Source organism: Paenibacillus sp. TSA_86.1, assembly GCF_052691815.1.
In genome coordinates, this window is sequence record NZ_JBQZGE010000014.1 from 1 (window position 1) to 57671 (window position 57671).

Sequence of the window (57671 nt, forward strand, 5' to 3'; positions counted from 1 at the left end):
TCCAAATCATACAGCCCGAAGGCATGTACCGATTTTTCAGCGTCGATCTTGCAAGCAAGATCGTTACTCACTCGTTGTTCAGTTTTCAAAGATCAAACTTATTCCTCTTCGCCAACCCTGTGTTTCAGCGTCGACTTAAATAATGTATCATATCGTCAAATTTAATGCAAGATCTTTTTTTAACAATAGTTCTAACTACTCTTACACTTTGCGTATACACTTCAATTTCTAGCTTGTGGCAAGCTGAAAATAAAACGCATACATATTGTAACATACCTCTAAATAGGCTTTCAATCATAATCAAAGATATTTTCGTTTATTCAACAACTCCATCGTTTTGAGCACATCATTTCATTCTCTTAATACATACAAAAGTGAAAAGATCAGTTCCTAAGTGTAGCAGAACTGATCTTTTCACAAAAGCTCTTAATAAAACTTCTGTTAATAATTCTTAATGTTGAATCCAGGGGTTACGACGTTTTTTAGCAGGTTTGCGTGAGGTAGATGACGCCGAGTTTTCTCTGGAAGGTTTTCCAGAGACAGAAACCTTGGATTTATTTTTTACAGGTGATTTATTTGTTCTCCGTTTTGTCGTTCCATTTTTAGCCAAAGTTGGTTTCGCCCCAGATTCAGCATCAGCTTCTTCGAATGCCGCCTGACTTAAGTTCGCATTGTCACGCCCTCCCTTTTTCCCACTATTGTCACTATGGACTTGAGAAGGGTACATTTCCCCAAACGCACCAAGCGGAGATGGAGGAACCATATTTTGAGCAGGATACGGATTTTGATAAGCATACTCCATCGGGTGATTCGGCATAACAGATGTGGACATTTCAGGAGGCATACCATTTGAATGACCGTACATGCCCCAAACTGGTTCCTGATAACCATACGTAGGATAAGTATACTGAGGTGCATGTGTATGTGATCCACATCCGCATGGAGGGTACGGAAGCATTGAGTACGGAGACATAAATGGCGGCTGATGATTCATTTGGTTATTTGCAGCTGCAATATTTGGGAAAGGACTGTTCATCTGACCAGCTGGTGAAATTGGAAATGCATTATTCGCCATGTCTGGAGATACATTAGGCAAATTAGGCATGACGTTATTGTGATTATAAGACGGTTCCGCTCCTGTCCACGGGCTGTTAGGCACATCCCCCATACTATAAACACCAACATCCTGAACACCAGGGAACGGAGAGTTATTCGCTACTCCTGCGGTATACATGTTGTTTTGCTGTACCGCGTACACCTCTTGAGCTGGCACCGGGACTTGCATATAAGGATGTTCTATCGGAGCATGAAGCATTTTTTGACCACAACCACAAGGAGCCTTAGTCGCTGGTGCAGTATTCACAGGTGGTTCCATGTTAGGCATTACAGGTAAAGGCATCATCTCAGGTGAAAGATTAGGCAATGGAGACTTATTTGCCTCGTTCACAGGTTGCACTTGAACCTCGGGCTTCATCTCCTCTTTTTTATCCGTCTTCTTCTCGGGTTTCATTTCAGGCATTTCCGGCAATTGCGGCAAAGCCTCCAATTCAGGCATTACATTAGGCTTAACCGGGGCAACAGGCGCTGGAGCTGGTACAGGGACTGGCTTTTCAACTGCCTGAGGTGGGGGAGAGGGTACAGCAGGTGCCGTTTCTTCTTTTACCCCTGTATACTCTTTGCCTTCAGGTGATAATTTTTCTTGCGCTCCAATATTTCCAATGTTGGGATTCGCAGCCTGATTCCCTTGTGTATGCATGGAAGGAATGTAGACGGTCTCCCCTACCAGAAGAGCATTTGGGTTTTTCAATTGCGGATTCGCATTGATCATGTCTTTCAACGGAACACCCCAGGCTTGTGACAACTTCCATAACGAATCGCCTTGTACTACCTTGTGACTGTGCAGTACGCCCTCTGGCTTTGGTGTTACTGGCTGTGCAGGAATTTTGACCTTCATTCCAATGTCCAGTTTGTCGGGATCTGCAATTTGCGGATTAGCCGCAATTAATTTGTCCAGCGCTACATTGTATTTTTGGGATAGCAGATATAATGTGTCGCCTTTTTTCACCATGTGTATTTTCACAGGGAACTAACCTCCTAGACGTCATACTTGGGCAGTACATTCGCCCATACCGTTACTACATCCTATGCAGCAACCGGGCTAATGACATCATTTGAACAAAAAAAATCCTCCCGTCTTCTAAAATCCTACATACACGGGGCATGCTGCATTTTATCGGACAAGGAGAATTCCTGTTATTTATTCAATTCGACATAGCTATTTATTCCCACACCTTGTAACCGTCTTTGTCGACAATCTGGCGGAACGCTTCAAGTAATTTCAATGTAACCGGACCTGCTACACCAGAACCAATCGTTCTGCCATCCACTTCGCACGCCGCAATAACTTCCGCCGCTGTTCCTGTGAAGAATACCTCATCTGCAATATATACATCATGAAGCGTGAAGGGTACTTCTTTTAATTCAATCCCCAGTTCTGCGCACAGATCAATAATCGCTTGACGTGTGATGCCCTCGAGTGCTCCAAGGTAACAAGGAGGGGTATACACCACACCGTTTTTGATAATGAAAATGTTATCGCTCGAACCCTCGGTTACATAGCCTTGGGAGTTCAGCATAATAGCCTCTCCAGCACCCGAAAAGTTCGATTGTAACTTGACAAGGATATTGTTCAGATAGTTGAGGGATTTAATTTTCGGATTCAACGCATCCGGGATGTTACGACGCTGCGATACGGAAACGGCCTTTAATCCAGTAAGATACGCTTCTTCCGGATAGATCGCAAGCTGCTCTACAATAATGATCACGGAAGCTTTAGGGCAACGTGTCGGGTCAAGACCCAGGTTCCCTGGTCCGCGTGAAACGATTAGACGAATATAACCGTTACGCATATCATTGCGGCGTACCGTTTCAGCCATCACTTCAAGCATCTCGTCGTAAGACAGAGGAATGTTCAAACTGATGGATTTTGCCGAATCATACAAACGATCCAAGTGAGCCTTACATCTGAAAATATTGCCGTTGTAAATTCGAATTCCTTCGAAGATCCCATCTCCGTACAAAAATCCATGGTCATACACCGAAACTTTTGCATTCTCCTTGGTTACATACTGACCATCCAAATAGATCCATTGTTCTGCCACGACTAACTGCACCTCCATTAGATATGCATTTCCTGTATTTCCGAAACGTAATAAACTTGTCCATTGTACATCAAAAATAACGAAAAACTCTCTTATATCACACAGAGGCCTGAAGACTTCTTTGCATGATCCGACCACTAACCACTATTCGGTTATTTCCGTGAAGGGTATGTATAACATGGATAACTTCCAAGAACACGTACCTGGCAATTCAAAGCCTCGATTTCGGCCATAGCTGCCGTGAGCAATACGGAATCAACCGTTTCAATCACATCAATGTAAAAATAGTAGCTACCCAAACGTTTCTTCGTTGGACGAGATTCAAGACGGGTCAAGTTCAGCTTTCTCCAGGCAAAAGCTGATAACACTTGATGGAGTGCTCCCGGTGCATCCTCTGGCAATGTCACAAGCAAGCTTGTCTTCACATGATCCGGTTCACGCGGAATACTGACGGGTTCGTGACCAATCAGTACAAACCGGGTGTAGTTATTGTCATGATCCGTTACACGTTCAGCCATGATATCGAGACCATGCTTTTGAGCCGCAAGCTTTGTGCCGATTGCTACCCAGCCTTTACCCGGATTTTTCTTCACAATCTCCACCGCTTCAGCTGTACTGTTCACGCCTTCAAGGTCGGCATCAGGTGAATGCTGTCGAATAAAATTCTGACATTGCGGAATGGCCACAGGATGGGACATAATCTTGGTGATTTTGCCAAAATCATATGTGCCATCGTCCGTGACAAATTCATTCCCATGTCCAATCACATTCTGAATGGAGGGGTACACCCACTCCGCTTGCATCGGGATATCCACTTCGTTAACAAGCCAGTCCATATGCAGGCTAACGGAACCCTCAATTGTATTTTCGATTGGAATCACACTGTACTGTACATTCCCGTTATCAACCGCACGAAAGATGTCAGAAATGAGTTTCGAATGCTGCAAATGGAGTGCTTCTCCATTAAAAAGGAAATCTATTGCCTCGTGTGAGACTGAGCCTTCTGGTAATACTGCAATTCGTTTCATGCGTTAACTTCCCCTTTGACCCTTTCGAAAAAAGGACGTTCATCTTGATCCGGCAATATAAGGGCGCCGTCCAGATCCGGGTCCAGCCATAATGCAGAGGCCGTGATCCCCTCCTGCTTCATAACACCCATTAAGTACTGCTCCAGCTCTGCTTTCCGGGTATCGTGACGATCCACCAGTGTAAGAACTGTTGGCCCAGCCCCGCTCAATGCAGCGCCAAGTGCGCCATGCTCGGTAGCCCGTTCCAGAATCTCCGTCATTCCGGGTACCAGTGATGCACGATACGGCTGATGAATCCGATCCGTCATCGCCTTTTGAATCATATCCAGCCGGCCGCTGGCTAAAGCAGCAACAAGTAATGAAGAACGGCTCACGTTGTGTACAACATCATGCATACCAAACTGCTGTGGAATAACATTCCTTGCTTTGGAAGTAGAGAGCTGGAAGTCTGGTACAATAACCAAAGCCTGCAAATCCTGGTGAGGCTCGATACGAATATAGTCGACACCTTGACCGTCCCAAGCTGCGGTAATGATTCCCCCATATAACGATGCACCGACATTGTCCGGATGTTTCTCCAGTGCTGTGGCCATATCCAGCAGTTTATCCTTGGATAAAGGACTACCAATCAATGCATTCGCACCAGCAAGTGCACCTACAATTGCCGAAGCACTGCTTCCAAGTCCGCGAGTGAGGGGGATATCGGAATACATCGAAATTTCAAGCTCAGGCACAGATACTCCCGCCTCATCAAATACCATCTGTGCGACTTCATAGATCAGATTGGACTTATCCGTAGGCAAACCTGTTAGATGATCCCCATACAGATGAAATGTCGTCTGAGATGCAGGTTTGATCTCCAGCCAGGCATACAAAGACAAAGCCATGCCCAGGGTATCAAACCCTGGACCCAGATTGGCTGTGCTTGCCGGGATTTTTACGGTTACTTTTTCACGCGAGCTCATACAGACTGCTGCTCCAGTTGCGCGATAGCTGCCAAAACCGCTTCTTCTGTATCTTCAACCACCAGCGGCTCCACAGCTGCCGTTTGAATAGCCACATTTGGATCTTTCAGGCCGTTACCTGTCAACACACACACAACCGTTTCTCCGCCTTTGAAGTAGCCCTCACTATGCAATTTGTACACACCAGCCACCGATGCAGCAGAAGCAGGTTCAGCAAATACTCCTTCACGTGCCGCAATCGTGCGATACGCAGTCAAAATTTCTTCATCGGTCACATAGTTAATCTGTCCGCCAGACTCTTCCGCTGCGGCTACTGCTGTTTTCCAGCTGGCAGGGTTACCGATTCGAATGGCTGTAGCTACGGTTTCCGGCTCAAGAATTGGCTCTCCTTTAACGATCGCCATAGCTCCTTCTGCCTCGAATCCAACCATACGTGGCAATGTGCTCGATTTCCCCGCCTCTTTATACTCTTTAAAGCCTTTCCAGTATGCTGAAATATTACCCGCATTACCAACTGGAATAGCCAGAACGTCAGGTGCTTCACCCAATTGCTCAACCACTTCAAAAGCAGCTGTCTTCTGTCCCTCAATCCGGTATGGGTTGACAGAGTTCACAAGTGTAATCGGATGTTTAGCCGTGATCTCACGTACGATCTCAAGCGCCCGGTCAAAGTTACCATTGATCGCAATAACTTTGGCACCGTAAATCATCGCTTGAGCGAGTTTACCCAGTGCAATATTGTTATTCGGAATCAGTACGATACAATTAAGCCCACCACGTGCGGCATATGCAGCTGCTGCAGCGGATGTATTACCTGTGGATGCACACATAATTGTACGACTGCCTTCCTCTAGCGCTTTGGCAACAGCCATGACCATTCCGCGGTCTTTGAAAGAACCTGTAGGATTCAAACCTTCATATTTAAAGTATAAATTCAAACCGAGTTCCTTCGACAAATTCTCTGCGTGAATCAACGGTGTATTACCTTCCTGAAGGGTAAGTTGAGGAGTGTTTTCATTCACTGGAAGGTGCTCTTTGTACGTTTGCAATAATCCTTGATATCTCATTATGGGTAAACTCCTTTAGGTTTAATAATATAGATTCATGAAAATGAACAACTAACCTTCAACGCGGTAAACACTCTTGATCCGGCGAATCACGCTGAGTGATTCGAAATGTCTGAGTACCTTGTCCATGCTTGCCTTACTTGCACGATGCGTAACGATAATGATCTCAGCGTCTGGATTGTGCTCATTAGGCTGTTGAACAACAGAAGCGAGACTGACTTCATACTCCGCAAAAATCTGAGTAATCTGTGCCAGCACCCCTGCTTTGTCATCCACGTGCAGTAATATGAAATTTTTCGAAAAAATCTGCTCATCACGCTGTAGTCTCTTCTGTTTATATGGCACGATTGCCTTTAATCCGTTTACACCCAGCTTGAGATTTTTGATCACAGCCACAATATCAGCAACTACCGAAGTTGCTGTCGGCAATTCTCCTGCACCTGCACCGTAAAACATCGTCTCGCCTACAGCCTCACCGTGCACATATACTGCGTTGAACACTCCGTTCACTGATGCAATCGGATGGTTCTGTCTCACCATCGTTGGTTGCACACTGATCGTAATCTCATCGTCGATGCGATCTGCGATGCCAAGTAGCTTCAACTCATATCCTAGTCTTTTGGCGTACATGATATCCTCACGCGTAACAGAGGAGATCCCTTTAACGGTAACATCCTTCAATTCCACATTGGTTCGGAAACCGAGGGTGCTCAAGATTGCCATTTTACGAGCAGCATCGAGTCCTTCCACATCCGAGGTCGGGTCTGTCTCCGCATATCCTAAAGCCTGCGCTTCCGCCAGCACCTCTTCATAGGATGCACCTTCCTGACTCATTTTCGTCAAAATATAGTTCGTAGTGCCGTTCACGATCCCCATAATTCGGGTAATCCGGTCCGAAGAGAAACCTTCAATTAGCGTGCGAATGATAGGGATACCACCAGCCACGCTAGCCTCATAGAAGACATCACATTGTTTTTCCTGTGCTTTAGCCAAAATCTCTGTGCCGTGCAATGCCATAAGATCTTTGTTCGCTGTTACGATATGTTTCCCGCGTTCCAATGCTTCAAGAATATATTCTTTCGTCTGATCGATACCGCCCATCACTTCGACAATGACATCAATATCCGGGTGACGAATGACATCCCAAGGGTTCTCTGTCAGCTTCGCTCGGTCGATGGGGATAACGCGATCTTTCTCCGTGTTCTTCACGGCGATTTTCTCAATGATAATCGGTGAACCCACCTGACTGCTCAGATCCTCCTGATTCCCTTCCACAATTCGGACAACGCCCGTTCCAACCGTGCCCAGGCCCAACAATCCGACTTTTACCGGTTTCACTAACGACCTACCCCCTATTGTCTAATCCTGTATTCTCACAGTCCGATCAACCTTGACCGACAATCCGTGTGCGCTTTACCCCAGGCATATCTTGCATTCGATCCAGCATTTCTCCAATTTCTCCATGCAGATGTGTCGTTTCCACAGAAATGACAACATTGGCTCTTCCCTGAAGTGGAATGCTTTGATTAATCGTAAGTACATTGGCCCCATAACCTGCAAAATGACCGAGTACACGAGACAGAATACCGGACTGATGCTCCAGGTCAATGGAGATCGTTACGATTCGTTCACGCTCCAACTGATTGATCAGATGAATTCCATCTTTGTACTTGTAAAAGGCACTTCGGCTTAATCCAACCTGCTCGACGGCCTCATGCACTGTCTTGACATCACCGGAAGCAAGCAGCTCTTTTACCTGCATTGTTTTCACCACAGCCTCTGGTAAAATATCTTCCCGTACTAAGTAATAGCGTTCATTCACAGAACGTCCTCTCCTCAAAGACTCATGTATTCATATAGTGGACATTATATAGGATGAATCACAAAAGGGCAATACGTGACACGTCTATTTTTCAAAAACTGTTTCTCACAGTATACAGGCTTATGCCTCTCTCATGTCAGAAAAAACAAAAAAACGCAGAGTCACGGGTGACTTCCCGATTCGCTGCGTTTCTCATTAATTATTTTCCAATCATCCATAGATGATATTCAATGGCTTGTTTCTATGGCTTCGCGGCTTAGTAGTAACTGCTGCTTTCCACGAATTCAAACTCAAAATCTCCGATACGCACAATGGTACCTTCCACAGCACCACGTTTGCGGAGCTCTTCATCCACACCCATGTAACGAAGTGTACGTGCCAGCTTCAGAATAGCCTCGTGTGAGTTCAACTGCATCCGTTTCATCATGCGATCAATCTTGGCGCTTTCCACAATGAACGTATCGTTCTCACGCACAATCCGGAAACCTTCGTCCTCTTTTTTCTCCAAGCTGTATACTTTGCGCTCGGAAAGATCGGACACTTCTTCTACCTCAGGCTCATCCGGAATTTGATCCAGCAGATCAGCCGCTCGGTATAACAGCTCCTGAATGCCTTGTCGGGTCAGCGATGAAATGGGCATCACTTCAATATCCGACTTCACTTCGCGAACCTGCTGCAAAAACTGCTCCAGATTGGCTTCGGAATCCGGCATATCCATTTTGTTCGCCGCTACAACCTGCGGTCTCTCGGCGAGCACCGGATTGTACAGTCTCAACTCATCATTGATCTTCTGCCAGTCTTCGAAAGGATCGCGTCCTTCCGATCCGGACATATCCACAACATGAATGATAACCCGTGTCCGCTCAACGTGCCGCAGGAACTCATGTCCTAATCCGATACCCTCATGTGCCCCTTCAATCAGGCCCGGCAAATCCGCCATCACAAAACTGCGGCCTTCACCCACATCAACGACACCCAGGTTAGGTGTAATGGTTGTAAAGTGATACGCCCCGATTTTCGGTTTAGCAGCAGATACAACAGACAACAACGTAGATTTACCCACACTCGGGAAACCGACCAGACCCACGTCTGCCATTACTTTAAGCTCAAGTACGATATAACGCTCTTCGCCTTCTTCACCATTCTCGGCAAGTTCAGGAGCCGGGTTTCTTGGCGTAGCAAAACGAATGTTCCCGCGGCCCCCACGGCCACCTTTGGCAACAACAACCTGCTGTCCATGACGTGTTAGATCAGCTAACACTTCCCCGCTGTCTTCATCCACAATAGTCGTACCTGGCGGAATGCGAACAATCATATTCTCCGCATTTGCACCATGCTGACTTTTGTTACGCCCCTTCTCCCCGCGCGGGGCTTTAAAGTGACGCTGATAACGAAAGTCCATCAAGGTTCGCAGGCCTTCATCTACCCGGAAAATAATATCGGCACCTCGGCCGCCATCGCCGCCAGCAGGACCACCCTCCGGTACATATTTCTCACGACGGAAAGAGACGATGCCGTCTCCCCCATCTCCAGCTTTTACATAAATCTTCGCTTTATCAACAAACATTGGTTACCCCTTCTTCCTATATTCCACAAGGCATTCTGAATTGTACAAACGTATCCTCAGACGGAAGCTGCTCCGTTCTGACTTTTTTACCTTTGAGTACTGCCGTTAATTGCCGCAGCGCTTCCGGATCAAGAGTTTGATCACCGTCCAGCCTGACGATTACATCTCCATGATCCTGTCCGAAGTTCAAGGTCAGTTTGCGAACCTCTCCCCAAGACGACCGGCCACCGCCATATTGATAGGCCCGAATTGCATCCGCAATCGCCCCCGTAAGCGACTCGCCATCCTCGGGAGAGACCAGAGCACTGAGCTGCAACTCTTCCTCCACCTGCACATGCAATTCCAGCGCGACTCCACTGGCTCGAAAAGACTGCAAATAAAATACGAGAGAAGGAATGCCTAATTTGGATATCCGACTTTCTTCTGTAACCCGCTCTTTTATTCTTTCCACACATTGCAGGGATTTATCAAGTTTGCCCAGCCGAAGATATCCGTATAACACCTGAAGATCGTTCATCCAGTCATGCCGATGATGATTTAATGAAGCTATTGCTGTTCTTTCCATGGATTGTATGATGGTTTTGCGTTCCGCCTCCGCCTGCCTCTTCAGCGCATATACAGAAATGGACATCGCCGCAACGGACCACAATGCGCATACGACGCTCGCGAAGGCCGCCGGATACAGCATAACGAAAACCAAAGGAATCACAAGTGAACATGCCGCAATCCACGGCACTCTTTTCCAGGATTTCATGGCTTCTCCCCGTTCTACAGAACTCGGTTGGTTTAGACCCACCGTAACCCAGTATAACATGTCTTATCTGCCAGTTCATTATCGAATAGTCGTTGAATGCAAAAAAACCTCCGGCAAAAATGCCGAAGGCTCCTTGGGCGGAATGCCGATATTACGCTTCTACTGCAGCTGCTACTGGAGCAACATTTACAGGGTAGATGCTTACTTTTTTGCGATCGCGACCCCAACGTTCGAATTTAACAACGCCGTCGATTTTCGCGAACAAAGTGTCATCTTTACCGATACCCACGTTTGTTCCTGGGTGAATTTTCGTTCCGCGTTGGCGAACGAGAATGCTACCACCAGTTACAGTTTGGCCATCTGCACGTTTAACACCCAGACGTTGTGCATTACTGTCACGTCCGTTCTTCGTGGAACCTACACCTTTTTTCGATGCGAACAACTGAAGATTTAATTTCAACATGATTGGTTTTCCTCCTTCTTCGCTTATTGGTGTTGCTGTATTTGAATATACTTCCCGTATGACTCTGCAATATTAGAGAGCATAACTACCATGGATTCGAGCAACAACTGTACCTGAGAAAAGGTTTCCCCTTTTGTCAGCATCGGTAAAGAACCGCTTAAAAAACCATTCTTCATCTTGGCATCCATTTCGACACCAGTCAATGCCTCAATCGAGTTCACCGTACCTACTGTAACAGCAGATACCCCGGCACATACGATATCTTCTCCACGCTTGGCAAAATTGGCATGCCCTTCAATGGAAAAGCGCTCGATGTTCCCGTCCTCATCACGAAAGATTTGAACGATAATCACTTATCGCACCTTCTTACGCTTTGATTTTTTCGATAGTTACTTTAGTGTACGGTTGACGGTGACCTTGCTTCACATGGTAGTTCTTTTTCGGTTTGTATTTGTATACAACAACCTTTTGACCTTTGCCATGTTTCTCCACTTTAGCCGTTACAGTAGCTCCGGAAACCAATGGTGTACCTGCTGTCAAACCTTGATCGTTAGATACAGCCAGGACACGGTCGAACGTTACGCTTTCGCCGTCGTTCGCATTCAATTTTTCGATGAACAGAACATCGCCCTCTTGGACTTTGTACTGTTTGCCGCCTGTTTCAATAATTGCGTACATTTGCCTTGCACCTCCTCATGTCTCAGACTCGCCCGTTCTCAGGTGACAGTGCCTTGCGGAACTGTGCTTGTACCTGGCCAGTGCGGTTACAGCATGTGCAAGACCAATAGGCTAAACACATACTTGATGATTATATCACGCAGCATAATAAAAATCAATGCAAAGGTAAAATATATCTTTTGCCCGTGCCGTGACAGGAAGAGCAGGGCTCCACGTAAGGCAAAGTGCTCTCTTCCCTCACCTTTTTACGAGTCAGTTCAAGCAACCCCAGCTTGGTCCACCCCAGAACAAAAGCCTTCGTCCGATCCTTCCGCAATTCCTGCTCCAGCGCAGCGGCCACCTCATACCGGTTTGACGCCTCTTCCATATCAATGAAATCCACGATAATCATACCGCCAATATCTCTCAGTCTCATTAACCTTGCAATCTCGACTGCAGCCTGCATGTTGGTTTCGGTTACCGTTTCTTCCAGACTGTCTCCGCCGGCCCCTGTATATTTCCCCGTATTAACATCAACGACCGTCAGCGCTTCGGTATGCTCAATGACGATATAACCGCCTCCAGGTAACCAGACTTTACGGGCAAAATCCTTGTTCAGCTGTTCCTGTACGCCGTATGCATCAAAGATAGATTCCGTTCCCGAGTACACTTGAACTTGAGGCTTGTGCCCTGGACAGATCTCTTCAAGTAACGCCTGGATTACCCGAGCCTGAGCTTCACTATCCGTAATCACTTCGTCACTACCCGGAGTATACACATCTCTGATAACTCTTTGAATCATACTCTGGTCCTGGTGCAACAGGCTTGGAGAAGGCAAACTGTCTGCTTTTTCTTGAATCAGAAGCCACTGAGCACGTAATGTCTCCAGATCGGTCTGAATTGCCTCATACTGTTCTTCAGCAGATACGGTACGAATAATCAGCCCTTCTTCGTCCCGGCATAGCTGCTCTCCCATCACTTTGAGACGTGAGCGATCCCCTTCCCGGGCAATCTTCTTGGAAACAGCCACATAACCCGCTACAGGCATGTAGACAAGCCAGCGGCCCGGAAGTGAGTAGTGCGTGGTCACCCGGGCTCCTTTGCTTCCTACTGGTTCCTTCAGCACTTGTACAATTAATTCCTGACCCGGACGCAGCAGCTCCGAGATGGAAGGTTTTACTTTGGGCTGCTTTTCGAGATGGGGATGAAGCACATCATCCACATACAGAAACGCATTCTTTTTCTGACCAATATCCACAAAAGCAGCCTGCATACCCGGTAGCACATTCACTACGCGCCCCTTGAAAAAGGAACCCAGCAACCCGCGCTCGCGTGTACGCTCTGCCGTGAATTCCACAGCTTTGCCTTCTTCCAGAAGCGCCATTTGCATGAGGTTAGGTTCATTATGTATTATCATTTGTTTCATGGCTTCACCTCTAGAAGACCCTTCAATTCATCCACATCCATTTCATATTATGGCAATACGTATCATACATGTATTACCCCATTTGAGAGCAGATTCATCAGCAGTCATCACAATTGATCTGTATTTTGTTGGAAATAAGACCCAATCACGCGCTGCTCAGGCAAAACTGCCATAATACGTCCCTGTTTGTTCATCACATATACCATGTGATATCTTTCCCTTTTAAATAGACGCAAAATAGTATCCAAAGGTTTCGCCGGAAACGAGATTATTGGCTGGGCCAGACTGCCTGAAGCCGCATGCCGGACGAATACAGCTTCCCGGTTCATCAGAAAACGGATAAATCGATAAGGCACGTTACGATAATCGGTAAAATTGGAGTAAAACAAAAAAAGGCCGATTAACAAAAGGTTTAACGGAAGCCCGTAATCACCCGAAAACCACTGGCTAATCGCAGCCAAAATAACCCCTGCGCTGCACAGGATACTGATGCGATAAGTCCACATGAGTGTGGTATAGTATGGAGCCCACAGGCTGACCATAGCTTGAACAATCTTCCCTCCATCCAGCGGTAGTACAGGCAGCAGATTAAACAGAGCAATAAGCAGGTTCGCCTGAATGATATAATCCAGAAACATCGGATCACCCAACTGAAATTGACGCAATAACAACACGATGCCAACCATTAACACGTTCTGTAGCGGGCCTGCCAAGGCAATAACCATCTCGCGATAAGCTGTGAGCTTCCCCCCATCTTCGATAACAGCCACTCCCCCGAAAGGAAGCATCTGTATGGACAGTACACGACAGCCCAGAAGGGCTGCCGCAGCTGCATGTCCACATTCATGAATAAATACGATGGCAAACAACGTAACCAGTTCAATAAAATGTCCAGTTAGCAGAGAGGTCATCATGATAATGACAAAAAACGGGTGAAGCGAGATCCGCACACCCCACACCCTAATCAAGGGCAACAACTTCCGCAGGGTCCACGTACTCTTCTCCTTCTTTTATCGCAAAATAAAGCGTAGCTGGCTGTTCCGTACTCCCGGCCTTCAAACTTCCCACCGCATTCCCCGCTTCGACCCAATCATTCACCTGCACGTCACTCTCATTCATCCGGCCATATATGGCTGTTACCTTGCCGGCGTGCTGAATAACAACGGTATAACCAGTGGAAGCATCTCCGAGAACCTCGAGTACCCGTCCCGCGCCCGAGCTGACTACTTGCACCAGTCCTCCAGCTGTCGCCGCGTCAGGAACAATCTCAATTCCCTTCATGCTCAACGCAAACGGCTGCACTACTGTTCCCGAGATTGGTTTCCCCAGAAGCGGCCGGATTCCCGATCCGTTCACTACATCGGTGGTGTGTCCAAGCACTGGCAAGAAAGAAGGTGTTCCACCAAAATTCCGTTCATACCATGCCGTAGCCGCGGCAAAGTCCATATCGTTATGAAGCACATCAGCAATGACAGTCTTAGGTGCTACTGTCCACGATGCATTCAGTTGGAACAATCCCCACACGCCTGCAAATATAACGGCACTAACTACTGTGCGCCGTAGCAACGACCGAAACAAATTAAAACCGGAACGCCCTGCAGGGCCAAAATGTCCGTTCTCCTTTTTCCACAGCCATTCCGGATCTCTTTCCGAAGGTTCCTCTACAAAAGTAAACGGCTTTTGCCGGGCCGTTTCAACATGCTCGCTATTTGTGCCGTGATCTTTACTTTCATCTATGCCTTGGTCTATTTTTCTATCTCTTTCTCTGCCTCGATCTCTTTCCCCTTCACTGTCCCAATGAAAAACCGGCTTTTGTTCTTGTAATACTTCATTCACTGCCCCATCCATAAGCCGCCGAATCCGCTCTTCTCTTCTCTGTTTGATTCTCCGTTTTGTATTCATGCCATGTCCTCCCGCTGAGGCTTGTTTACTACATCCTATGAAACAGCCACGGAGAATATGAACAAGCCTACGTACTGAACTGTAAATAAAACTACAGCTGGAACAGAGGAAAAAGAAAAAAGCCGGGCACAATGCCCGGCTGTACGCGTAATATATAATCAACTATGTTTGTTTTGAAGCTTGCTGAATTATATGATTTAACCCATTCCAAAAAATTTCTTGAAACGGGAGAACGCACCCTTTTTCTGCTCCAGCTGCATTAATGGCACGGTGTCTCCCAAAATCCGTCTTGCGATATTGCGATACGCAATAGCTGCAAGTGAATCCGGGTTCATCACTGTAGGTTCGCCCGAATTGGCAGCCTTGATCACAAGTTCATCATCTGGCACGATGCCAATCAGGTCGATGTTAAGTACTTGTAAAATACCATCGATATCCAGCATGTCACCTGATTTCACCATATTGTTGCGAATCCGGTTAACCACCAGCTTCGGTGACTGGATGTGTGAACTCTCGAGCAAACCAATGACCCGATCTGCATCACGCACTGCTGCATTTTCTGGTGTAGTGACCACGATGGCCTGATCTGCTCCTGCTACCGCATTTTTAAATCCCTGCTCAATACCGGCTGGGCAATCAATAATGACATATTCAAAATCTTTTTTAAGTTCCAGGATGATATCTTTCACCTGTTCTGGCGATACAGAGTTTTTGTCTCTCGTCTGCGCTGCAGGCAGCATGTATAATTCTTCGAAACGCTTGTCCTTGACTAAAGCCTGATTTAGACGGCAACGGCCGTCTGCAACATCGCACAGATCGTAAATAATGCGGTTCTCGAGTCCCATCACAACATCCAGATTACGCAGGCCGATATCGGTATCGACCAGACAAACCTTTTTGCCAAGCAGCGCCAGCGCTGTCCCGATGTTTGCCGAGGTGGTCGTTTTACCCACGCCGCCCTTACCCGAAGTGATCACGATCGCCTCTCCCATGAGCTACACTCCTTTAAACACATTAAAATCTCGGCGCAACCGAACGATATTGCTCATTTTGTCGATCTGCATCTGATTGTCCTGTAAATAAGCAAATTCCATTCCGGTTTCACGGCTCTCCCATTCATCCGGAGGCCGGCTGATCACATCTGCAATACGCAGTTGTGTCGGCGCAAACACCGATGCTGCAATGATAGCCTCTTCGTCCCCGCTGATTCCGGCATGAGCCATACCTCTGAGTGAACCCAATATATATATATCCCCAGTACACGTCACCGTGCCGCCTGGATTGATATCTCCAAGAAAAAGGAGATTCCCCTCATGGTGAAGCACCTGACCCGAACGTACCATGCCGCACATCGTCTCGATAGGCGGTGGGCCTTTGACCTCCTGTACAAGTGCAGGTGAGTCAATGGAACGGATTAGCAGATTCCCTTTTTGCTTCAAAATATCCAGAATCTCTTCTTTCTGGCCTTCGGTAACTTCCCGCGCTCCCAGCTTGATATCCACATGAACAATCGGTCCGGTCAAAATGTTTTGATGGCTGTGTTCCAGCTTATAGCGGAGCTCATAGAGCAATTCCTCGAATTCACATTGATCGTCCAACAGGAAAACCAAGCCGTCTCGGATGCCTTTAATCGTTACGTGATTCGATTTTACCGTCATAAGCCTGTCCCTCCCATCTCATAACATTTCGTGCCCCGGCTCCCAAGTTCCTGCTTCTTGCTCCATAAATGTCATCAGGAAGCTTCGTCTACCTTACTTTTAGGTATACCGATCTTCTCCAGCTGTTTGCGCAGCGGCACATAAATAATCAGGGCAAACACAAAGTGAACAAACAGATTAGGGATCATGTATTCAATCAGTGCCCAGTCAAAGGTCACATGATTAAGCTGGAAGAGTCTGTATAAGAAAAACAACATCGTATCATTCAGCAAACTCCCAAGCAGGACAACCGAAACCATGATCGGCAACGGTGCACGAGGTGCTTGGAATATCAATCCCATCATATAAGCAGACAACCCCATTGAAAATCCATAAGGGCCGATCATCTCCCCATAGAAGACCACATCGTGCAAGAGTCCAAACAAGATGCCCAGCACCAGAGCCGTGTGCCTATGATGATAGACAGCGAAAAACAGAATAACGACATAAACCAGGTTGGCTGAAATACGCATCTGCCAAGCCGACGGAATCAATTGTGGCAGGATGGTATCCTCGGCAATGAACAGAACGAACAGTAACAGAAACAGAACCTGTTTGCGCGTAACCATTATTGTTTAACCTCGGGTGGAATGATCACGATCAGCTCTTTCCAATCAAGGAAGTTGGCATACGGCTCAATGGTAGCTGTCTTGGTCAAACCATATTCACTTTTCTCAACACTCTTTACTTTACCGATACGCATGTATTTCGGAAAATTGTTGATGATGCCAGAAGAGATGATTTCGTCTTCTTTTACGATATTGGAATCCTCTGCGATCTTGGTCATCTTCAGCGTGCCACTTTTCGGATCATAACTCTCGATCATGCCAAACACCTTCTCTTTGCCTACAGCCGTAGCCGCAATCGCATTGGATGTTGGATCATTGGCATTCATTGAAGTTAACAGGTTCACCGTGGATGTATACGAGCTGACGTGACTGATTACCCCAACCAGCCCCTCCTGTGAAGTAACGGCCATACCTGGTTTAAGGCCTGCGTTTTCTCCGATATCAATATTAATCGTTCTGCTGTTCGGATCTGAATTGGCACTGATAACTTGCGCAATCCGAGAGCCGTAGTTATATCGATTCTTCTGTTCTTCCGTGAAGTTGAGTGCCTTCTGAAGCTGTACATTCGTCTGCTCCAGATCATTGTACTTCAACCGGTCACGCGTGTAATGCCCCATTGCGATACGTAGCTCTTCATTTTCCTCGTACACCGCACGCATGTTCGCTACATCTTTGAAAAAGCCCGCTACATAAGAAGCGGGCTTGTAAAATACGTATTGTACAAATCCAACTGAATCCTTCAGGAATTTCTCCGGCCAGGATAAATTGGCTCGCGGACTAAGCGTAAAGCCCATTAGCGCGATAAATGTAACAAGGCCCACCAGCAAAACAAAAAGTCTTTTGTTGCCAAGCAGTTTAAACAGTTCCAACACCCTCTAACATCCATTATTCTCTTCCGAGCCCAGCCCGGCGGGGAGACATCAGGCCTGAAGTCCCTGCGAGAATATCAGTCGATCTCCCCTGTTAAGCGGGTTATAGCTCTCCCGGGATATCCGGGCACTCACCATTGACGTGCTGTCATCTAATCGGGGATTAGACGACCAGCACCCCATTAACGCTTGGAACGAACTGCCGAACTGCTTCTGCTTTTGAACATATGAATATTCTCCAGTGCTTTACCTGTCCCGATCGCTACACAATCCAGCGGGTTCTCGGCAACAATGACAGGCATTCCTGTCTCACCGGCAAGCAGCTTATCCAGATTACGAAGCAATGCTCCGCCGCCTGTCAGAACAATTCCACGATCCATAATATCCGCTGCAAGCTCAGGAGGGCACTTCTCCAAAGTTACTTTCACCGCTTCAACAATAGCATTCACGGTATCTGCCAGAGCTTCGCTGATCTCATCAGAAGTAATGGTGATCGTCTTCGGCAGTCCTGTCACGAGGTCACGTCCACGAATCTCCATCGTTTCCACTTGCTCCAGTGGCATAGCTGAACCGATATCCATCTTCAATTGCTCGGACGTACGTTCACCGATCATCAGATTGTATTGGCGTTTGATGTACTGAATCACGGATTCATCCATCTCGTCACCTGCTACACGCACGGAACGGCTAGTTACGATACCGCCAAGAGAAATGACAGCCACTTCAGTTGTACCGCCGCCAATATCAACGACCATACTACCTGTCGGTTCCCATACGGGTAGATCCGCACCAATGGCAGCCGCAAATGGTTCTTCAATCGTGTAAGCCTCGCGTGCTCCCGCCTGCTTCGTTGCATCCTCAACTGCACGCTGCTCTACTGCTGTGATTCCGGATGGTACACATACCATCACGTTGGGATGACGCTGGAACATCGAGCGTTGCTTCTGCGCCTGACGAATGAAATATTTGATCATTGTTGCTGTTGTATCAAAGTCAGCGATTACGCCGTCTTTCATTGGACGGATGGCACGAATGTTGCCAGGTGTACGCCCGATCATTTTTTTGGCAGACTCACCCACCGCTTCAATGCTTTTCGTATCTGTACGCAGTGCAACAACCGAAGGTTCGCGCACCACAATTCCTTTACCTCGAACATAAACCAGCGTATTCGCTGTCCCCAAATCAATACCCAAATCTTTCGTAAAACCACCAAACATGACGTATTCTCCTTTTCTGCCTCATATTGCCGCTCCTATTTCGTTGCATGAGCGTAATTTTCATTTCCACGATCCGTGGAGCTAATATTCGCATTTTGTATTTTGAATCTGAAAAGTAAAGTGAACCTATCTTTGACGGACACGTCCGTTATCATTCATAGGAAAACATCAACGCCAACCATTATATTATACCAAGCCCTTCTCCTTCAAACTTACGTATGTTCCATCACCAATAACGAGATGATCCAGAACGTCAATACCCACGATGGCGCCAGCTTCAATCAATCTTTTGGTTATCTGAATATCTTCCGGGCTGGGCGTTGGATCACCGCTGGGATGGTTGTGAGCACACACGATTGAGGCACTGCTGCATTTGATCGCAGCACGAAATACTTCACGCGGATGTACAATCGAAGCATTCAGGCTGCCCATGGAGAGTGTTTCCTGAGCTATGATATGATTTTTGCTATTCAAAAAAAGACACACAAAATGTTCTTTCTGCAAATAACGCAGTTGTTCCATCAGAATATCCGCAGCATCACGCGGTGTACGGATCGTTGTCGAAGGAGCAAGCCTGCTCTTGGCGATCCGATGGCCCAATTCAATGCCCGCTTTAAGCTGAACCGCCTTGGCCTGTCCTATGCCCTTCATAGCCGTCAGCTCTTCAAGGCTTAGATCCATCAATGAGCGAATTCCGCCTGCTTCGCTGAGTATCCGCTGTGCCATATGCACTGCTGATTCCTGCCTTGTTCCTGTACGAAGTAATATAGCAAGCAATTCGGTATGACTCAAGGCGCCCGCCCCATATTCCATCATGCGTTCTCTCGGGCGTTCTTCCTGGGGGATGTCGCGCATCATGTGTTGAGGCGACTCCATATGTTCCCTCTTTTCGCAGCATCCATTTTAATTAAGTCTGTGGCAACACGTACACACCAAATCCCTCCAGCATGTCACTGAGTAAGGATAGAGGCAAACCTACCACATTAAAATAACATCCTTCAATGCGGTCGATCAGTGAAGCACCAATACCTTGAATAGCGTAAGATCCTGCTTTGTCCGAAGGTTCTCCTGTGTTCACATAAGCCCGGATGGTAGCTTCAGACAATTCCTTCATCGTCACATCGGTCTGACGATAATGCACCACCGAATGTCCAGTGACTGCATCAATACAAGCAACGCCGGTGAACACACGATGCTCCCGTCCTTGCAGCCGTGACAACATCTGTTCGGCATCCGCCTCATCGACAGGTTTACCCAGAATTTCGTTATCCAGCACAACTACGGTATCACTTCCAACGATAATAGCATCCCGCCCTCGGCCCTCGAGTCCACGAAACACAGCAAGTGCCTTGCGCAGAGCGAGTTCCTGCACCGTCTGTTCCGGTGTCCATTCCGATGGTGTGTTCTCGTCTGCATAACTCGGTATAACTTCAAACGCTAAATGGAGTGACGCGATCAGTTCCTTGCGCCGTGGCGATGTGGAGGCCAGAATAATCGGGCGCTGCTCTGTGTTATTCAACATTAACGGCTCCTTATACTACGGCAACACCTGCTCGAATCACAATAATAGATGTCACTAGTTTATTTTTTTGGTCAACATTCGTCATTCTCCTACAGTCTGCGATACAGCCATACGGCCGCAATGATACCGATCAGACTTAAGAGGCTCATTTGAAATTGAAATGAAAGGTCATAACTGAAAATATCCAGATCAGCCTGAGGCGACCAGCGAATCGTCGTGACCTTGGTTAGAAAGGCTACGGCCTTTACAGGCTGCAGTGCCTTGGCGATCCACGCTCCAGCCATCCAGCCGAGCAGTAGAAATAATAATAACACGCCGAAGTTTTTTTTCATCGGTTAATCTTCCCTCGCCATTTTTTGACACCCACATTATTATACGGGGTTTTGTACGTCAATACAAACACAAATCCGGCAGGGGGAACTATTTCCAGTTCCTTGCCGGACAGGGATTTTAAGGCGTTGTTATGGGAACGATATCCTTACTGCTTTATAGACTCAAGCCACTTTTTCTGTTGCAGCACATACTCCATCAAATCGGACTGAACCGCCCACATATGAACGACATCCGGATTTTTGTTATACTCGGCAACCGCTGTTATGGCGCTGTTCATGGATTTCTCCATGCTGGATACAACAGGTTGCGCATCAGCCGCCATGCCAGACGCTAGGCTTTTCATGCCGGTCATCCACGTTTGATGCTGAGTCTGCAGTGCTGCCATCACATCCGGTGCAATAGCTGCCTGAACCGGCTGCCCCAGCTGCTGGATCGACAGGGTTGATAACTGATCGACAAGAGCCGAACTGCTGCTGAAGAAAAGAGCAACGTCCTCCTGTTTGTTACCAAAAATCGCAGGATTCACTTCCGGGTTGACGATCTCTTTGACATACAGTTCGACTCCCTGGGACTTTAGTCTGGTACTAAGGAGCTTGGCCTCCTCACGATCAGCAGAGATGCCTGCATAGATGCGATTGCCATCTTCAGGATCGGAACCCGCAGCAATGCCTGCTTGGGTGAGTTCAAGCTTCGCTTGCTCCGCTCGTTCCGGGGAACTGAATACCCCGTATTGAAGGGCATAATATGTTCCACCCGCAGAGGTCGTTTCAAGCTGCCCTGTTGTTCCGGCAGCCCCCTCCTGACCTGTTACAGCAGAAACGGTCTGATTTACAGGAAGCATTTCATCCGGTTTTGCCGTACCGTCCTTGTTAAAAAAGGACAAGACAACCATCCCAAACAGAGCTCCGGTTACTAGTGCACCTGAAACAGATCCAATCATCTTCCATCCCTTGGGAGGTCGATTTCGTTTATATGAATAGTTCTCTGAATCCACTATCCAGTTATGACCCTGATCCAGGTCCTGACTTCTTTCAATGTCATACGGATCATGCTTCGCACTTAAATCTGATGCGTAGTCTGTATAGGTTGAACGAGGATCAGAACCAGCATCCGGATCAGAACTCTGGTACTTTAGCGAGTCCGTGTGTTTCGAACGTTCGGATCCAGATCGGGAAGCGTCTGCCAGAATCGTTCCTCCCCAGTCCACAGGCACGTCCTCCGCTATCCATGATGGTACTGTCGTGTTGTTTTGGTCTAGCCCAGGCTTCGGTAGCGGCTGGAATGGTTCAGTCAAGTCTTCGTTCATTTTGACCAGTGGACTGGATGCCGGCATCTCCTGGTTCCCCAGCTTGTCCGACTCGTGATCTCCGAAGCGAAACGTCATTCTGGCATTGCTCACCCGTACCCTCTCCTTTGTCCCATTTATATCAGCTATATGCTGTAAATAAAGACAATATTCCATGAATCGGTAAAAAGAATCATCCTGCATGTACCCCGTTATCAATGCACATACCAAAAACGCCTGGCTTCACGAAGAAGACAGACGTTTGAAGTATTCACCTTTTAACTTATACCTCTGTTATTTCAAGCCTTTGGCGAGTATGTCGCCCACTTTCCAAATATCCCCAGCACCCATCGTAAGCACAAGATCTCCTGGCTGAAGCCGCGGCTGCAGATCAGCCACAACTTCCTCTTTGGTAGGTAGATATCTTGCTGTTGCATTACTGTTCTGTACGATCAGTTCAACCAGTCTAGCCGAGTGCACACCTTCAATCTGCTTTTCGCCAGCCGGAGAGTAGATATCGGTAATCAGTACCTCATCTGCCTCGGCAAAAGCCCGGCTGAACGCATCCAGCAGGAAAAATGTACGTGTATAACGCTGCGGCTGGAATACGGCAATAATCCGTTTTCCTGTCGCTTTTGCCGCACTGATCGTAGCTTCTATTTCCGTAGGATGGTGAGCATAGTCGTCAATAATCAGCATGTCATGTGCTTCACCGAGCACTTGGAACCTTCGCTTGGCCCCATGGAACTGCACGATGGCCGCTGTAATTTTCTCAAACGGAATACCCGCCTCTAGACATGTTATAACTGTAGCCATCGCATTATACACATTGTGCTTGCCTGGTACCGACAATTCAACGGCCCCCATGGCAGCACCCTGATGATTCATCGTGAAGGAAATGCGGCGATCCCCAAGTACGATATCGGTAGCTGTGTAATCAGCAGCCTGGTCAATGCCATAAGTTGTAATGCGAGACTTAAGGTGCGGCAGGATAGCCTGCACATTTTCGTCATCAGCACATACGATGGCTGTGCCTTCTGGACGAATCTGACTGAGGAACTGCACATAGGCTTTCTTGAGTTCCTCGAAGTCACTATTGTAATTTTCCAGATGGTCAGCTTCGATGTTCGTTACGATGCCGAGCCAAGGATGATATTGCAAAAAGGAGCCGTCGCTCTCGTCCGCTTCCGCGACAACCCACTCGCCTTGACCCGCTTTCGCGTTTGTACCCAAATTCATGATTTCTCCGCCAATAATATAGGTCGGATCTGTCTCACATTGCTCCATGACCAGTGCAATCATCGAAGAAGTCGTCGTTTTGCCGTGCGCCCCTGCAACGGCTACGCCTTTCCGTTCGTTTAACAAACGTGCTAACATCTGCGCACGATGAAGAATAGGTATGTTTAGCTGCTCAGCAGCCACACGTTCCACATTATCCGCAGGAGCTGCTGTAGAGTAGACCACCAGGTCCGCTCCGTTCACATGCTCTGCGGTATGTCCAATATATATTTTCGCCCCTTTGGCTGCCAACTTCTCCGTCAATTCCTGTGAAGCGACATCCGATCCGGTAACGGTGTATCCCATCTCCAGCATAACCCGGGCGATGGCACTCATGCCATAACCGCCAATCCCTATAAAATGAACGTGTTCCGATGTATTTAACAAAACTTTCACCAACCTTTTTCAGAATCGGTTTGATGCAAAAGGGCTGCCCGCACGTCCGCAATCAGATAAAGCGTGCCGGAAACCACCCCCAGCTCCTCCGCTTCCGTCCGTGACTTCAATAGATCAAGTGCCTTTGCCCAATCAGGCTCGACGATGATATCCAGTTCCTGCTTCGCAATGGCGGGGCGTACCCGATCGACAATCTGCAACAATTCGGTTGCAGCCATTCTACGGCGGAAATCTGGTTCGGTCAGGATCAGCGTATCCACTAGTGGCAGTATATGCTGCAAATACGCTTCGTGATGCTTATTCGCCAGCATACCCATCATCAAAATTAACTTTTTTTGGGGATAACCATCGATAATGCTCTTGGCAAGCGACTCTGCCCCTTCGGGATTGTGAGCTCCATCGAGTACAATCAAAGGATTGTCGCTAACTTTCTCAAATCTTCCCGCCCAGAAGGCATGCTCAAAACCAAGTTTAATATCGTCTTCATCCAGCATAAATGCCATATATTGTCTTAGTAATTCAAGAGACATGAATGCAGCAGCAGCATTATCACATTGATATACACCTTGCATACGGATGTGAATGTTCAAATCACGGAATGGGCCAGAAAAATGGAGACTTTGCCCCTCCTTAATGCTATCCAGTCTGCGGTAGGAAAATTGATCGCCAGCCAAATACACCGTTGATCTTAGCTGCTTCGCTCGCTCCTGAATGACGTTTACGGCTTCAGGCTGTAACGCACAGGTCACAACGGGTACCCCCGGCTTAATGATACCTGCCTTTTCCCGCGCAATCTGCTCAATCGTATCTCCAAGCACATCCGTATGATCCATACCGATATTGGTGATGACAGACACAACGGGAGTAACAATATTCGTTACGTCCATCCTTCCCCCTAGCCCTGTCTCCCATACTACAATATCCGGGTAACACTCTTCCGCATAATAAAGCAGTGCCAGAGCCGTGGATACTTCAAACATCGTCGGTGAACCCAGCGGTGTAGACGCCATCTCCATCACGAATGGACGCAAGCGATTCGACAGTTTTAACAATGTTTCTTCCGGGATGTCTTCACCGTTATATTGAAAACGATTTGTAAACTTGGTGATATAAGGTGATGTATACGTTCCGACATCATACCCCGCTTGAAGCAGAACAGACGTCAAAAAAGCGCAAGTCGAACCTTTACCGTTCGTTCCCGCGACATGAATGAATTTGAGCCGTTGGTGCGGATTGCCAAGTTGCGACATCAGGCTCTCGATTCGTTCCAGCCCAGGCCTGATACCAAAAGGAATAAGGCCATTGATCCAATCCACGGCCTCGCCATACGTTTGTAAAGGAGTTGCTGTATCTGTCCCGTTTAATTCCGTCATCTGATTCACCTTCGGTTCTCTGTTTGATTGAAGATTGAAAAAAGCAGCCGGACGGTGCTGCGAGCATTCCATCCGACTCTTTTCCATATTAAGCTTTCAGCTCTTTGATCCGTGCAATGACTTTATCCCGTTTATCGGAATAATCCGCTTGTTTGGCACGTTCTTCCTCGATGACTTTAGCCGGAGCTTTTGCTACGAAACCTTGATTCGTCAGTTTTTTCTCCACGCGGAGCACTTCGCCTTCGAGGTTCTGAAGTTCTTTCTCCAGACGAGCCACTTCCTGCTCAATATCAATCAGGCCTGCTAGGGGCAAATATAACTCTGCTCCCGTGATGATCGCTGTCATCGCTTTGTCTGGTGAATTCAGATTCAATCCACTCTCGAATTCGGAAGTGTTACAGAAGCGTTTGATGTAATGACTGTTGCGCTCAATAATGCTGGATGTTTCATCACTATTCGCTTTTACCAATAATTCGATTTTTTTGCTCATAGGCACATTCACTTCGGCACGAATGTTCCGAACAGCGCGAATGGTATCCATCAGCAAGTTCATCTCGGCAACGGCTTCCGGATTCTCCAACGCAGGGTCGTATACCGGCCAGGAAGCGAGGGTAATCGTCTCTCCATCATGAGGCAGATGTTGCCAGATCTCTTCCGAGATATAAGGCATGAACGGATGAATCAGGCGCATAGTCTGATCCAGCACGTAAGCCAGCACTGATTGTGTTTTCTTCTTCGCAACCGGATCTTCTCCGTAGAATGACAGCTTGGCGAATTCGATATACCAGTCACACAGATCATCCCAAATGAAGTTGTACAATACGCGGCCTGTTTCCCCAAACTCATACGCATCGATTAGACGCGTAATATCACGGGAAGTTTCGTTCAGGCGGTGCAAAATCCAATAATCCGCTGTTCCGAGCTCACCGCTGATGTCACGTTCCTCGTAAGTGAACCCTTCCAGATTCATCAATGCGAAGCGGGAAGCGTTCCAGATTTTGTTGGCAAAGTTACGGGCCTGTTCCACCCGCTCCCAGCGGAAACGCAAATCCTGGCCCGGCGTACTGCTGGTCGAGATCATGTAACGCATTGCATCTGCACCATACTTCTCGATAACATCCAGCGGGTCTACACCGTTACCCAGAGATTTGGACATTTTACGTCCATCTGCGTCACGTACAAGACCGTGCATCAACACATCCTTAAACGGAATTTCATCGGTGAATTCCAGTGCCGTAAAGATCATGCGGGACACCCAGAAATAAATGATGTCATATCCGGTTACAAGCACATTCGTTGGATAATAACGCTGCAAATCTTCCGTTTCTTCCGGCCATCCCAGTGTGGAGAAAGGCCAGAGCGCAGAGCTGAACCAAGTATCCAGGACATCTTCATCCTGTCTCAGCTTACGTCCTGCATATTCAGGCATCGTGGTTGGGTCTTCAGCAGTGACAATAATCTCACCTGTCTCTTCATCATACCAGGCAGGAATACGATGTCCCCACCAAAGCTGACGCGAAATACACCAGTCACGAACATTTTCGATCCAGTTCAAATACGTTTTTTCAAAACGTTCGGGTACAAAGTTTACACCGTCTCCACTTTTTTGTTTCTGAATCGCTCTCTCTGCGAGAGGTTTCATCTCAACAAACCATTGTGTGGACAGATAGGGCTCAACTACCGCTCCTGTACGCTCACTATGCCCAACTTGATGCATATGGTCTTCAATGTTAATTAAAACACCCAGTTCTTTCAGATCAGCCACAATTTGTTTGCGGCAATCACTGCGATCCAGTCCCTGATATTTGCCGGCTTCAGCATTCATCGTTCCAGTCTCATCCATCACTGTAATCTGTGGGAGATCATGACGAAGACCTACTTCAAAGTCATTCGGATCATGTGCTGGAGTAATCTTCACCGCGCCACTGCCAAACTCTTTGTCTACGTAATCATCTGCGATGACCGGAATTTCACGTCCAATGATTGGCAGTACAAGGGTTTTGCCGATCATGTCAGCATAACGCTCATCCTTAGGATGAACGGCAACAGCGGTATCACCAAGCATGGTTTCCGGACGTGTCGTTGCTACGGTAATGTGACCACTGCCGTCTTTGAGCGGATAACGCAGGTGGTAGAGATGTCCCTGAACTTCTTTATATTCAACCTCAATGTCTGAGAGCGCCGTACGATTTACCGGATCCCAGTTGATAATGCGTTTACCTCTGTAAATGAGACCTTTTTCATACAGTTGTACAAACACTTTACGGACCGCTTTGGACAGACCTTCATCCAGTGTAAAACGTTCACGCGAATAATCCAGCGATAACCCCATTTTACCCCATTGCTGACGAATGGTCGTAGCATACTGATCTTTCCAGTCCCATACTTTCTCCAGAAACTTCTCACGTCCCAGATCGTACCGCGTCAATCCCTCTTCACGCAGCTTCTGTTCTACCTTCGTTTGGGTCGCAATCCCTGCATGGTCAGAGCCTGGCAACCACAGCGCATCGTATCCCTGCATCCGTTTCGTACGAATAAGGATATCCTGCAGTGTGAAGTCCAGCGCATGCCCGATATGAAGCATCCCTGTTACGTTTGGCGGTGGAATTACAATAGTGTACGGCTCAGCATCCTTGCGCATACCTGCTTGGAAATATCCGCGCTCCGTCCAGGTGGAGTACCATTTGTCCTCTGCAGCCTTCGGATCGTAAGTAGTCGGCATTTCTGTTGTTGCTTTTTTTTGTTCAGACATGTGTCATTCCTCCGTTACTTCATCATCATCGCTAAAAAAACCAAAAAACCTTTCATCCATCAAAGGACGAAAGGTTAGCTTTCGCGGTACCACCTTTGTTTCACGCTGACAGCAGGATAACCATATATCCTCCGGATCTTGCGTGACACTTCAAGCAGATAACGGCTGCGACCGGCCCATCCTACCTCTGAAGTTAATGAATGTAAAACATCCACCTCCAGTGCTCAAACAGGCAACTCCCGGGCGACTTCGATCAGTTGGTTCCTGCGGAATCTCACAGCGTATCAATTCCACTCTCTGAAAGGTCATACTGTCTACTACTCCCGATCCACGTCATTATTCAAAAAAACCTAAACACATCATACCTTGCTCGTGCGTGATAGTCAACCTGGCAGTAGCGGAACCAGGCTATCGGACAACTGTAATGTTAAAAAACAAGTAAAACCCGTAATCCTGGCAAAGGATTACGGGTAGTTTAAACTAGGATTACCTTAGTAAGTTTGACTAAGGAATATATAGAATTTGTCCTTCTTCAACAACCTGTTCGGTCAATCGATTATATAACTGAAGTTCTCTGGTGCTCAGCTGGTACCTGTCTGCAATAGCATCAAGTGTTTCTTCACGTTGAACAATGCACAGTTTGACTTTGCGGAAAGGCGTCTGATCTACAATCGTACCCAGAAACAGGTTTTTCCATTCCACATCTTCTCCATGGCTATCCTCTTCTGTAACAATCCCAGCGGGAATGTCCTCGCTGCGTTCGCCCTCAACTTCACGGACGGCACGGCCGGATGATAAGAGAGAAGAAATGCCCACGCCCTCTTCTTCTCTTCGTGATGATTCTTTCTTACTGCCAAAAGCAACCTTAAGCTCCGGCTTGTCTTCCGCCTCGGCTAACGCTTCAGGAATAGCCCCCTCACTCGGAAGAAAGATACCTTCCTCCGCAGTTTCCAGCGAAGAACGCCCCTCTTCTGACTGAGCCGATTCAGATGTTGCAAATACCTCTTGCCAATTCTCAGTCTGCGTCTGGGTGGAAGCATTAGAAAGCAGCTGTTCTCCTTGCGGGCCACCTGACCGCGATTCTTCAAAGTGCCATACCTCAGGCGCATTTTCCTCAAGTGGCTTCCATGCTGCTTCAGAACGCTCCTGCACCGAAGCGTCTGAACTCCATGATCCCGGATTCTTGGATACGCTATCTACTGAAGGTTCAGGCCATGCCGAGGCTTCATCCTCTATCGGAAGCAGTGGCTCGGATTCAGGATACGAAGCCAACCTGTCAGCCGTCTCAGCCATGAATGACGAGATTGGTGAAGGTGCTTCATCTATTCCATTCGATGCTTGTGATGTTAAAAACTCCTCACCTGAACCTGAATCAGGCAATCTGTTTTCATCAGCTTCATCCGTTGAGATAACATCAGATGCTAACGGCTCGGCTGATGCCTGGTTCCAGTAAGTTTGCGAGAGCTCTTCAACCCCCGATTCTTGCTCACCCCTTGGAGATAAATCAGCTAATTCTGGAGAACCATACGCAGCAAGCTCGGCTGCATTTGCCAGTTCGTTCTCTTCATTGCGCAGCCCGGCTTGTTCCGACAGCTCGAACGGCTCGGTCTGATGCAATTCACTCTCCCTGTTATCCGACTGAGCTTCAGGCGAATGAACAACCGTGAATTCATCTGCCGACCATACCTGCGGTTCTTCTGCCGGGAAACCTTCAATGCCTCGCAGAGATAATACACCTGTGATATTCAGACTCCGGCTGGATAACAGATCTACATCGAAATTTTCAATTTCAATCGAAATATCATCAATGGATCTCACCCGGTTCAATGGCACGGTAATTTCGACAGGAATAAAATGTTTTAACTCCTCCGAATCTTCGCTTTCTCCCCGGTACGTTCCTGTAAGCAGCAGATGCCCCCTCAAGGTAGCATGGTCGTCCTGTCCAATCACCTGAATGCGCGGATATAGTTCGATTTCCTCCAGTTCCTCTATGGCCGGCACTCCCTCAGACAAATGAACGCGCTCGTAAATATCGAACCGCAAACCATAAGGTTGATTCAACAAAGGTGGCGTCCTCCTTTCGGCATATGTTCACCATGATCCTTCTCATGGGACTGATCCATGGTCCAATCCTTCGTTACCCATCTATATGCCTTAAATGGGATGGGCATGCCACCTTTTGTGAAAAAGCCCGTTCTGTATATGTTGAACTAAGAGTTTACACAATCCACTCCGTTAACGTGTAAAAAATAGCTATCTTATATAGTCACAACACTTTTTAAGCACCTTAGGAAACCAAAAACAAAAAACAGACCTGCTAAATCAGGTCTGTCCTCCTACGCTATTACTCTCCCTTGCTACCAATTGTTCAAAATCCGCCGGCCAAGGGTCCTGCACTTCAATGAAGACTCCGGTTAAAGGGTGTTTAAAGCTCAGCACTTCGCCATGCAATGCCTGTCTGCCAATGATGTCTGCACGTCCTCCATAAAGTTTGTCACCTAGAAGTGGATGACCGGCATAACTGAGGTGCACACGAATCTGATGTGTACGCCCGGTTTCAAGCTTCAAACGTACGAGTGTTGCCCTGTCCCATACATGTACGATGTCGACATGAGTAACCGCGTCTTGCCCTCCTTCAGAGACACGTCTGCGCTGCTTATGGTGCCTGTCCTTGCCAATCGGGGCATCAATCTTGCGCAGATCGCTGGAAACTTGGCCATCTGCAATGGCAACATACTGGCGATCAATCGCTTTGCGCCGCATCGCTTCGTCCAATTTGGCAAGCGCAAATGCATTTTTGGCATATAATACAGGGCCAGTTGTATCTTCATCCAGACGATGAACATGACGCACACGGGCTTCGATTCCATTCATCTCATAATACGAAGCTACTGCATGATCCAGCGTAATAGCCTGATCTTCGCGGCTTCCATCGGCATGAAGCTTCATCCCCGCCGGTTTGTGTACAACCAGACAGAAATCATCTTCGTACAACACATCCAGATCAGCCCAGCGCGGCTCCACATCTAACGGCTGCACAGCAAAAAGGGCCAGCCGAAGCCGGTCCCCTGCTAGCTGTACTCCCTGGGTTGCCTTGAGCTGACGCAGTAGCTTTTCCGGGAACTCAAGTTCAGACAGGAGCCATTGTTCAGCGGCAGTTTGCCTGTCCTCTTTTCCGGTTACCGCCTTGCCTGGCATCAGCTCAAGCCATTGACCGCGACGTTTCCAGCTTTTTATACTCATAACGATTGCAAAGCCTTACGGTTCGCCTCGATGGTATCTTCGATATCCCGCTCCGTATGCACACCAGACACAAACATCCCTTCATACTGGGAGGGCGCCACGCTTACTCCTTGATCAATCATCGCTGCAAAATAACGGCGGAACTGATCCAGATTGCTTTCCTTTGCAATATCATAGTTCGTTACTGGAACAGCACTGAAGAACGGGCATACCATTGAACCGACACGGTTAATCGTTACCGCAACGCCTGCTTCTGCTGCATTTTTCTCGAATCCTGCCTGCAAACGCGCAGACAACATCTCCAGACGATCATATACTTCCGGTGTCAAAAGTTTCAGTGTCGTGTACCCTGCCGCCATAGCCAGCGGATTACCACTTAATGTACCCGCCTGATAGATTGGCCCTGTCGGCGCAATCTGTTCCATCAAATCCCGGCGACCGCCATATGCTCCTACAGGAAGACCACCACCGATGACTTTACCCAGACACGTCAAATCCGGTGTAACGCCGAAACGGCCTTGTGCACAGTTAAGTCCTACACGGAAACCGGTCATAACCTCGTCAAAGATCAACAGGCTTCCATACTCCGTAGTCACACTGCGCAGCCCCTCCAGAAAACCTGTAGCCGGAGGTACTACCCCCATATTGCCAGCAACCGGCTCCACGATCACAGCCGCGATCTCTTCTCCGAATTTTTCAAAGGCCAACCGCACAGACTGCAAATCATTGTAAGGAACCGTGATGGTATTCAAAGCCACCCCTTCAGGCACTCCCGGGCTATCCGGCAATCCCAACGTAGCTACTCCCGATCCAGCTTTGATAAGCAAGCTGTCTGCATGTCCATGATAGGAACCCTCAAATTTCAAAATTTTACTGCGTCCAGTGGCCCCGCGAGCCAATCGTATGGCACTCATCGTGGCTTCCGTACCGGAATTGACCATACGCACGATATCGATGGAAGGTACACGCTCACACACAAGCTTTGCCATTTCTGTCTCAAGCAGAGTTGGTGCACCAAAGCTTGTACCTTTAAGAGCTGTCTCGCGAAGTGCCTCCACAACTTCAGGATGAGCATGTCCCATAATGAGCGGTCCCCATGAACCTACGTAATCGATAAACACATTGCCATCAATATCATAGATTTTGGAGCCTTCCCCGCGCTCGACATAGACCGGCGTGAGTCCCACGGATTTGAACGCCCGGACCGGACTGTTTACTCCACCAGGTATGTACTGCTTGGCTTCCTCAAATGCGCTGCGTGAGCGCTCATCATTGCGGCGATTGCCTTGTTGTACAGTCATAAATATCCTCCTTAATATACATTTACTTTTCAGCCAGCCACCGGGATGCATCTTTGGCATAATAGGTAATAATCATATCTGCCCCTGCACGTTTCATGCTAAGCAAGATTTCCATGGCCACCTTTTTCTCATCAATCCATCCCTGAATTGCGGCCGCCTTCACCATCGCGTATTCTCCGCTTACATTGTAAGCAACGAGCGGAAGATCAAACTGATCCTTAATGGTACGCATAATATCCAGATAGGACAGAGATGGTTTAACCATCAATATGTCCGCTCCCTCTAACACGTCGGTTTCAGCTTCACGCAGTGCTTCCCGGGCATTCGCCGGATCCATCTGATACGATTTTCGATCCCCAAATTGCGGTGTGGAATCTGCTGCTTCACGGAATGGTCCGTAGAAAGCCGAAGCGTATTTAACAGAATACGACATGATTGGAATATGGTTGAATCCATTTTCATCTAATCCTGCACGAATCGCTTGCACAAAACCGTCCATCATATTCGAAGGTGCAATAATATCTGCGCCTGCCTTGGCTTGCGATACCGCCGTTTTCACAAGCAATTCCAAGGACTCGTCATTCAGAACATCGCCGCAGATGTGTCCATCAATCTCCGTGGTGTGCACCATGCCACAGTGGCCATGATCGGTAAATTCACATAGACATGTGTCTGCAATGACCAGCAGTTCGGGATACCAGGACTTGATCAATCTCGTCGCTTCCTGCACAATACCATCATCTGCAAAACCGGACGAACCTACACTGTCTTTCGTTTCCGGAATTCCGAACAACAGTACTGCCGGAATGCCCAGTTCAGCAATTTCTTTGACTTCTTCCTGTAGACGATCCAGCGAGAAACGGAATACACCTGGCATCGATTTGATCTCAGACTTTACATTGTTGCCATATGTGACATAGATCGGTTGAATGAAATCATCTACAGTCAAGTGTGTCTCTCTCACCATGTTGCGAATACCTGCCGATTGACGTAAACGGCGATGACGCACGATTGGAAAACCCATCTATTATATACCTCCCTAAATTTCATTTTCTAAAAAGGGAAGCGCGCTGGTTCTTCACGAATTCAGCACGCTTCATATGTTCTACCACAGCTAGTCCAGCCTAATGGCTACCAACACTAGCGGCAGCTCGCTTCCATTCACATAAAACATCGATCAGGCTAGTCATCGTGGCTTCCTTAGCCATCAAAGTAACCTCAAGTCCGGCAGCCTCTGCGGTCTCGGCTGTAACCGGTCCAATACACGCGATCTGCACTCCCTTGAGCAATGTTAGTGGGTCCTCCAGACCCATACGCTTCAACATCTTCATGAAGTTCTTCACGGTGGATGAACTGGTAAAGGTAACCGCATGGATACCGCCCTCTTCAAGCAGTTTAAGCAATTCATCGTCATCCTCACCTGCAAGAATCGTGTCATAGATGATGGCCTCCGTAACGTGCAGTCCTCGCGCTCTCAACTGCTCCGGCAACCAAGACCGTGCAAGATCCCCGTGTGGAATAAGCACCTTTTGATTGGCCTCTAATTCACTTTCGAACGCTTCAAGCATGCCCTCCGCTTGAAAAGGCCCTTTGACAACTTCAGGCGCGATACCGTGCTTGCGCAGTGCTTCTGCCGTCGAGGGTCCAACTGCTGCAATTCTTGCCTGATGAAGCGAACGAATGTCCTTGCCTTCGTTTTCCAGATGACGGAAGAAAAACTCTACACCATTGACACTTGTGAAAAAGACCCAATCAAATGTATTTAACGCATGCAGCGCATCTTTGACACTTTGTTTGGAGGATTCGCTGGATGGCATAACCGTCTCAATGACCGGGAACTCATAGGGTTCACCGCCGAGTTCTTCGATGCGGTTCACCAGTTCACTCGCCTGACTACGGGCACGGGTAACCAGAATTCGTTTGCCAAACAGCGGCAGCACCTCTGCCCATTTCAATTGCTCCCGCTGTCTGACCACATCTCCAACGACGATAACGGCGGGTGGCTGAAAATTCGCCGCAATGACTTTGGCTTCGATATCCTCCAGCGTTCCCGTGATCGTATCCTGTTCCGCCCGAGTCCCCCAACGCACAAGCGCCACAGGTGTAGTAGACGGACGACCATGACGAATGAGCTGCTCGCTAATGTAACCAATCTTGGCGACACCCATCATAAACACCAGTGTGCCCGTTGCATTCGTTACTTTATCCCACTGAATGCTGCGATCCAGCTTGTCCGGGCTTTCATGACCGGTAATGATGGAGATGGAAGAGGCATAATCCCGGTGTGTCACCGGAATACCCGCATACGCAGGTACGCTGATTGCTGCTGTTACACCAGGTACAATCTCAAACGGAATGCCGTTTTTGTGCAACAATTCCGCTTCTTCCCCTACCCGTCCAAATATGGTCGGATCTCCACCTTTCAAACGCACAACCACTTTGCCTTCGAGAGCCAGGTCCACAAGGAGCTGGTTAATCTCTTCCTGTTTCATCGTATGTCGATCCGGTCGTTTCCCTACATAAATTTTAACTGCACCGGGTTTCATTAGTTTCAGCAATCGTGGACTTGCGAGCCGATCATAAACAACGGCGTCTGCCTTGCCGATGCTCTCCCACCCTTTTACCGTAATCAGTCTTGCGTCTCCAGGACCCGCACCTACCAAAAAGACTTTCCCCGCCATGCCTTCATCCCCTAACTTCTGCCAGTATCTGTTCAGCTCCGCGATCAATTAATCTCCAAGCCACTTCTTCTCCCAGGCGAACCGGATCTTTACCGCTCAACGTTTCCTTCAAAATCAGTCCGCCATCCGGCGTACCGACCATACCTGTTAATTGTAACTTGTTTTCACTGTTCAGGGAATCAGCTTCTTCCGGCACCCACACCGCATGTGCACCAATCGGTACCTGACAACCTCCGTTTAACACGCTCAAGAAACGACGCTCTGCCATGACTGGCGAAGCTGTCGCCGGATCGTTATAGAGGGACAGCAGATGTAGTAACTCCGTATCATCCTCACGGCACTCAATGCCAAGAGCCCCTTGACCCACAGCTGGAAGGCAAGCTTCCTCAGTCAAATATTCCGTAATCCGATCCTCCCAGCCCATCCGATACAGACCTGCTGCTGCCAAAATGATGGCGTCCAGTCCCTCGGTTTCGAGCTTCCGCAGGCGTGAGTCGATATTGCCACGGATAGACTCCAGCTGCAGGTCTGGGCGATAGGCCTTCAACTGACTTGATCTTCGCAGACTGCTTGTCCCAACCCTTGCTCCCTCTGGCAATTGATCCAGTGTAAGGCCGCCGCGAGATACGAGTGCATCCCGAGGGTCTGCCCGCCGGGGAACTGCACCATTAACCAACCCTTCGGGAAGCTCGGAGGGCATGTCCTTCATACTGTGCACAGCCATATCGATGGTACAATCCATCATCGCCTGTTCAATTTCTTTGACAAACAATCCTTTGCCGCCCACTTTGGACAAGGTGACATCCAGAATGAGGTCTCCCTTCGTCACGATCTTATGTACCTCAAAGTCAAAAGCTAAACCTTCCCGCTTACAAATATCACGTAAATCTTGAATCACATACCCGGTCTGGGTTAACGCCAGAGCACTTTGTCTGCTGCCCACTTTAATTGTACGCATATCTACATTTCCTCCTGATTACGGGATATCCAGTTCCCGATTTCTTCTTCGGTCCACCACTCAAACTTCCCCGTACGTATCGTATCCAGCATATCCATTTCCGTCAGACGCCGCAGCAATGTTCTTCTGGCTGCTTGAGGCAGTCCACGGGACTTGATCTCCATTCTCATCTGGTGTAAAAAATCAAGATACGTCTCGTATTCATCTCCGAACTGCTGTTCAAGCAAAGCACGAATCTCCGCCGCCGCCGCAGGTCCTGCACCGGCAGTCGAGATAGCAATACTTAACCGCCCTCGTCTGACCACACTCGGCGTAATAAAGCTGCTATTGCCAGATGATATCGCATCATTCACCAGTATGGCCGCCGCTTCAGCCTCTTGAACTATAGCAAGATTCACATTTTGATCATCCGTTGCAGCATATACGAGAAAGGCCCCCCGCAAATCTCCATTGCGGTAGGACCGGGCTATCCAATCGATTCGGGATTCCTGATGCAATTGTTCGAGAGCAGGCGTAAGCAGAGGGCTAACCACCGTAATTCGGGCTTCCGTCTGCAATAATCCCCTCACCTTACGCTCAGCGACACGCCCGCCGCCGATCACAAGTATGGATCTGTCTGAAATATTCACATAAATCGGCGTGTAGTGTTCCATACCCTTCACTCTCCCGTCCAGCGATGAAACGCCGAATACGCATTGGATATAAAGCTGATGATGACAAGCGCATAGCCAATCAATGTCCATCTGGACATGACCATCATCGAAAACTGTTTTCTTCTCTTCACGATAAAATAGCCGACATAGATGGCAATCGCCAGACCTGTCGAAATGACCTTCAAGTCCAGCAATAGATGCCAGCGCCGTTCCGCCACGATGGACAACACAGCCAGCACAACGGATACTCCCAGAAGCGGCGTGCCAATCAATGTTGCGCCATCCATATATTTACCGATAACCTCCAGGCTGGGCAGACGACGCACCGTGTCATTCCATTTTTTGTTTTTCAACTTGTGATGAAGGAATAGATACAACAAAGCGAATACGGAAGCAACCGTCAGTGCCGCAAAGCCCAGGTTGGCTAGCGTAATGTGCATAATCAGCAAACCATGAACTGTCTGCCAATTGTGCAGCGAGATTTCACCTGCTGTAAACCATAACCGGTTCAGTACGGTCACCGAGAATCCAACGATGTTGAGCAACAAGATAGCAAACTCCGAGCGCTGTACCCGAGTCATAATCAATGACATCAGAACGATGCTGAACGAGAAAATAAACAGAAAATCAAAGGTAGTATAAATAGGGAAGTGACCTTCGATCCACATGCGCAGAATAACATGGGTTACCTGCAATCCCCAAACAACAACAAGAAACCCTGTGCCTGTCCGCTTCGCCCCCGCATTGCGTCGAATGCAGTCCGAGAAATAGAACAGTAGGCTCAGGGCATACATATAAATTAAAGCCTCATAGACTTGTTCAGCAAGGGTCATGCTGCTCACCTGCCTTATACGCCTGCCGGAATATAAGCCGGCACGGGTTCTTGCCGGTTTTCGTTAAGGTGAACCGCTGGTTTGCCCAGAGCTGTTGCGTCACTCTGATTCACTTTTTCTGCAGCCATATCCACTGCATCCTCCAGCGCGAAAATCTGCGTAAACATGCGCAGTGCTTCATCACCTTGCTTCGTACCTGCCATTTCCTTGATCCGGTTGATCGGATCGGTCGTCATTTGATTGACAATACTCTTAGTCAATCGACGAATGACTTTACGCTGATGCTCATCGAGCTCTGGCAGTTTGTTAAACAGGCTATCCATCGTTTCTTCGTGAATAGACACGCCCTTCTCTTGCAATGCCCGAATGACTGGACGAACACCGAGTGTTCTGAGCCATTGGTAATAATCTTCCATCTCCAGCTCAATCATTCTCTCAATCTTTGCCGCTTCCACCTTACGCATCTCCAGATTACTCTCCACAATGCCTTCCAGATCATCGATATCGTAAAGGAATACGTTAGAGATTTCGCCAATAGCCGGATCAATATCGCGTGGTACTGCAATATCAATGAGGAACAGCGGACGTGCTTGCCGGCGCTTCATGCCTTCCCGAACGATACCTGCATCGAGAATATAACGTTCAGCCCCAGTCGAACTGATGACGATATCAACCTCACCCAATCTGGTCAGGGCCTGCTCCATCGTACATGGCGTTCCCCGAAATTTGCTGGCAAGCTCCTCGGCTCTGGCGAGCGTCCGATTGGCCACAATAACTTCAGATGCCCCATTGGCATACAGGTGTTTAACTGTAAGTTCACTCATTTTGCCGGCACCCAAAATAAGCACCTTCTTATCTGTGAACATACCAAAAATCCGCTTGCCGAGTTCAACCGCAGCATAGCTGACAGAAACGGCACTCTCCCCGATTGAGGTCTCCGAATGCGCCCGTTTACCGAGGGTAACTGCCTGTTTGAACAGTTTGTTAAACCAGGTGCCGGTTGCTTTCTCTTCCTGCGCTTTGAAAAAAGCCTGTTTCACTTGGCCTAGAATCTGAGTCTCTCCAATGACCATTGAATCCAGTCCGCAAATGACCCGGAACAGATGGCGCATGGCTTGATCATCCTCATATATATATAAGTGTTGCGTAAATTCTTCCCGTGGAACGTTAAACCATTGCTCCATGAATGTTCGTATAAAATAACCGCACATGTGAAGACGGTCGACCACAACGTACAATTCCGTACGATTACAAGTGGCTACGATTACACCTTCCAATACACTCTTGGTCAGCTTGAGCTTCTGCAGCGCTTCAGACAAGTCCTTTTCTGCAAATGTGAATCGTTCTCTGACCTCTACAGGCGCCGTGCGATAATTCAAACCAACAACAACGATGTGCATTGCAAGTTCACCTGCCTAATAAATTTCCAATCAAAGTGCTTACTGTATATCTCTATCCAATTATGATTGACATAGTTAATTATATCACACATCACGTCCACCACTCGCCCGTTTTTATGAAATGTTTATGAAATCCACATGATGATTATCATATGCATTGTCATTTATTGTAGTGTCTCACCAATGTTCACCGTTATGCGTTATATGAAACGAATGATGAATATTGAAGAAGTTCAGGAAATTCGAAGGCGAATTCAAGACTGCTTACAACAAATAGTCATGGAATCATTCCATGACTATCTAGGTGCGGAAACATGATGTGTTTTCAAATGTTAAGGTTAGAGATTGTTGTCTTCAGCTACGTCTACAGCCTCGTTGTCGGCATCCTCTTCAACGGGTGCGTACTTGTCTATGCGGGCGTGACGGGTAATAATATCCCAGAGTTCTTCCTTGCCCAAACCTTCCTCGGATGAAAAAGGTACAAATAAGTCGCCTGAGCGAAGACCCAATCCTTCTTTGATCACTTTAATGTGTTTGGCTCTGCGTGTCTTAGGGATCTTGTCCATCTTCGTAGCCACAACAACTAGTGGAAGACCATGATGGCGCAGCCACTCATTCATCATTTTGTCATCCTTGGATGGTTCATGTCTCATGTCCACCATCTGCATAACCAGCTTCAGTTCATCGCGTTGCAACAAGTACTTCTCCATCATTTTACCCCAAGCAAAACGCTGCTCTTTGGAAACCTTGGCGTAACCATAGCCCGGAAAATCGACGAAATACAGATCCTGATTGATCTTATAATAGTTCAGCTGCTGGGTTTTACCCGGAGTAGAACTTGTACGCGCCAGATTTTTGCGGCTGATCAAACGGTTGATCAGTGATGACTTACCCACGTTGGAGCGTCCAGCCAGAGCAACCTCCGGCAGACCGTCATCTGGATATTGTTCAGGCCGAACGGCACTAATAATAAACTCAGATTGATTGACTTTCAAATTGCATCTTTCCTCTCTTAAACACCTGGAGCACAACCATTTCTACATTTCTGCTCGTATTATGCCATCATTCCTTCTATCATACCAAAAAAACGACCATTGTACTCAAAAAAAACAACTATTATACCCAAAAAAAATATCAAATCATAACAAAAGAACCGTTCCAGCGGACGCCGAAGGCTCCACAGAACGGTCTTCTTTACATACGATGTTTCGGATAAGCGTATTACAGTTGAATGCCTGTCTGTTCAACAAGTGCATGCTGTAACACCTGATCCATATGGGCTACGGGCACAAATTCCACATCTTCCTTGATACTGTCCGGGATATCACGCAGATCCCGTTCGTTATCCTTGGGCAACAATATTTTTTTGTAACCCGCACGGTGAGCTGCAAGTGACTTTTCTTTCAAACCGCCAATCGGCAGCACTCGCCCGCGCAGTGTAATTTCGCCAGTCATGGCAATGTCCTTGGATACATGTTTGTTCGTCAGAGCCGAGATTAAGGCAGTCGCCATCGTAATACCAGCAGATGGGCCGTCTTTGGGAATGGCACCTTCCGGTACGTGGATGTGAATGTCATTTTTCTCATGAAAATCCGAAGCAATGCCCAGCTGTGAAGCTTTCGAACGTGTATAACTGAAAGCCGCCTGGGCAGATTCTTTCATCACGTCTCCCAGCTTACCTGTAAGAGTCAGTTTGCCTGTTCCCGGCACCACGGTTACTTCGATCACAAGTGTATCTCCGCCCACCTCAGTCCATGCAAGCCCTGTTACAGTACCAATCTGATCTTCCAGCTCAGCCATGCCATAGCGGAACTTGCCCGGACCGAGATAGTCCTTCACATCATCCGGCAAGATCACAATCTGGCCCTCTGCACCGGATACGATATTTTTAGCCGCTTTCCGGCAGAGTGATGCCATTTGCTGTTCCAAATTCCGCACACCCGATTCACGCGTATATTCGCGAATAACTTTGAGCAGGCTGTCCTCCGGCACTTCCAGTTGATCCTCTTCCAGACCGTGATCCTTCTTCTGTTTGGGCAGCAAATAATTTTTGGATATTTGCAGCTTCTCCAGTTCGGTGTAACCCGGGATATTCAGCATTTCCATACGATCCAGGAGCGGACGTGGAATGTTGTGCACCGTGTTCGCTGTGGTTATGAACATAACGTTGGATAAGTCAAAGGGCAGCTCCACAAAGTGATCACTGAACGTATTGTTCTGCTCTGGATCAAGTACCTCCAGCAATGCAGACGATGGATCTCCGCGGAAGTCGGAAGCCATCTTGTCGATCTCATCCAGCAAAAATACCGGATTGAGTGATCCCGCTGTTTTCATCCCCTGGATAATACGACCTGGCATCGCCCCTACATAGGTACGGCGGTGCCCACGAATCTCGGCTTCATCCCGAACGCCGCCGAGCGAGATACGCACAAACTCACGCCCGAGCGATCTTGCGATGGAACGGGCAAGAGAGGTCTTACCCACCCCTGGAGGACCAACCAGACAAAGAATCGGACCTTTAAGCTTTTTGACAAGCTTCTGCACGGCCAGATACTCCAGTACACGCTCTTTAGGTTTCTCCAGGCCGTAATGATCTGCATTAAGCACATCTTCCGCCTTTTGAATATCCAAATCATCATCCGTCACTTGACTCCAAGGTAAAGCAAGCAGCCAATCCACATAGTTACGGATGACGCCGCCTTCCGCAGAGCTTGCCGGCATTTTCTCCAGTCGATCAATTTCCTTCTCGACCTTTTCTTTTACCTTGTCCGGCAGGCCAAGACTTTCCATCTGATCGCGAAGCTCTTCCACTTCGCCTGCACGGCCCTCTTTTTCACCGAGTTCCTTCTGGATTGCTTTCATCTGCTCACGCAAGTAATATTCCTTCTGGGTCTTCTCCATCTGTTTCTTGACACGCTGGCTGATCTTGCGTTCAAGCTCCAGCACTTCGCGCTCATTGTTCAGGATGTCCAAAAGTTTCTCCAGCCGTTCCCGCACGTCGATGGTCTCCAGAATTTCTTGTTTGTCCTTGATCTTCAAGGACAGATGGCTTGTAATCACATCCGCGAGACGCCCCGGTTCTTCAATGTCGGACACGGCCGCCAGTGTCTCGGGGGTTACCTTTTTGGACAGATTGATATAATTTTCGAATTGGTTCAGAACCGTGCGCATGAGGGCATCCGTCTCGGGATGGGTATTATCTTCCTCAGGCAGTTCTTGCGCCAGCACTTCATAATATTCCTCGTTGTCCGTATATTCAATAATTTCAGCCCGTTCCAAGCCCTCCACAAGTACACGAATCGTACCATTGGGCAGCTTCAGCATCTGTCTCACCTTGGCTACGGTTCCAATTCGGAAAATGTCCTCTCGTGTGGGTTCCTCAATATTTACCTCGGCTTGGGAACATAGGAGAATCAAATGTTCTTCTACCATCGCTTTTTCTAAAGCCTTGACCGATTTCTCCCGGCCCACATCGAGATGCAGCACCATACTCGGGTAGACGAGAAGTCCTCTTAAAGGCAGTAAAGGAAAACGACGACCTTTCGTTTTGCTCGGTCCCATCGCTTTCGCACCTCCAATGGCTCTCAGGTTGTAGTCATTCATTATTCTATCAAATGTTCACATAAAAAACCAATGAAGGGAAGCGCTTAGCAGCTCCCCGAATCTGTAACCCGTCCCGGACGAGGTGCCTCTGCCTGTAAATAGGATGCGGATGCCGGAGGGAAAATCTCCGGTTTCGGTGCTGCAGTCTCTTCTGCCGCCACCTTCTGTTCCACTTGCTGTTCTCCCGGCTCCCATCCAAACACTTCGCGGAATACCTCCTGAACCGTATCTACAGGGATTACCCGTAAGCCATCCAGATTGTCAAAGATAGACTGCCAGTTCTCCGCAGGAATAATAACCGTCTTCGCTCCGGCCTGGAAAGCCGCCTCCACCTTCGCCAGCACCCCGCCAATCGGCTTCACGCGGCCATGGATACTAATCTCGCCCGTCATCGCCAACTCATGATCTACAGGGCGCCCTTGAATGGCTGAAGTGATTGCTGTTGCCATGGCAATCCCGGCTGATGGGCCATCAATCGGCGTGCCTCCCGGAAAATTCACATGTAAATCGTAATCACTCGTGCGGATGCCCATCGCTTTTAATACGGTTAACACATTTTCAACCGAGCCTTTAGCCATACTTTTCCGCCGGAGTGTTCGGGAACCGCCTCCAATCTCCTCCTCATCCACAACACCTGTGATGTTGATGCGACCTTGCTCTTTCCGAGCAGGAACAGCTGACACCTCAATCTCCAGAATCGTGCCCATGTTCGGTCCGTAGACAGCGAGCCCATTGACAAAACCGACCTGCGGCTTGGAAGGAACCTTACGATCCGGCCTTGGCTGGATCTGACTACTTCCCGCCACCCACTCGACATCGGAAGCCTGAAGTGTCTCCCGCTTTTCGGTGAGTGCAAGTCCAGCAGCAAGCTGAATGATGTTGACCGCTTCGCGTCCATTGGTCGCATATCGCTTGACCACCTCTACAGCATCCGGACAAGGACTGAACCCGATTTTCTGCACCGCATCTTCCGCAATTCTTCCAATCTCCTCAGGTAACAATGGACGGAAATAGACCTCCATACAACGGGAACGCAAGGCAGGTGGAAGTTCATGCGGAGAACGTGTCGTTGCTCCAACAAGGCGAAAATCCGCTGGCAGGCCATTCTGGAAAATATCATGGATATAAGCAGGAGTATGCGTGTCTTCCGAGTTATAGTACGCACTTTCCAAAAAGACCTTGCGATCCTCCAGCACTTTCAACAGCTTATTCATCTGTATCGAATGTAATTCTCCAATCTCATCAATAAAAAGCATACCGCCATGTGCTTTGGTCACCGCACCTGGCTTCGGTTGAGGAATGCCGGCCACGCCCATGGCTCCTGCCCCCTGATAAATCGGATCATGAACAGAACCAATTAGTGGATCGGCAATACCTCGCTCATCAAAACGAGCAGTTGTCGCATCGAGCTCTGTGAATTTGGCATCGGGTTTGAACGGAGAGGTCGGGTTTTTCTTGGCCTCTTCCATCACTACCCTTGCAGCAGCTGTTTTCCCAACTCCCGGCGGGCCGTATATAATGACATGCTGTGGGTTGGCACTACATAAAGCAGCCTTGAGCGCACGCAGTCCGTCCTTTTGCCCGACAATATCGTTAATGGTGGCCGGACGTGTCTTCTCCGCCAGTGGTTTGGTCAGCGAGATAGAACGTAGCTTGCGAAGCTTCTCCAATTCTTTCTTTGATTCACGCTCAACGGCAGTCCGGTTTGTTTTCTGGCCCCGAAGCAAATTCCAGAAGTATAACCCGATCACCACTCCAAAAAATAACTGTATCAACATGAATACCATACCCAAGTCACCCATATTTCAACATCCTCCTGTTCTGTGCTTCATCTCATCTGTGATCATTCTAATACTTGGTAGTATAGCCTTTTCAACGAGACGTAAACGGAAGAAAGGGATTTTGTGCCGGAGAATTTGTTTGCGGGCATGCAAAAAGCCCGCCAAGTATGGCGGGCCTTCACATTTCAACGATTTAAAAGTATCACGATCGCAGAATACGATCAGAATATTTTTTGAACACTTGTACATAAAAAAATTAGTGCGAACGGCCAGGGATGATACCTGTTTCTTCATAGGCTTCGACTATTTTGTCGATTTCCTTTTTCAGTTCCTCTACCATGATCTCTTCCGGCACTTTACGAATCATTTTACCATGTCGGAATAGAAGACCTTCTCCACGAGCACCAGCAATGCCAATATCCGCTTCTTTGGCTTCACCTGGACCATTTACCGCACAACCGAGTACTGACACTTTGATCGGCACCTTAAGTTTGGAGATATACTCTTCCACCTCGTTCGCGATGGAGAAGAGATCAATATCAAGACGTCCACATGTTGGGCACGAGATCAGTGTAGCTGCATTAGAAATCAAACCAAAAGTTTTGAGCAGGTCACGCGCCACTTTAATCTCTTCTACCGGATCAGCACTAAGCGAGATACGCATCGTTGAACCAATGCCCATGGAGAGCAACGCTCCCATGCCCGCTGAACTTTTGATCGTTCCCGAGAATAGTGTTCCCGCCTCGGTAATTCCAAGGTGCAACGGATACGGAATAATCTGTGCAGCTTTGGTATAAGCTTCAATGGCCATCGGTACATCCGATGCTTTCAGGGACACGATGATATCGTGAAAATCAAGTTCTTCCAAAATACCGATATGGAACAAAGCACTTTCGACCATAGCATCCGCTGTCGGATAACCGTATTTTTCAAGCAAATGGTTCTCTAGTGAGCCCGCGTTTACTCCGATTCGGATCGGAATACCTTTATCTTTGCACGCTTTAACAACCTCTTCGACTTTGGCACGTTTACCGATATTTCCCGGATTGATCCGAACCTTATCAATGCCATTCTCAATGGCAAGCAAAGCCAACTTGTAGTTGAAATGAATATCAGCTACGAGCGGAATATGAATCTGCTTCTTGATTTCCTTAATCGCCGCCGCTGCTTCTTCATTATTCACCGTTACACGTACCACTTGGCATCCGGCTTCTTCCAGTCGCAAAATCTCGGCAACCGTTGCTTCCACGTCTGCTGTTTTAGTCGTACACATACTTTGAATAATGACCTCGTTACTGCCACCAATTGTCAAGTTCCCAACTTTTACGGGACGGGTGTCCTGTCTTAAATACATGAGTGATTTCTCTCCCCACAACGTCAAAGCTCCACTCTGACAAAAGACCATATATAAGCCTTCTGCCCAAGTGGAGAACTGACAAGTCTATATTTCAAAGCTCAGCTGAAGATGTGCTGATTAAGCACTCTCTTCCTGCTTATCATCCTTTGATTGGCCAAGTTCAGGCACAACTTTTTTCTCAACAACTTCTTCGGTAATAACACAGCTGGTTACGTCTTCACGTGAAGGCACTTCATACATGATTTCCAGCATGATTCCTTCAATGATTGCGCGCAAACCACGTGCCCCTGTATTTCGCTTGATTGCTTCTTTCGCAATCGCCAGCAATGCGCCCGGTTCGAACACCAGATTCACATTGTCCAGCTCAAGCAGTTTTTGATACTGCTTCGTCAGCGCGTTTTTCGGTTCGGACAGAATCCGTACCAACGTATCTTCATCCAGCGGCTCCAAAGTAGAGATCACTGGCAGACGGCCTACGAATTCCGGAATCAAACCAAATTTCAGCAAATCTTCCGGCAATACCATACCCAGGTATTCACCTGGTTTCAGATCTTTTTGCTCCGTAGCGGCGTTAAAACCAATGACCTTTTTACCGATCCGGCGTTTGATCATCTGCTCGAGACCATCAAAGGCACCGCCACAAATGAACAAGATGTTTGTTGTATCAATCTGAATGAACTCTTGATGTGGATGCTTGCGACCACCTTGCGGCGGTACAGAAGCAACTGTACCTTCAAGGATCTTCAGCAATGCTTGCTGAACCCCTTCACCAGATACGTCACGAGTAATGGACGGGTTCTCCGATTTACGTGCCACTTTATCAATCTCATCAATATAGATAATGCCGCGCTCTGCTTTTTCTACATCATAGTCAGCTGCCTGGATCAGCTTGAGCAGAATGTTCTCTACATCCTCACCCACGTATCCTGCTTCTGTCAATGAAGTTGCATCCGCAATAGCAAAAGGAACGTTCAGGATTTTCGCCATCGTTTGTGCAAGCAACGTTTTACCGGAACCCGTAGGTCCTAACAGCAAAATGTTACTTTTGGACAGCTCAACATCCTCAATCTTGCTTTGTGTATTGATCCGTTTGTAGTGGTTGTACACTGCTACGGACAATGATTTTTTCGCTTGTTCCTGACCAATAACATATTGATCGAGGATATCACGGATTTCCTTTGGCTTCGGAATATCTTTCAGGTCCAACTCTTCATCATGACCGAGTTCTTCCTCTACGATTTCGGTGCAGAGTTCGATACATTCATCACAGATGTATACCCCTGGTCCAGCGACCAGCTTGCGAACCTGCTCCTGAGATTTACCGCAAAAAGAGCATTTCAGTTGCCCTTTCTCATCGTTAAATTTAAACATGAAACCACCCCTTTAGGAATTGATCGGTCTGCTGAGCACCTGGTCAATAATGCCGTACGTTTTCGCTTCTTCAGCACTCATGAAAAAGTCACGGTCTGTATCCCGCTCAATTTTATCAAGGGGCTGACCTGTACGATCAACATATATTTGATTTAGTTTTTGACGAGTTTTAATGATCCATTCTGCGTGGATTTTGATATCCGCAGCCTGTCCTTGAACGCCGCCAAGCGGCTGGTGAATCATCACTTCACTGTTCGTAAGCGCATATCTTTTACCAGGAGCGCCTGCAGTCAGCAAAAGAGAGCCCATGCTCGCTGCCATTCCTACGCAAATGGTCGATACATCCGGCTTGATAAATTGCATCGTATCGTATATACCCATCCCTGCAGTAACAGAACCACCAGGTGAATTAATATACAAGCTGATATCCTTCTCAGGATCGTCGGCTGCCAAAAACAAAAGCTGAGCTATGACAAGATTGGCTACATCGTCATCAATCGCACTGGTAAGAAAAATAATGCGATCCTTCAGCAAACGTGAATATATATCGTAAGAACGCTCGCCTCGATTGGTTTGTTCTACAACCATTGGCACCAGACTCATGAGACCAACCTCTTTTCTACATGTAATTAGACATTGCTAATTGTAAAGCAAACCCAAAATCATTTTAACATGTTCCTGTGACAATGTCATTTTTCAAGAATCACGTCATCCTAGGGATGTTTACGATTTAGCCTGATCATATTTAACCATGTTTTCTATGTATGTGCAAATAACATCCATCCTATGCCGCCTTGGCTTTTTTTATTTCCAACCAAGAACAAAGGTATGAAATTAACGAAAAACGGGCATCTTGCATTAAAATGAACCAACATCCATAATACCACTCATTTTTCTATAAAATGGATGTCATAATTTAAAAATAAGGCACGCAATAACTCACGTGCCTTATCGTTTATACAACTGTCAGAATCACACAGCTTGTCTTATTTTTCGTCAGCTTCTGCAGCAGCTTCTTCGGCTGGAGCTTCAACTGGCTCAACTACTTTGCTGTTCTCAATAAGAACATCGATAGTTTTGCGCAATTTCACTTCATCACGAAGGCTTTCCAGGGAGCCATTGCCTTCAAGAATGCCACGAATCTCTTCAGCAGGACGCTTGTAAGATTCAGCCATTTTCTCCAGCTCTTGGTTTACCTCTTCATCGGATACTTCGATGTTTTCCGCTTTGCCTACTGCTTCAAGCACCAGGTTATTACGTACACGTTTCGATGCATCATCTTGCATTTGTGATCTCAAATCAGCTTGAGTCTGGCCGGAGAAGCTCAGGAACATTTCAAGGTTCATACCTTGGTTGCGAAGACGGTTGTCGAAATCGCGCATCATGTTCTGTACTTCACTTTCAACCATTGCAGAAGGGATGTCCACTTCAGCGTTCTCAGCTACTTTTTCTACAACTGCATTTTCCTGAGCAGCTTTGAACTCATCTGCTTTACGGGAATCCAGTTGTGTTTTGAGGTCAGCTTTGTACTCTTCCAGAGTATCAAATTCGCTAACATCTTTAGCAAACTCATCATCCAATTCTGGAAGCTGTTTGCGTTTGATTTCATGAACTTTCACTTTGAATACCGCTTGTTTACCAGCAAGTTCAGTTGCATGGTAGCTCTCCGGGAAAGTTACTTCAACGTCTTTGAAGTCGCCAGTGGAAAGGCCCAAAACTTGCTCTTCAAAGCCAGGAATGAACGTGTTAGAACCCAGTTCTAAAGAGTAACGTTCTGCTTGTCCACCTTCAAAAGGTACACCATCAACAGAACCATCGAAATCAATTACAGCTACATCGCCGTTCTCTGCAGAACCTTCGTCAAGAACAACCAGTTCAGCATGACGCTGTTGCAGACGCTCCAGTTCTTCAGCTACTTCAGCATCAGTAACTTCAGTTTTAGCTACAGCAACTTCGATTCCTTTGTAGTCACCCAGGGTAACTTCCGGTTTCACTGTTACTTTCGCTTTAAATTTGAAGGATTGACCTTTGCCAAATTGCTCAATGTCCACATCAGGACGATCTACCGGGAAGATATCCGTTTGATCGATCGCTTCTGTGTAAGCTTCAGGAAGCAGAATGTCGATTGCTTCTTGATACAGGCTCTCAACTCCGAAACGAGCTTCGAAGATTGGACGTGGCACTTTACCTTTGCGGAATCCAGGTACGTTTGCTTGTTTTACAACTTTATTAAAAGCTTTGTCCAGTGCTTCAGTTACACGTTCTGCACCGACTTCAACCTCAAGAACCCCAAGGTTCTTCTCTATCTTTTCCCAAGTTGCTTTCATTGTATACTTTCCCCTCCAAAATTCACATGTTCACGTAGGCAATCACGTACAAAATAACCATCTTAGTATAAACAAATTTACATTCTTTTTCAAGTAGATTCCCTTGATACGGTTTAAGGTAAACGTTTCCGCTCCCTTAATGGCCGTCCAAACCGGCCGAAACAAACTGTTTCATAGAGCGGTAAGCCTGCTCCAGTCGAAACCTCATCGCACCTGTCACAGCATACATTGAGCGTGTATTCTCTTCATCATGTGAGCCGCCCAGACTGTCCGCCACCGTCATATGCAGCGCAGCAGCCCAAATGTCTGTCATAGCGTCATTTGGCTCCAGCATGGACTGATAATCCCGTGTTCCATACACCGCCATGACATATTGTATCCACAGTTCCTGGGCAAAATAAAAGAGCGTAGGTTCATGAACCTCCGTCTGGTCTGCTACTCGTTCCAAAATTTGCACAATTTGAAGCGGAAATTCTTCCGGTTTAAGTGGAACGTCAGCGATCTCGATCTCTACATCTTCCTCACCTCTGGTGAATCGGACGATTTCTTGCCCCCCTCGGCGGCGCAGGGTTTGCAGTACTCTGAACTGCAGTAGCGGATGAAGTGTCTTCGTTTGCAGCCACTGGATCAGTTCCTCGTCTACTTTCGGAACGTCCAGAAATGCCAGTTGTTCCAGTGCCAATGTCGTCTGTTCAGTTAACGGCCCTTCCATAACGGTACGTAGCAGTTTGTCGGCATAACCATCGTCCTGTGCAAGCTTCAATTTGGCGTGTTGCCTTGCCATCATTTCCTCGCTAACGTCTTCTTCCTCTTCTTTACGGGTGATCGGCATTTCCATTTCTTCATATTGAGGAAATGCTGCTTGCAACCATTCAAGCAATGCCCTCCACTCATCGTAATGACGTTCATCCTGTCCTTGGCATTGCATCAAAAAGCGAAGCAAGTCCATTGCTTCACCGTAACGTTCATTTTCAAGCATAACCGTTAGCTGTATTTGGTAGTAGTCCAGCGTTTTTGGAAGCAGCACAATGTTGTTGTTCTCCGTGGCTCCCGGGGTCGTGGATTCCTTGATAGGAGCACCTCCTCTGTTCCTGAATCTGCAGCCGGAATCGACTATGAATAGATATATATCAACGAAATATGGATCTATTTTCTGAGTTCTTCTGATATTCTAACATAACCTTAATTAGAAAGAAAAAAACGTCGCAGCCGCCAAATATCATATACGAAAATGAGCATGAAATAAAACATTTGATATTATTATTTATATATGGTAAAATCATTTTTGCTTGAAAAATTTCATGTCTCAGTAGCTCAGCAGGATAGAGCAACGGCCTTCTAAGCCGTCGGTCGGGGGTTCGAATCCCTCCTGGGACGTCATTTAATGAAGCTTCCTTCGGGAAGCTTTTTTTTGCGTTCTGGGGATGAGAAGCCCAAAGGTTCGTCGGAGCATCCGCTTCGAGAGCGCAAACATCGCAGTCTCGACTGTTCTTACTTTTTTCTCAACACTGACTTTGTGCTTTCAACTACAGACTACAGGCAGAATGCCTTTCTTGAGAGCTAATAAGGCGTTTCACAGTGAAATTGCCTCTCTCCATCATGCAATAGCTCCTCTCCACCGTGCCACAAAACTCTAACGATCACCAGAGACGCTATTTGCCCCATTTTCGCCGATTACATTTTCTAACGATCACCAGCGAGCTTATTCCCACAATTTCGTGCTTATTTTGTGCTTTTTTGAGCTTCATTGGCTAATTAACGTTCCTGAGGATCGTTAGAATTGGTAAAGACTCTTTTTTCTCCATATAACGTTTCTCGTGATCGCTAGAATTAAACACATCCATTGAACCCATTAGAACCTCCCGGTGATGTTTCGACCGATAGACTGATAGACCCTTATTCCCTTATAATACCTTTCCTTAATATATCGTCTTCCCAAAGTTATACATTCCTGTGTTCTTTGTTCTTTTGTTTTTGTGTCCCTGTGTTCTTGCGTTCTTACAATCCTTACATCCGTACATTCTCGCATTTCTATATTCATGAATCTCTATATACAATATTCCTTTAATTCTGCCCTATACATAAAAACTCGGAGAGTGGAAGATAACCTAGTTCAACAATAAAACCTTAGCCAACAGCCATGTGAAAAATAAAAATAGGGATCATTCAAACTTCACGCGGAGCAAGAAGTCATGTGTCACCTGTTTAATCTTACACGATGACATTAGTGTAAATTGCTCGAAACAGCGGTTGGCTCTGTTCAGTTTTGTATTTCATTCCTCCATATTGACACACAATGTTATGCTTGATTAATGGATATTGTACCAATTCATACATATCCGCTTTATCTTGAGGTTATACTTAGTGACTGCTAGTGACTTAGTCATCACTTCCAAGTAACTTGTTTTTCACTTCTTAGTTACTTGTTTGTTGGTTGGTCACCCACTTTTTTTGTTACTCACTTACTTACTTACTTGTTCCTTACTCGCCCTTGTTTTTCACTCGTCCTTTACTTGTTATTTACCAACTTTGTGACCTAGCTTGACTCTAACTTACTAGAAACAGGAGACTAATCATGTCATCACCTACACAACAAAAGCATTCCATCCATTCTGAGGGAGAACAACCGTCACCACAAACTCCTCATAAATTCGGGATGTTACTCGCTGGAATCATCGTTATCGCTGCTACTATGCGATCACCTATCACAGCTACCGGCCCTGTCATTGAATTAATTCGATCTGACACCGGCCTTGGTCATACGATGGCAGGGCTTCTGACTTCACTGCCTTTGATTGCCTTTGCAGCCGTTTCACCTTTTGCTCCGCGTCTTGCCAAACGTTTTGGATTGGAGACCGCACTTCTGCTTGCTGTAATCATTGTTACGGGCGGAATCACCTTGCGCCTACTCCCTTCCGTTCTGGCTTTATATGCAGGAACAGCGCTTTTGGGATGTGGCATCGCGCTCAGCAATGTGTTACTCCCAAGTTTGATCAAACGCGATTTCCCGTTACGTGTCGGTATCGTCACCGGACTCTACTCGGTTTCGATGAACATGTTCGCTTCGATCTCTTCGGGCATTAGTGTGCCTGTGGCAGCAGCCTCCTCGCTCGGCTGGCGGGCTTCATTGGGCATGTGGGTCATTCTTTCTATACTGGCAGTCCTTTTGTGGCTGCCACGAGCCAGAAAAGGGCGCAAACAGATGTTATATGTAACCTCCCAAAACGAGAATGCACCTACACGTTTACGGACGTCTTCCTTAGCTTGGTTCGTGACGTTGTTTATGGGCATACAATCGTTAATTTTTTATACAACGATAACTTGGCTTCCCGAAATTCTCGCGGACCAGGGATTCAGCGCGGCCTCGGCTGGCTGGATGTTGTCTCTGATGCAAATGGTTAGTGTACCCGCCACCTTTATCGTTCCGATTCTGGCTGGAAAAACGCGTGACCAACGGCTGCTGACCACCATAACATGTTTGTGTCTCATGATCGGATATGCGTTGCTATTCAATCATGCGTTTGTGCTCGTCACGATCGGGGTTGCTTTAGCAGGGATTGGCGCCGGGGCCTCATTTGGTCTGGTCACCATGTTTTTTGTTCTTCGCACGACTCATGCTCGGGAGGCCGCAAGCCTCTCCGGAATGGCTCAATCTTTTGGTTATATGCTTGCGGCAGGAGGCCCTTTACTGTTTGGTTTACTGCACGACTGGACACACGGCTGGACACTCCCGCTGCTCATCCAGGTTCTTTTAGCGGCAGGGCTACTCATGACAGGTATTCAGGCAAGTAAAAACCGAACGGTCTCTTAGTTTTCAAAAAAAACACCCAGGGGCGGACATTTGTCCTTCCTGTAAGCAAACAACAAGAAACGGCCTCTCCTGTACATCTAACAGGAAGGGGCCGTTTCTCATATCCACCTTACGTCCCTCACCGACTTCACGTCGGATAGGGGACGAGGCACTACTTTTCACAAACAATCTTAGTTTAGATGATTATTTCTGTTACTTCACCTTCACCGTAATGGTATTGCTGTCGGTCACCCCGGCAGCGTTAACCAACTCGGCTCGGTACGTATACGTACCAGATGCTTTGCCTTTTACTGCTGTCACAGCAAATTGCGGCAGTGGTGTTGTCGCTTTGAGTGACTGCGTATCAATCAACTCATCATTTTCATAAAGACGATACTCGGTTGCATTTGTTCCCCACCACAAGTTCATCATCACCTTGTAGTTGCCGTTCACATCCCAATTATCATGGGAGAGCACTGCTTTGCCCGGCAATGCATCGGTTACCCGTACAGTCAATATCTGACTGCGCGTTACACCCTTATCATTGGCAAGTTCAGCAACATAAGTATAGGTGCCATTAGTTTTGCCTGAAATTTTCGTTTGAGCGAACTGGGCCCATGGTGCGTTGTAGGTCAATTTTTGTGAATCAACCAACACACCATCCTCATACAACTTGTAGCTCGTGGCATTTTCACCCCACCACATGCTCATGGACACGGTATAATCGCCCCCTAACAGACCGTTAACAAAGCCGTTATTATGGGACAACGTAGGCGTTCCAGGTGCTTTGGTTGCCGGTGATTCAGGTTCAGCAGCCTCTACCGTAATCGCTGTGCTGGTCGTACCTGAAAGACCTTGCTCGTCTTTTACCGTCGTTTCTACAGTATACGTACCACCTTCGACACCCTCCAATGCATATTGGAAGCTGCCATCTGCCTGAACATTAAACGTGCCTTCTTTCAACGTGGAGCCATCATCCTTTTTCACAACGTAGGATGCTTTCAGCGCTGTCGTCGGGTCAAGCTGGATACTCCAGCCTTTCGCCAGTGCAGGAGCAGCACGGAAATACAGATCATCCACTGTACCGTTAATGACAACCGCATCCTCCGCTTTGAACTCCAGTGTTTGTGGAGCAGTCACTGCAGGAGCTGTCTTTTTAACCAAAAATGGAGACGTATCTTCCTTATAAGTCTTGCCATCTGCACCGATGGTTGTAATATCTACGGTATACACGCCGTCTGCAAGTTCAGTGACTTCTTCCGTCGTGTAATCCGAATACTGACCATCCCAAGCCAGCGTATATCTTGCATTTGCATTAAAATTATAATAATTGCCAAAAATTGAACCAATGTAGCCATCTTGATAATGACCACCTTCAGGATCAAGGCCGTTATAGATCTCGATCAGCGCAAACGTCATCGGATTATGAAACTCCATCGCAACGTTCAACGTGTCCAGTGACCCGTCCGCCTTCAATGGATAATAGAACGGGTTCTTCGTAGTTCCTTTTACCGTTTCAATGTATTTCACACCGCTTGAAGTCACATTAAAGTGAGCTACATATGGTACTGTAAACGTGTTAGTTCCATTTGTAATTTCAATGTAGCCTTGTGCCTCAGTTAGTGCCGTGACACCACGAGGAACTGTTACCGTTACAGCGAGCTCTTCTTCTCCATTCAAAGTGAATGAAGCTTTATCAACGGCAACAGATACTCCAGGCACGGTGCGAATCGGATTCACATTTACCGTGTACTCGCCGCCACTTCCATTTAAGGCCTGAACCTTGATCGTTTTGGTTACGGTTTTCTCATCAGTACTCATGAAATTGCCGTAGTTAATGCTTCCTGTAATGTTTTCTTTCTCCACAACCGAGCCACTCTCGGTATACTGGGTCACATCCATCACTTTGACAAAAGCGGCTGGATCAATGGATTTCACTGCTTGAATACGGCCTGCCCCTTGATCAAACACATCGTATTTGGCTGTGTCCATGATTTTGGCATTATTCATCAGAGCAACTTTGACATCAAAAGGTGTCCAATCCGGGTGCTTTTCAAGCAACAATGCAGCGAGACCGGCTACATGCGGTGCAGCCATACTTGTTCCACTTTTGCGATCATACGCTTGCGCATAATCTGCCCCTGGCTCATCTTTACCATAAGCAGGAATGGTCGACAAAATGCTGGAACCCGGTGCAACGACATCCGGTTTAATATCCAACGTTACTTTGGCAGGCCCGCGGGAACTGGAAGAACTCATCTCATCCCCAGGTGTCTGACCGCGCTCAAAATCACTGAAACTTACTTTAACTGGCTGGCTCGCATCCAGTGCAGCCTTAATGACTTCGCCGTCCTCCTTCGACATGCTGAGTGTCGGAATCAGATCAAAGTTGTCTCCAAGGCTTACCCCGATTGGACCCGGGATATTGTTATACACAATTACCGCCACAGCTCCGGCTGCTTTGGCATTGGCAATCTTCTCAACAAAAGCAAGTTCACCACGCTGGATCAAAGCGATTTTACCCGTTAAATCCTTACCTTCGAAGTCAGCAGGTTTACCCAGAGCTGCAAATTCAACGTTATATCGATCTGTCAACACCGCTTCAGGATCAGCCGCAAGACTCCATCCCATCACATCCAAACGGTACACGGATTCGGTCACAGACAAAGGTGTTTGTTCTACATTCTCTGGTTCTGCTGGTTCAGTTGCTTCTGTTGTTTCTGACGCTGGGGCAGTAACTTCATCAACTGTTCCTTTGCCAGCATTGGCTTCTGGGGCTACAGCCTGACCAGATTCAGTTTGTGCGGGTGCATCCTCTCCCGCTTCACCTTCTGGTGCAGTCGCTTCAGCCCCACCTTCAGGTGCAGTAACCGTTGTAACCGCAGGCTCCTGCGTTTCAGGGGCATTCCCTAATTCAGGGGTTTGCTCAATTTCTGGAGCCGGCTGTTGTTCAGGCGCTGTTTCCTGGCCTTCTTCACCGATCCAGAAATGGGTGTTGGCCGTAATCACCTGACTAGGGCCTGTAGAGTTACCTACAGTAATCGCCATAGCAGACGCCCCCGGTGAACCAAGAGTATAACGGTTAGGACCACTGTTTCCACTGGATACAACCGCAGTAACTCCAGACAACATCGCATTATTCAATGCAACCGATGTCACATAGCTTGGATCATTGTTTGCGGCACCAAGCGAAAGATTGATAACATCCATTCCATCCGCTACTGAACGGTCAATCCCGCCGAGTACCCAGGACGTCTGTCCACTGCCATATGGACCTAAAACACGGTAAGCATAAATATCCGCTTCAGGAGCGATACCCACGATACCATAGTCTCCTGCTTCACGAGCAGCTACCGTACCCGAGACATGTGTGCCGTGAGAGGTATAATAAGAGCTTCCTCTGTCATCAAATTCAGGCTGGCCTGACACCTTCCATTCCTGATAGGTCGCTTCATATGGATCATTGTCATTATCTACAAAATCCCACCCGCCTTTATAGGCATCACGCAGATTCGGGTGAGTGTAATCAATCCCGGTATCAATAACGCCAACTTTCACACCTTTTCCTTTGTATCCCAAATTCCATACTTCAGGAGCTCCAATAAAAGGGGCTGTATCTTTCATGTGCGGATTAACTTCGCCTTTGTCTGGCGCCAGCTTCACTTCATAGTCAGGATATACACTGACTACACCTGGTATTTGAAGCAATTGTCCCAATTGATTGCCCTTCACTTCAAGGGATACACCATTAAGGGCATATGCATAATTGTCTAGCACTTCGTGTTTGATTTTTTTCTGAGTGAGGCTATGTACAAATGACTGTTGTTGGTCTTCAACTTGAGTCACAGCCTTTGTTTCCATAGAGGAGGTGAACGATCTTCCTGAGAGGGTTGATTCGCCTTGTGCTACAGCAACGGGTTTATTGGAAAGTTCAACGATGACCCGTGTGTTCTCTCCGCCAAGACCTTCCAGACTTTTATCTAGAAATGGATCTGCAGCAATTCGAGCTTCCCGACCGGCAAGTACCTCTCTCATATGCTTTGCTTCGTTGCTGTTTAATGTGTTATCCAGTTGAATGGCTGAATCCGCAGGAGCGGCTCCGGCTGCAGGCAGGATAAGGGAAAAAACCATAAGGACGCTCATTAACATAGATATCAATCGTTTATTCAAGGCGATGCCCTCCTTCTTCGTGTATATGCCTCACCACATGGGGTCTTGTTGCCAGAAGCACTGCAATACTTTCGACCAATTCACCGCCAATCTGCAAGAT

Annotated in this window: 46 protein-coding genes, 1 tRNA gene and 2 other annotated features; of the genes, 2 read left to right on the forward strand and 45 right to left on the reverse strand. The window is 47.5% G+C overall.

Annotation, left to right across the window (positions count from 1 at the left end):
* Positions 1-451 precede the first annotated feature (451 nt).
* The 44 genes from ACUTVW_RS21295 to ACUTVW_RS21510 form a co-directional block, all read right to left on the reverse strand.
* A complete protein-coding gene (locus ACUTVW_RS21295; RefSeq protein ID WP_445647608.1) occupies positions 452-2080 on the reverse strand; it encodes a LysM peptidoglycan-binding domain-containing protein in 1629 nt (542 codons plus the stop codon).
* Between the two features lie 199 nt (positions 2081-2279).
* Positions 2280-3161, reverse strand: coding sequence for a branched-chain-amino-acid transaminase (ilvE, locus tag ACUTVW_RS21300; RefSeq protein WP_445647609.1), 882 nt, complete (start codon positions 3159-3161; stop codon positions 2280-2282).
* 152 nt (positions 3162-3313) lie between these two features.
* Positions 3314-4189 carry a prephenate dehydratase gene (pheA, locus tag ACUTVW_RS21305; RefSeq protein ID WP_445647611.1) on the reverse strand — a complete coding sequence of 292 codons (876 nt, stop codon included), beginning with the start codon at positions 4187-4189 and terminating at the stop codon, positions 3314-3316.
* Positions 4186-5154, reverse strand: a complete 969-nt coding sequence (gene thrB / locus ACUTVW_RS21310; protein ID WP_445647612.1) for a homoserine kinase — start codon at positions 5152-5154, stop codon at positions 4186-4188. The genes pheA and thrB overlap by 4 nt, the downstream gene beginning before the upstream one ends.
* Positions 5151-6221 (reverse strand): threonine synthase, encoded by a 1071-nt coding sequence (gene thrC / locus ACUTVW_RS21315; protein ID WP_445647613.1) that lies wholly within the window; start codon positions 6219-6221, stop codon positions 5151-5153. The genes thrB and thrC overlap by 4 nt, the downstream gene beginning before the upstream one ends.
* A 51-nt stretch (positions 6222-6272) precedes the next feature.
* Positions 6273-7559 carry a homoserine dehydrogenase gene (locus ACUTVW_RS21320; protein WP_445647614.1) on the reverse strand — a complete coding sequence of 429 codons (1287 nt, stop codon included), beginning with the start codon at positions 7557-7559 and terminating at the stop codon, positions 6273-6275.
* A gap of 46 nt (positions 7560-7605) precedes the next feature.
* Positions 7606-8043, reverse strand: a complete 438-nt coding sequence (locus ACUTVW_RS21325) for an ACT domain-containing protein (RefSeq protein ID WP_110898886.1) — start codon at positions 8041-8043, stop codon at positions 7606-7608.
* Between the two features lie 256 nt (positions 8044-8299).
* Positions 8300-9610 carry a GTPase ObgE gene (obgE, locus tag ACUTVW_RS21330; protein WP_445647615.1) on the reverse strand — a complete coding sequence of 437 codons (1311 nt, stop codon included), beginning with the start codon at positions 9608-9610 and terminating at the stop codon, positions 8300-8302.
* 16 nt (positions 9611-9626) lie between these two features.
* Positions 9627-10364, reverse strand: a complete 738-nt coding sequence (locus tag ACUTVW_RS21335) for a Spo0B domain-containing protein (protein WP_445647616.1) — start codon at positions 10362-10364, stop codon at positions 9627-9629.
* 151 nt (positions 10365-10515) lie between these two features.
* A complete protein-coding gene (rpmA, locus tag ACUTVW_RS21340) occupies positions 10516-10827 on the reverse strand; it encodes a 50S ribosomal protein L27 (RefSeq protein ID WP_017692622.1) in 312 nt (103 codons plus the stop codon).
* A gap of 23 nt (positions 10828-10850) precedes the next feature.
* Complete coding sequence (locus ACUTVW_RS21345; RefSeq protein ID WP_445647617.1) at positions 10851-11180, reverse strand: ribosomal-processing cysteine protease Prp; 330 nt, start codon at positions 11178-11180, stop codon at positions 10851-10853.
* Positions 11181-11193: 13 nt separating this feature from the next.
* Complete coding sequence (gene rplU, locus ACUTVW_RS21350; protein WP_090919085.1) at positions 11194-11505, reverse strand: 50S ribosomal protein L21; 312 nt, start codon at positions 11503-11505, stop codon at positions 11194-11196.
* 14 nt (positions 11506-11519) lie between these two features.
* Positions 11520-11603 (reverse strand) — a sequence feature (ribosomal protein L21 leader region).
* 56 nt (positions 11604-11659) lie between these two features.
* Complete coding sequence (locus tag ACUTVW_RS21355; RefSeq protein WP_445647618.1) at positions 11660-12910, reverse strand: Rne/Rng family ribonuclease; 1251 nt, start codon at positions 12908-12910, stop codon at positions 11660-11662.
* Between the two features lie 107 nt (positions 12911-13017).
* The gene (locus tag ACUTVW_RS21360; RefSeq protein ID WP_445647619.1) at positions 13018-13878 is read right to left on the reverse strand and encodes a M50 family metallopeptidase; all 861 of its coding nucleotides are present in this window, start codon (positions 13876-13878) and stop codon (positions 13018-13020) included.
* Complete coding sequence (locus ACUTVW_RS21365) at positions 13871-14812, reverse strand: peptidoglycan DD-metalloendopeptidase family protein (RefSeq protein ID WP_445647620.1); 942 nt, start codon at positions 14810-14812, stop codon at positions 13871-13873. Before ACUTVW_RS21365 ends, ACUTVW_RS21360 begins: the two co-directional genes overlap by 8 nt.
* A gap of 197 nt (positions 14813-15009) precedes the next feature.
* Positions 15010-15804: a septum site-determining protein MinD gene (gene minD, locus ACUTVW_RS21370; RefSeq protein ID WP_024633965.1), complete on the reverse strand. Its 795-nt coding sequence runs from the start codon at positions 15802-15804 to the stop codon at positions 15010-15012.
* A gap of 3 nt (positions 15805-15807) precedes the next feature.
* Positions 15808-16470 (reverse strand): septum site-determining protein MinC, encoded by a 663-nt coding sequence (gene minC / locus ACUTVW_RS21375; protein WP_445647621.1) that lies wholly within the window; start codon positions 16468-16470, stop codon positions 15808-15810.
* 74 nt (positions 16471-16544) lie between these two features.
* A complete protein-coding gene (locus tag ACUTVW_RS21380) occupies positions 16545-17078 on the reverse strand; it encodes a rod shape-determining protein MreD (protein ID WP_445647622.1) in 534 nt (177 codons plus the stop codon).
* Complete coding sequence (gene mreC, locus ACUTVW_RS21385) at positions 17078-17950, reverse strand: rod shape-determining protein MreC (RefSeq protein ID WP_445647623.1); 873 nt, start codon at positions 17948-17950, stop codon at positions 17078-17080. The genes ACUTVW_RS21380 and mreC overlap by 1 nt, the downstream gene beginning before the upstream one ends.
* Positions 17951-18129: 179 nt before the next feature.
* A complete protein-coding gene (locus ACUTVW_RS21390) occupies positions 18130-19164 on the reverse strand; it encodes a rod shape-determining protein (RefSeq protein ID WP_090919103.1) in 1035 nt (344 codons plus the stop codon).
* A gap of 186 nt (positions 19165-19350) precedes the next feature.
* Positions 19351-20040, reverse strand: a complete 690-nt coding sequence (gene radC / locus ACUTVW_RS21395; RefSeq protein ID WP_434749721.1) for a RadC family protein — start codon at positions 20038-20040, stop codon at positions 19351-19353.
* Positions 20041-20071: 31 nt separating this feature from the next.
* Positions 20072-20686 carry a Maf family protein gene (locus ACUTVW_RS21400; protein WP_445647624.1) on the reverse strand — a complete coding sequence of 205 codons (615 nt, stop codon included), beginning with the start codon at positions 20684-20686 and terminating at the stop codon, positions 20072-20074.
* Positions 20687-20775: 89 nt separating this feature from the next.
* On the reverse strand, positions 20776-21018 hold the full coding sequence (locus ACUTVW_RS21405) for a DUF4321 domain-containing protein (protein WP_090919108.1): 243 nt from the start codon (positions 21016-21018) through the stop codon (positions 20776-20778).
* 146 nt (positions 21019-21164) lie between these two features.
* The gene (locus tag ACUTVW_RS21410; RefSeq protein WP_445647625.1) at positions 21165-22418 is read right to left on the reverse strand and encodes an SPOR domain-containing protein; all 1254 of its coding nucleotides are present in this window, start codon (positions 22416-22418) and stop codon (positions 21165-21167) included.
* 180 nt (positions 22419-22598) lie between these two features.
* Positions 22599-23918: a UDP-N-acetylmuramate--L-alanine ligase gene (gene murC / locus ACUTVW_RS21415; protein WP_445647723.1), complete on the reverse strand. Its 1320-nt coding sequence runs from the start codon at positions 23916-23918 to the stop codon at positions 22599-22601.
* A 56-nt stretch (positions 23919-23974) separates the two neighbouring features.
* Complete coding sequence (locus ACUTVW_RS21420) at positions 23975-25351, reverse strand: bifunctional folylpolyglutamate synthase/dihydrofolate synthase (protein ID WP_445647724.1); 1377 nt, start codon at positions 25349-25351, stop codon at positions 23975-23977.
* Between the two features lie 88 nt (positions 25352-25439).
* The gene (locus tag ACUTVW_RS21425) at positions 25440-28103 is read right to left on the reverse strand and encodes a valine--tRNA ligase (RefSeq protein ID WP_445647626.1); all 2664 of its coding nucleotides are present in this window, start codon (positions 28101-28103) and stop codon (positions 25440-25442) included.
* A gap of 59 nt (positions 28104-28162) precedes the next feature.
* Positions 28163-28443: a binding site (T-box leader), on the reverse strand.
* A gap of 164 nt (positions 28444-28607) precedes the next feature.
* On the reverse strand, positions 28608-30167 hold the full coding sequence (locus tag ACUTVW_RS21430; RefSeq protein ID WP_445647627.1) for a LysM peptidoglycan-binding domain-containing protein: 1560 nt from the start codon (positions 30165-30167) through the stop codon (positions 28608-28610).
* A gap of 258 nt (positions 30168-30425) precedes the next feature.
* A complete protein-coding gene (locus tag ACUTVW_RS21435) occupies positions 30426-31346 on the reverse strand; it encodes an RluA family pseudouridine synthase (RefSeq protein WP_445647628.1) in 921 nt (306 codons plus the stop codon).
* Positions 31343-32647 carry a glutamate-1-semialdehyde 2,1-aminomutase gene (gene hemL / locus ACUTVW_RS21440; protein ID WP_445647629.1) on the reverse strand — a complete coding sequence of 435 codons (1305 nt, stop codon included), beginning with the start codon at positions 32645-32647 and terminating at the stop codon, positions 31343-31345. The genes ACUTVW_RS21435 and hemL overlap by 4 nt, the downstream gene beginning before the upstream one ends.
* A gap of 22 nt (positions 32648-32669) precedes the next feature.
* Positions 32670-33671, reverse strand: coding sequence for a porphobilinogen synthase (hemB, locus tag ACUTVW_RS21445; RefSeq protein ID WP_445647630.1), 1002 nt, complete (start codon positions 33669-33671; stop codon positions 32670-32672).
* 100 nt (positions 33672-33771) lie between these two features.
* A complete protein-coding gene (gene cobA / locus ACUTVW_RS21450; RefSeq protein ID WP_445647631.1) occupies positions 33772-35328 on the reverse strand; it encodes a uroporphyrinogen-III C-methyltransferase in 1557 nt (518 codons plus the stop codon).
* Positions 35329-35332: 4 nt separating this feature from the next.
* Positions 35333-36286: a hydroxymethylbilane synthase gene (gene hemC / locus ACUTVW_RS21455; RefSeq protein WP_445647632.1), complete on the reverse strand. Its 954-nt coding sequence runs from the start codon at positions 36284-36286 to the stop codon at positions 35333-35335.
* A gap of 2 nt (positions 36287-36288) precedes the next feature.
* A complete protein-coding gene (locus tag ACUTVW_RS21460; protein WP_445647633.1) occupies positions 36289-36939 on the reverse strand; it encodes a precorrin-2 dehydrogenase/sirohydrochlorin ferrochelatase family protein in 651 nt (216 codons plus the stop codon).
* A gap of 5 nt (positions 36940-36944) precedes the next feature.
* The gene (ccsA, locus tag ACUTVW_RS21465; RefSeq protein ID WP_445647725.1) at positions 36945-37772 is read right to left on the reverse strand and encodes a cytochrome c biogenesis protein CcsA; all 828 of its coding nucleotides are present in this window, start codon (positions 37770-37772) and stop codon (positions 36945-36947) included.
* Between the two features lie 14 nt (positions 37773-37786).
* Positions 37787-39172: a glutamyl-tRNA reductase gene (hemA, locus tag ACUTVW_RS21470; RefSeq protein WP_445647634.1), complete on the reverse strand. Its 1386-nt coding sequence runs from the start codon at positions 39170-39172 to the stop codon at positions 37787-37789.
* A 338-nt stretch (positions 39173-39510) separates the two neighbouring features.
* Positions 39511-40167: a ribosome biogenesis GTP-binding protein YihA/YsxC gene (yihA, locus tag ACUTVW_RS21475; protein WP_445647635.1), complete on the reverse strand. Its 657-nt coding sequence runs from the start codon at positions 40165-40167 to the stop codon at positions 39511-39513.
* A gap of 226 nt (positions 40168-40393) precedes the next feature.
* The gene (gene lon / locus ACUTVW_RS21480; RefSeq protein ID WP_445647636.1) at positions 40394-42733 is read right to left on the reverse strand and encodes an endopeptidase La; all 2340 of its coding nucleotides are present in this window, start codon (positions 42731-42733) and stop codon (positions 40394-40396) included.
* An 86-nt stretch (positions 42734-42819) separates the two neighbouring features.
* Positions 42820-44577 (reverse strand): ATP-dependent protease LonB, encoded by a 1758-nt coding sequence (gene lonB, locus ACUTVW_RS21485; protein WP_445647637.1) that lies wholly within the window; start codon positions 44575-44577, stop codon positions 42820-42822.
* Between the two features lie 235 nt (positions 44578-44812).
* Entirely contained in the window at positions 44813-45910 is a 1098-nt protein-coding gene (gene ispG, locus ACUTVW_RS21490; RefSeq protein WP_445647638.1) for a flavodoxin-dependent (E)-4-hydroxy-3-methylbut-2-enyl-diphosphate synthase, read from the reverse strand.
* A gap of 120 nt (positions 45911-46030) precedes the next feature.
* Positions 46031-47284 carry an ATP-dependent protease ATP-binding subunit ClpX gene (gene clpX, locus ACUTVW_RS21495; protein ID WP_342552538.1) on the reverse strand — a complete coding sequence of 418 codons (1254 nt, stop codon included), beginning with the start codon at positions 47282-47284 and terminating at the stop codon, positions 46031-46033.
* A 12-nt stretch (positions 47285-47296) separates the two neighbouring features.
* On the reverse strand, positions 47297-47887 hold the full coding sequence (gene clpP, locus ACUTVW_RS21500) for an ATP-dependent Clp endopeptidase proteolytic subunit ClpP (RefSeq protein ID WP_090919143.1): 591 nt from the start codon (positions 47885-47887) through the stop codon (positions 47297-47299).
* Positions 47888-48270: 383 nt separating this feature from the next.
* Positions 48271-49611 (reverse strand): trigger factor, encoded by a 1341-nt coding sequence (gene tig / locus ACUTVW_RS21505; protein ID WP_445647639.1) that lies wholly within the window; start codon positions 49609-49611, stop codon positions 48271-48273.
* A 136-nt stretch (positions 49612-49747) separates the two neighbouring features.
* Positions 49748-50590: a hypothetical protein gene (locus ACUTVW_RS21510; protein ID WP_445647726.1), complete on the reverse strand. Its 843-nt coding sequence runs from the start codon at positions 50588-50590 to the stop codon at positions 49748-49750.
* Between the two features lie 324 nt (positions 50591-50914).
* Between ACUTVW_RS21510 and ACUTVW_RS21515 the strand changes: the two genes are divergently transcribed.
* Together ACUTVW_RS21515 and ACUTVW_RS21520 are read left to right on the forward strand one after the other, a co-directional pair.
* Positions 50915-50988: transfer RNA gene (locus ACUTVW_RS21515), tRNA-Arg, on the forward strand.
* Positions 50989-52186: 1198 nt separating this feature from the next.
* The gene (locus ACUTVW_RS21520) at positions 52187-53422 is read left to right on the forward strand and encodes a CynX/NimT family MFS transporter (RefSeq protein WP_445647640.1); all 1236 of its coding nucleotides are present in this window, start codon (positions 52187-52189) and stop codon (positions 53420-53422) included.
* Between the two features lie 192 nt (positions 53423-53614).
* Here the strand turns inward: ACUTVW_RS21520 and ACUTVW_RS21525 are convergent, their stop codons facing one another.
* A complete protein-coding gene (locus tag ACUTVW_RS21525) occupies positions 53615-57571 on the reverse strand; it encodes a S8 family serine peptidase (RefSeq protein ID WP_445647641.1) in 3957 nt (1318 codons plus the stop codon).
* Between the last annotated feature and the right edge of the window lie 100 nt (positions 57572-57671).

Bases quoted from the DNA above. Each gene is read 5' to 3' on its own strand.
- thrC (WP_445647613.1), bottom strand. From the start codon at position 6,221: ATGAGATATCAAGGATTATTGCAAACGTACAAAGAGCACCTTCCAGTG.
- minC (WP_445647621.1), bottom strand. From the start codon at position 16,470: ATGACGGTAAAATCGAATCACGTAACGATTAAAGGCATCCGAGACGGC.
- ACUTVW_RS21355 (WP_445647618.1), bottom strand. From the start codon at position 12,910: ATGAAACAAATGATAATACATAATGAACCTAACCTCATGCAAATGGCG.
- ccsA (WP_445647725.1), bottom strand. From the start codon at position 37,772: ATGACCCTTGCTGAACAAGTCTATGAGGCTTTAATTTATATGTATGCC.
- tig (WP_445647639.1), bottom strand. From the start codon at position 49,611: ATGAAAGCAACTTGGGAAAAGATAGAGAAGAACCTTGGGGTTCTTGAG.
- hemB (WP_445647630.1), bottom strand. From the start codon at position 33,671: ATGGGTTTTCCAATCGTGCGTCATCGCCGTTTACGTCAATCGGCAGGT.
- rplU (WP_090919085.1), bottom strand. From the start codon at position 11,505: ATGTACGCAATTATTGAAACAGGCGGCAAACAGTACAAAGTCCAAGAG.
- ACUTVW_RS21380 (WP_445647622.1), bottom strand. From the start codon at position 17,078: ATGGTTACGCGCAAACAGGTTCTGTTTCTGTTACTGTTCGTTCTGTTC.
- cobA (WP_445647631.1), bottom strand. From the start codon at position 35,328: ATGGCGGGGAAAGTCTTTTTGGTAGGTGCGGGTCCTGGAGACGCAAGA.
- ACUTVW_RS21435 (WP_445647628.1), bottom strand. From the start codon at position 31,346: ATGAGTATAAAAAGCTGGAAACGTCGCGGTCAATGGCTTGAGCTGATG.
- hemL (WP_445647629.1), bottom strand. From the start codon at position 32,647: ATGACTGTACAACAAGGCAATCGCCGCAATGATGAGCGCTCACGCAGC.
- pheA (WP_445647611.1), bottom strand. From the start codon at position 4,189: ATGAAACGAATTGCAGTATTACCAGAAGGCTCAGTCTCACACGAGGCA.
- radC (WP_434749721.1), bottom strand. From the start codon at position 20,040: ATGGAGTCGCCTCAACACATGATGCGCGACATCCCCCAGGAAGAACGC.
- thrB (WP_445647612.1), bottom strand. From the start codon at position 5,154: ATGAGCTCGCGTGAAAAAGTAACCGTAAAAATCCCGGCAAGCACAGCC.
- ispG (WP_445647638.1), bottom strand. From the start codon at position 45,910: ATGTATTTAAGACAGGACACCCGTCCCGTAAAAGTTGGGAACTTGACA.
- rpmA (WP_017692622.1), bottom strand. From the start codon at position 10,827: ATGTTGAAATTAAATCTTCAGTTGTTCGCATCGAAAAAAGGTGTAGGT.
- minD (WP_024633965.1), bottom strand. From the start codon at position 15,804: ATGGGAGAGGCGATCGTGATCACTTCGGGTAAGGGCGGCGTGGGTAAA.
- hemC (WP_445647632.1), bottom strand. From the start codon at position 36,286: ATGCGTACAATTAAAGTGGGCAGCAGACAAAGTGCTCTGGCGTTAACC.
- hemA (WP_445647634.1), bottom strand. From the start codon at position 39,172: ATGCACATCGTTGTTGTTGGTTTGAATTATCGCACGGCGCCTGTAGAG.
- ACUTVW_RS21335 (WP_445647616.1), bottom strand. From the start codon at position 10,364: ATGAAATCCTGGAAAAGAGTGCCGTGGATTGCGGCATGTTCACTTGTG.
- ACUTVW_RS21390 (WP_090919103.1), bottom strand. From the start codon at position 19,164: ATGTTTGGTGGTTTTACGAAAGATTTGGGTATTGATTTGGGGACAGCG.
- clpP (WP_090919143.1), bottom strand. From the start codon at position 47,887: ATGAGTCTGGTGCCAATGGTTGTAGAACAAACCAATCGAGGCGAGCGT.
- ACUTVW_RS21510 (WP_445647726.1), bottom strand. From the start codon at position 50,590: ATGCTTGAAAATGAACGTTACGGTGAAGCAATGGACTTGCTTCGCTTT.
- murC (WP_445647723.1), bottom strand. From the start codon at position 23,918: ATGAGTGCCATCGCCCGGGTTATGCTGGAGATGGGATACACCGTTACC.
- ACUTVW_RS21365 (WP_445647620.1), bottom strand. From the start codon at position 14,812: ATGAATACAAAACGGAGAATCAAACAGAGAAGAGAAGAGCGGATTCGG.
- obgE (WP_445647615.1), bottom strand. From the start codon at position 9,610: ATGTTTGTTGATAAAGCGAAGATTTATGTAAAAGCTGGAGATGGGGGA.
- ACUTVW_RS21460 (WP_445647633.1), bottom strand. From the start codon at position 36,939: ATGGAACACTACACGCCGATTTATGTGAATATTTCAGACAGATCCATA.
- lonB (WP_445647637.1), bottom strand. From the start codon at position 44,577: ATGGGTGACTTGGGTATGGTATTCATGTTGATACAGTTATTTTTTGGA.
- ACUTVW_RS21420 (WP_445647724.1), bottom strand. From the start codon at position 25,351: ATGACGGAATTAAACGGGACAGATACAGCAACTCCTTTACAAACGTAT.
- clpX (WP_342552538.1), bottom strand. From the start codon at position 47,284: ATGTTTAAATTTAACGATGAGAAAGGGCAACTGAAATGCTCTTTTTGC.
- ACUTVW_RS21400 (WP_445647624.1), bottom strand. From the start codon at position 20,686: ATGTTGAATAACACAGAGCAGCGCCCGATTATTCTGGCCTCCACATCG.
- ACUTVW_RS21405 (WP_090919108.1), bottom strand. From the start codon at position 21,018: ATGAAAAAAAACTTCGGCGTGTTATTATTATTTCTACTGCTCGGCTGG.
- ACUTVW_RS21520 (WP_445647640.1), top strand. From the start codon at position 52,187: ATGTCATCACCTACACAACAAAAGCATTCCATCCATTCTGAGGGAGAA.
- lon (WP_445647636.1), bottom strand. From the start codon at position 42,733: ATGGGACCGAGCAAAACGAAAGGTCGTCGTTTTCCTTTACTGCCTTTA.
- ACUTVW_RS21425 (WP_445647626.1), bottom strand. From the start codon at position 28,103: ATGTCTGAACAAAAAAAAGCAACAACAGAAATGCCGACTACTTACGAT.